Here is a 57671-nt window from a genome sequence, read left to right on the forward strand (position 1 = left end):
AAGGGCAATGCTCTAATTTTTATATCGGCCTACCCACAGATTCTGCGGACGAGGCAAAAATATAAATTTTGTAGATAGTCGCATGAGTTGTGCGGTTTTACAAGGGGAAATCAAGCTTTTAAAACAGGGTTTGTATGGAAGGGGGGGCTGGTAAGCCGGGGATAAACTGGACGAGCCCGGCAGCAATCTGTGCCGGGCTCGTCTGTCGTGGGACAGGCTGTCAGGTCTGCTCAGTCGTCGATCAGTTGTTCTGCAACCGGTTCCTGCTCACGGCCGTTCGGCAGCACCTGGTTGAGGATGACGCCGACGATGCCGGCCAGGCCGATGCCGCCGAGCTTGACGATGCTCAGGTCGAAGTTCATGCCGCCGATGCCGAACACCAGGATGATGGCGACGATCGCCAGGTTGCGGGGTTCCATCAGGTCGGTGCCGGCCCGGACCAGGGTGTTGATGCCGATGACGGTGATAGCGCCGAACAGCAGCACCATGATGCCGCCCATGACCGGAACCGGAATCGAGGCGAGAAAGCCGCCGAGCTTGCCGACGAATGCCAGCAGGATGGCGCTGATCGCCGCCCAGGTCATGATGGCCGGGTTGAAGGAGCGGGTCAGGGCGACCGCCCCCGAAACCTCGGAGTAGGTGGTGTTCGGCGGACCGCCGAGCATGGCGGCGAGGCTGGTGGCGAGACCGTCGCCGAGCAGGGTCTTGTGAATGCCGGGATCGTCGACATAGTCCTTGCCGGTGATGCCGCCGATGGCCAGAACATCGCCGAAGTGCTCAATGGCCGGGGCGATGGCGACCGGGACGATGAACAGGATCGCTTCCAGGTTCCAGGTCGGCAGGCTGAAGTCAGGGACCGCGAACCAGGGGGATGACGCGACCTTCTGCATGGACACCAGGGTCGGCGCAGTCCAGTTCTTCAGGGCCCCGGGGTCGAAGGTTGCCTGGATGGAGGCTGAAATACCGGCCATGTCGAGAACGACCGCGGTCAGGTAACCGGCGGTAATCCCGCACAGGATGGGCACCAGTTTGAACATCCCCCGGCCCAGCAGCGAGACCATAATGGTGACCAGCAGGGCCGTTCCGGCGATAATGTAGGCGCTGGTCTGCGGTACCAGCCAGGCCGCCCCGTCGCCGGTACGGCCGGAGGCCATGTGGACCGCCACCGGGGCGAGGACCAGACCGATAACCATGATCACCGGCCCAGTGACGATCGGCGGCAGAATGCGGTGCAGGATGCCGGAGCCGAAAATGCGAATGGCGAGGGCGAAAATGGCATACAGCAAACCGGCGGCCAGCAGGCCGCACATGGTTCCCGGGATGCCCCACTTGTCGACGCCGTAGATAATGGGCGCGATGAAAGCAAAGCTGGAGGCGAGAAAGACCGGGACTTTGCCGCGGGTGATGACCTGGAAGAGCAGGGTGCCGGCCCCGGCGGTGAAGAGCGCGACATTGGCGTTCAAGCCGGTCAGCAGGGGAACCAGAACCAGGGCCCCGAAAGCGACGAACAGCATCTGCGCACCGAGCAGGCTGTCACGGAGACGGAAATTGTAGGTTGTGGCCGATTTCTGTTCAGTCATGGAGCCCTCTTTGTTGGTATGGAGTCAAAAGCACAGCATATTCACAAACGGAGATTCACTGATTCAGGAGATTACTTGGTGCCGAAGATCTTGTCGCCGGCATCCCCCAGTCCGGGCAGGATATAGCCGTTTTCATTGAGACGTTCATCGATGGCGGCAACGAAAATGTCGATATCGGGGTGGGTTGCCTGCAGTTTCTCGATCCCTTCCGGCGCGGCGACAAGGAACAGTCCCTTGATCTTTCTGCAGCCGGCTTTCTTGAGCATGTCGGCGCAGGCGATCAGGCTGCCGCCGGTGGCCAGCATCGGGTCGAGAATCAGGGCGGTGCGGTCGGCCATGTTGCTGGTGAACTTCTGGAAATAGGGCACCGGCTGCAGAGTCTCTTCGTCCCGATAGAGGCCGACGACGCTGACCTTGGCGCCCGGGATGAGATCGAGAACCCCGTCCATCATGCCGAGCCCGGCCCTCAGGATGGGCACTACAGTAACCTTTTTGCCCTTGATCTGCTCAACGCGGACCGGTCCGTTCCAGCCCTGGATGGTGTAGGCCTCGGTTTCCATGTCGGCGGTGGCTTCGTAGGTCAGCAGGCGCGCGACCTCGGACGCCAGTTCACGGAAATTCTTGGTGCTGATATCTTTTTCCCGCAGCAGGCCGAGTTTATGTTTGACAAGTGGGTGGTTGATTTCAACGATCGCCATGGTTCCTCCTGTTTTCATCCCGGTGTTGAGGCTGCCCCTGCATCAGTGAGCTTGTTTTCGGCGAATGGGCCAGGTCAGGCATGGTCACTCTTCGTCCGGCAATATTGATTGAGGGAAAATAGCCGGTGGTGACCCCTGCGGTCAAGGGTCGCGAAACAATTGTTTGTTCTTTTCAACTGTCCCATGGAGTTTTTCGCTTGACAGGCGGTTGTCATTTTTTTAAATTGAAATTCGTTTTCACTCAAACATAAACGAGCTGATCCATGCGCCAGAGTAAGCAGCAGTTCCGCGAATACCTGGTGCGCAAGGGGCTGAAGACAACGAAACAGCGGGAAATCATTCTCGATGCGTTTCTGCGTGCCTCTACGCACCCGTCCACCGAGGAACTCTTTCTGAAAATTCGCCGCAAGCATCCCACGGTCGGCTACGCGACCGTCTACCGAACTCTCAAGTTGTTTGCCGATTGCGGCATCGCCGAAGAGCGTAATTTCGGTGATGGTCAGACCCGCTATGAATGGACCGGGGATGAAAGACATCACGATCACCTGATCTGTACCCGTTGCGGCGCAATCCTGGAGTTCGAGGATGCCGATATCGAGAAGTTGCAGCAGCAGGTCGCGTTCCGTCACGGGTTCACAATCGCCAGTCATCGTCTTGAGCTCTACGGCACCTGTCGGCGATGCACCGGCAAATCCTGATTTTTTTTGATTCCGTTATGAAAATGGTTATCAAAACCACCGCATGTGTGAAAGTGTGCAAGTGATGAAGTGTTGTCCTGAAACACCTGTCGAGATCAGTTGGTCCGAACGTAAGCTGTTCCTGGTCGGCAATCCCAATGTCGGCAAGAGCGTCCTGTTCAACGCCCTGACCGGCGCTTACACGACCGTTTCCAACTATCCCGGAACGTCGGTTGAGATCTCGCGCGGCGAATGCGAGCTGCACGGCGTTCGCTACGAAGTGCTTGATACTCCGGGCATGTATTCCCTGTTGCCGATTACCGAAGAGGAACGAGTCGCTCGCGATATCCTGCTTCAGGAGCGTCCCGACGTGGTGCTGCATGTCATCGACGCCCGCAATATCGAGCGGATGCTGCCGATGACCCTGCAGCTGATCGAATCGGGGCTGCCGCTGATCCTGGTGATCAACATCATGGACGAGGCCGAGCGCCTCGGCTTGAAATTTGATCTGCCGTTGCTGGAAGAGAAGCTCGGCATTCCCGTGGTCGGGGCGGCGGTGAGACGAAAACGGGGGTTGAAAGAGATCCGGGCCGCCATTGTCGGCTTTGATCCGCAGCAACGGGCGGCTTTCAGTTATGCCGCCGATCTTGAGCGGGACATTTCGCGGGTGGCGAGTTGTCTGACCGGGGCTTATGCCATCGACCCCAGAGCGCTGTCGCTGCTGTTGCTGCAGCGTGATGAAAGTTTGTCGGAGATGGTGCGAAAAGTGGAAGGGGACAATTATGCCGCCGTGGAAGGAGCGGTCAATGAGATCGTTTTTGAACGGCGTGTCGACCTTCATCTGCGCATCAGCCTTGAACGCAAGCGAATCTGCAAGGGAGTTCTGGAAGGGGCTTTCAGCCAGTCGGAAGAGCAGTCGCCGAGTTGGGGGGATCGTCTGTCGGCGTTGACCATGAACCCCTGGACCGGGTTCCCGCTGTTGTTGGCGGTTCTCTACTTCGGCCTCTACCAGTTTGTCGGTCATTTCGGTGCCGGGACCATTGTGGATTTTCTCGAAGGTCACTTGTTCGGAGCTTATATCAATCCCTGGGTGATTGCCCTGAGTGATAAATACCTGACCTGGCCCTGGCTCTACGAGCTGATGGTCGGTGAGTACGGAATCATCACCCTTGGGGTTCGCTACGCGGTCGCAATCGTGCTGCCGATTGTCGGCACCTTCTTCATCGCTTTTTCGATGATCGAAGATTCGGGTTATTTCCCCCGCCTGGCGATGCTTGTCGACCGGATTTTCAAACGTATCGGACTTAACGGCCGCGCCGTGATCCCGATCGTGCTGGGTTTCGGTTGCGACACCATGGCCACCATTGTGACCCGTACCCTCGAAACCCGCCGTGAACGAGTTATCGCCACCCTGTTGCTGGCATTGGCTATCCCCTGCAGCGCCCAGCTCGGAGTGATTCTCGGGCTGCTGTCGGCGGCCCCCGGCGCTTTGCTGGTCTGGAGTCTCTGCCTGTTGGGAATCTTTTTGCTGATCGGTTTTCTTTCCGCCCGGCTGGTTCCCGGGGAACGACCGATGTTCTACATGGAAATCCCTCCCTTAAGGATGCCGCAGCCACGCAATGTGCTGGTCAAGACCCTGACCCGCATGCAGTGGTATTTCATGGAAATTTTCCCGCTTTTCATCATCGCGTCAGTTCTGCTGGTGGTCGGCAAGTTGACCGGTGTCCTGGCCTGGCTGGTTTCCCTGCTGGAGCCGGTGATGCATCTGCTCGGGCTGCCCAGTGAAGTCGCCGCCGCTTTCATTTTCGGTTTTTTCCGTCGAGATTTCGGTGCTGCCGGTCTCTATGATCTGCAGACCAATGGTCTGCTCAACCCGGTTCAGCTGACTGTCGCCGCCGTTACCCTGACCCTGTTTGTTCCCTGTGTCGCCCAGTTTCTGGTGATGAAGAAAGAACGCGGCTGGAGAACCTCGGTGGGAATCTTTGTCATTGTCACCCTGCTGGCGTTCACCGTCGGCTTCGGTCTCAATCGGCTGTTGCTGTTGACGGGGATTCTGGCATGATCTGCGGGTTCTGTCGCAAGGAGATTCCGGCCAAAACCCCGGAGCAGGGTTGCGGGCGTTGCGGGGGGGGGTGCCGCAAGGTGCACTGTCCTTATTGCGGTTACGAAAATCCCCTGCCGTCGCCTCTGTTCGAGAAACTGCTGGGGCAAAAAGGGAAGAAAAAACAGGAGTAAAGCCCATGAATGTTTCGGAAAAGGCCGAGGAAATACTTGAAGCCTTGTGGATTGTTATCGAAGAGGAAGGCGACAATGCCGCGCATTTCGAGCGGTTGTCGGTCGATGCGACGGATGCCGGACTGCAGGAACTGCAACGCCTGGCCTACGTCGAGGTCAAGGGCGAGCGGGTTTACCTGCGTCCCGAAGGTCGCGAAGAAGCGCGCATGACCGTTCGTCGCCATCGCCTCGCTGAACGGTTGATGATGGATGTCCTCGACCTGAAAGGGGCGGAAGGGGATGCTCGGGCCTGTGAAATGGAGCACCTGCTGCACCGCGGTGTGGATACCAAGCTCTGCACGTTGCTCAACCACCCGACCACCTGTCCCCACGGCAAACCGATCCCTCCCGGAAGCTGCTGCGAGGAAGCTCGCCACGCCGGCGATACCGGGGTGGTCGCCTTGACCGAGTTGAAAGCCGGCGAGAGCGGCGAGATCGCCTACCTGTCAACCGGCAACGACAAAAAAATGCAGAAACTGATGAGTATGGGAGTGCTGCCCGGCAATCGGATTGTACTCAGTCGAACGTTTCCGAGTTATATTTTCAAGGTCGGGTTTTCGGAGTTCGCGGTCGATGACGAACTGGCCCGGGAGATCTTTATCCGTCGCCGGGAGTGACAAGCGGAACCTGACGCTTGCCGGCAGAGCCGTTCCGGCTCTGATTCAGGTGAGATCCTTGAACTGGCACTGTGGGCAGTGTATGGTTGCTTTTTGTCAACCCGCTGAAGAAAGTTCCTTTGCGTGCCGATGAGTATCCTGCCCCTTTATCCCCCAGTTGAAGGCTCTCAGGTTATGCACGCTGTTTCCGTCCGGCCATATTCAGGCTCTGCCCGCCTTGTCCTGCGCCTTCTCTGGACGGCCCTCTCTTTTGTCCTGATCTTTTCTTCCGTGTCTTTTGCGCGTGAACTTGTTCTCGGATTTGTTCCGGAAAAATACCAGCTTCTGGCCGACGAGCGGCAGGCTGAACTGTTGGCCGATTATCTTTCCCGCCATCTCGATCTGACCATCCGGGTGCGGGTTTTCAATGATGAGCGGAATCTGCAGCATTGGATGAATCGCTTCCGCGAGATCGATCTTGCCGTATTCAGCAGTGCCTACCTCAAGAGTGACGGACAGGGGCGGTTCCTTCCTCTCGCCGAGTATATCGACGCGGGGACCCGTCGCCATGGGGGAGGGCTGGTGGTCGGTCGCAGAGGACTTTCCGGGAACGATTTTGCCGGTATCAGGCGGGTGCTGCTCGGTGCCGACCGCGACCCGGCGGCAAGTGAGCTTCTGGCGGGCCTGCGGGTCGTTCAATTTGTCATCCCACGGCAGCCGGGGGCCGCGGAGAAACGATTCGGTCAGCGCCGGCAGTCTCCGATTCGCCCCGCTTCCGTGAAGACGGAAAAGCCCCTTTCCGACATGGCGGCAGAGTCCCGGCCCGATATCCGGATCCTCAGTCCGCCGGCCGGAGGAAGGACAGGGCCCCGGCCTTTGCTGTTGTTTGAAACCGAGGCGGAGGTGGTGCGCGTCAGTCTCGATGGGAAAGTGATTCCGCTTGCCGGCGGTGCTCGGCTCGGGCCACTTTCAGACGGCCGGCATGTGCTGCGGTTCAGTTCTCCGCAATTCGCTCAGCCCCGTCAGGTTGTTTTTCGGGTTGACGCAACCCCGCCGATGCTGACCGTCGACCTGCCGAAGCATGAGGTCTCTTCCTCTCAGGCACTGATTTCCGGCTCGCGGGAAGAAGATGCCCGCCTGCGACTGCTCGACGCGCAAGGCAGGGAGGCTGCCGAGCTGTCCTTCCCGGACCGTACCCATTGGCGGGCAACGTTGAAGGGGCTGATCGAGGGGGAGAATCGCTTCCAGGTCGAAGCCCGTGACGCCTATGGTAATCGTTTGCGCCTGCCATTGCGGATCATCCGAAAAATGCCGATGTCCCCGCCGCCTGATACTGTTCCCGGTCCATCTTCATCTGTCACGGTTGCCTCGGCGCCGATGACTCCTGTTGTTGCCGTCTCTCCCCCGGGGGAGACCGGTGGATTGGCGCGGCAGGTGACAGGTGGCGGTCATGTTCCGGAGCTGAAACTGCTCAGTCCCGAGCCCCGCACCTACGCAACCGCCCAGCCGCCGGTTGATTACCGGCTTTCCGATCCGACGGCCCGGCTTGTCATCGAAGTCGATGGAAAGCCGGTCAGAATGGTTGATGGTCTACTGCCGCCCCTTGCTGACGGTGCTCACCGGTTGCGGCTGAAAGCCGTGGATGCGGATGACCATACAGCCGTGCAGGAGGTGGCCTTCTCGATCGATACGACCGCGCCCGAGTTTGCCGTTCAGTTTGATCCTCGGCCGTTGTCGGTGAAACAGTTGACCCTGCGCGGCACCCGCGATCCGGGAGCTTTTATCGATCTGCTGGCGCCGCCCGGCGTGGTGGTCGGAGCCACCCGCTATCCCGTGGAAAACCGCTGGGAGATTGATCTGGACAGGTTGCCGGAAGGTGAGCTGCCCCTGCATTTTTCAGCGCGTGACCGTTTCGGCAATACCAGCCATAAGGATATCAGCCTGCACATCGACCGGACCCCGCCGCGCCTGGAGGTCAGCTCGCCCCGGCCCGGCCCCGGTCATGATCCCCGGCCGCCGCTGCAGGTGAAGGGCGAGGGTGGCCCCATGGCCGTGCTGCTGAACGGCCAGCCGGTGCCCGTCGATGCGGGACGACTCGGTCCGCTGGCTGACGGCAGCTACATCCTGCTGGTGCGGGAACAGGATCTTGCCGGCAACCAGAGCCAGCAGCGAGTCGCTTTTCAGGTCGACACCAGGCCGCCGGAGGTGGTGATAACATCACCGGCGCCGGGGGCGCGGTCCTCCGCCTTTCCGATTGTCGATTACCGGGTGAGTGACGGCAGCGTTCGGGTGCTGCTGGACGACAAACCGGTGGAGGTAGCGCCGGGAACCGCCCTGCCGCGGCTTGCCGATGGCCCCCACAGACTGCAGGTGGTTGCTGTCGATGAGGCCGGCAACGAGGGGCGGGCGGAGGTTGAATTTCTCGTTGACAGCACTGCGCCCGAGGTGGTCCTGCTGTCGCCGGCAAGCGGCCTGACCGCGGACAACACGCCCTTGCTTGAATACGAGGTGGACCGGGGTGAAGTCCGGGTGCTGGTTGATGACAAGGTGGTCGACAAGCGGTCCGGGATGTCTCTTGATCCTCTCCCCGGGGGGGAGCACCTGGTACGGGTTGAAGCCTGGGATGAAACCGGAAACGTCGGTTACGCCGAACGTCGGCTGATCGTTTCAACCGCCCGCCCCGCGCCGGCCACTGAAGATGAAATTGTCGACGACCTTGTCGAATTCAGTGTGTCTCTGACCCCGGAAGTGGTGTCCCATCGCTACGACGGGCTGCTGACCCTCAAGGTCGGTCCTCTTCGCCGGGCCGGGACGACGCTCTACCTGGAACAATGGATCGACAAGAATGGCAATGGGGTCGCCGACTCGGGCGAACAGATCGTCCGGGTGTTCAAGCTGGTGGACGGACTGGCTTCTCCGAGTCCCCGTGTTCCCGGCGATATTGACGGTAAGGCGGATCGCATGATCACCACCCGTTTCAGTCTCGACCAGCTGCACGACGGTTCACCGGGGCCGATACAGTATGTGCTGCTTGCCATGGGCGACAGCCATGTCGCTGAAACCGTTTTCCGGGTCGTCCCCGAACCCTGACTCGGTCTGCAAAACGAGATGGCGGGCCGGGACATGATCCCAAATCCACCGGCAATTTCGGGATTCGGCTGCCGTTACGGGTGAATCTGCTTTGTTGCCGTCACCGCTTCGGTGCTCGACGTAGCGCGGCTACGTCTGCGCCCGAAACGGCGCGGCGCCGCGCATCTCCACCCGTTCCGCCACCCTCGGTCCACAAAACAGCCGGTGGATCTGGGATGATGTGGAGAGAGCTGTTGACAGCTTATCCCCCTTCTTCTACATTACGCGGCGGCTTGCCGAACGTCACCCTTTCCCCCGAGAGGTTCCCGTGGATGTAACCATTGTTATTCCGGCCCGCTACGCTTCGAGTCGTTTTCCCGGAAAGCCGCTGGCCACCCTGCAGGGTCGTCCGATGATCCAATGGGTCTATGAACGCAGTTGTTCGGCCCGGTTGGCCTCCCGGGTGCTGGTGGCGACCGATGATGAACGGATCGCCGACGCGGTACGCGCCTTCGGCGGCGAGGCGGTTCTCACCTGCGCCGATCACCCGACCGGAACCGACCGCCTGGCGGAGGTCGCTTCCGGGCTGGAAAGCGAGTTGATCGTCAATGTCCAGGGGGATGAACCGTTGATCGAGGCGGCGGTGATCGACCGGGCGATCGCGCCGCTGATCGAGATGCCCGACCTGCAGATGGGAACCCTGTGCGCGCCGTTGCAGGGGCCTGATGAATTCCTTGATCCCAACGTGGTCAAGGTCGTCTGCGATCAGCGGCAGATGGCGCTCTATTTCTCGCGGGCTCCGATTCCCTATCCGCGCGATCATTTTCGGCAGCTCGAAGAGAAATGGGACCGTTGCCCGGCATTCAGGCATATCGGGCTCTATGTTTACCGGCGGGAATTTCTGCTCCGTTATCCGACGCTGCCGCAGACGCCCCTGGAGAAGCTCGAATCACTGGAACAGTTGCGCGCCCTGGAGCATGGCGTCGGCATCAAGGTTGTTCCCACGGAGCATGCCGCCATCGGCGTTGATACCCCCGAAGATCTGGCCAGGGTTGAGCGGATACTGGCCGGACGCTGATCGGTTGTCTGTTTGTGGTTGATGCTTTCCATTTATCGGTGTGATGTGTAAAATCATTTTTTCAGTGCCGGTCGGATGATGGCCGAGTGAACAGGATCCTGAATCGGTGAGTTTATGCCGGATGGAGAGTGCAGGTGCTTGCCCTGGATACGGTTCCCAAAAATCTGAGGTGCACCCATAGGTTCGCCGGTGATTTTCGGGAATCGCAGGCAGGGCAATGATTTGTGCTATCCGCCGGGGATGAACTCACTGATTCAGGATGATATGCAAGGAGTTTTCATGAAAACCAAGTTTCTTTTTATTACCGGCGGCGTGGTCAGCTCTCTCGGCAAGGGACTCTCGGCCGCATCCATCGGGGCGTTGATGGAGGCGCGCGGGCTGCAGGTTTCGATGCAGAAGATGGACCCCTATATCAACGTCGATCCGGGTACCATGAGCCCTTTTCAGCATGGCGAGGTTTTCGTCACCGACGACGGCGCTGAAACAGACCTCGACCTCGGTCATTATGAACGCTATACCTCGGCCGGGCTGAGCCGCAAATCGAATTTCACCACCGGCCAGGTTTACGACTCGGTCATCCGCAAGGAACGTCGCGGTGACTATCTCGGCGGCACGGTCCAGGTCATCCCCCATATCACCAACGAAATCAAGGCCAAGATTCTTGAAAATGCCAAGGATGTCGATCTGGCCATCGTTGAGGTCGGCGGTACGGTCGGTGATATTGAATCACTGCCGTTCATGGAGGCGATCCGCCAGTTCCGCACCGATCGCGGTATCGATAACGTGCTCTACATTCACCTCACCCTGGTGCCCTATATTCCGACGGCCGGAGAGCTGAAAACCAAGCCGACTCAGCACAGCGTCAAGGAACTGCGTGAAATCGGCATCCAGCCGGACATCCTGCTGTGCCGCTGTGACCGTGAGATTCCGCGGGACATGAAGGCAAAGATCGCGCTGTTCTGCAATGTTCGTGAAGAGGAGGTCATCACCGCCCGTGATGTCGCTTCGATCTATGAAGTGCCGATTGCGCTGCACGAACAGGGGCTCGACGAACGGATCATCGAGAAACTCAATATCTGGACCAAGGCCCCGGATCTCTCCGGTTGGAAGCGCATCATCAACCGCATTCAGGAACCGGCCGATGAGACGACCATCGCCATTGTCGGCAAGTATGTCGATCTGACCGAAAGTTACAAGTCGCTTTCCGAGGCCCTGGTTCACGGCGGAATCGCCAACAATTGCCGGGTCAACCTCAAGTATGTCGATTCGGAATCGATCGAGCGGCATGGCATCAATGATACCTTCGAAGGAGTCGATGGTATCCTGGTGCCCGGTGGTTTCGGTGAACGCGGCAGTGAGGGGAAAATTGCCGCTATCGGCTATGCCCGGGAAGCGCGGATTCCCTTCTTCGGCATTTGCCTCGGCATGCAGATGGCGGTGGTCGAGTACGCGCGTAATGTCTGCCGCATCGAAGACGCCCATTCCTCCGAGTTTCACGACCAGGCCAAAAACCCGGTGATCCACATCATGGAGGAACAGAAGAAAATCAAGGGGAAGGGCGGCACCATGCGCCTCGGTGCCTATCCCTGTGAACTGGCCGAGGGCTCTCTGGCCCGCCGCATTTATGGTACCGACCTGATTTCGGAGCGGCATCGGCATCGCTTTGAATTCAATAACGGCTATCGCGAACAGTTGCGGGAATGTGGACTCGGACTCTCCGGGATCAATCCCGAATCGGACCTGGTCGAGGTTGTGGAACTGGCCGATCATCCCTGGTTTCTCGGTTGTCAGTTCCACCCGGAATTCAAGTCCCGGCCGATGGATCCGCATCCCCTTTTTGAATCATTCGTCGGCGCCTGCCTGAAGCAGGGCGACGGGAAGGATTGATATGCAGTCCGTTGATGTAGCAGGTGTCAGGATCGGAGGTGATGCTCCCCTGGCGTTGTTGTCCGGCCCCTGTGTGATTGAAAATCTCGATCTGACCCTGCGGATCGCCGAATATCTGCAAAGGTTGACCGAAAAGCTCGGCGTCGGACTGGTCTTCAAGGCCTCCTATGATAAGGCCAATCGCTCCTCGTCCCATTCTTTTCGCGGGCCGGGCCTGGACGAAGGACTTGAAATTCTGCGGCGGGTCAAGGATGAGTTCGGTCTTCCGGTGGTGTCCGATATCCATGATATAAGTCAGGTGTCTGCCGCCGCCGAGGTTCTGGACCTGTTGCAGATCCCGGCTTTTCTCTGCCGCCAGACTGATCTGTTGCAGGCCGCCGCTCGAACCGGCAAACCGGTCAATGTGAAAAAGGGCCAGTTCATGGCCCCCTGGGATATGCGCAACGTACTGACCAAGCTGGCCGAAGCCGGTGGCGACAAGGTCCTGCTCACTGAACGCGGCAGCAGCTTCGGTTACAACAACCTGGTGGTTGATATGCGTTCGCTGGCGCTGATGCGGGAGTTCGGAGTGCCGGTGGTTTTTGATGCGACCCACGCCGTTCAACTGCCCGGTGGCGCCGGCGACGCTTCCTCCGGACAGCGGGAATTCGTTGCCGGGCTTTCCCGCGCTGCTGTCGGCATGGGCATTGACGCACTTTTCTGGGAGGTTCACGAAGACCCCGACCGGGCTCTTTGTGACGGCCCGAATTCTTTGTCGCTGGACAGCCTTGAGGGCCTGTTGACCCAGGTGCTGGAGATTGACCGGCTGATCGACGGCCGTCAGTGTTTAACGGACTGATTTCTATGATTGATATCGCAAAAAAGGTTCTGCAGGTTGAGGCAGATGCGGTCCTGGCGCTGCAGCAGCGACTGGACGGCCAGTTCAGTGCCGCGGTGGAGATGATCCTCGCCTGTCGCGGGCGGGTAGTCATATCGGGTATGGGCAAGTCGGGGTTGATCTGCCAGAAGATCGCCTCGACCATGGCTTCAACCGGTACCCCGGCGCTCTTTCTGCATCCCGCCGAAGGTATTCACGGTGATCTCGGCATGATCATGAAGGATGATGTCATCATCGCCGTTTCCAATTCCGGAGAAACCGAGGAGGTGCTGCGCATTCTGCCGGTTATCCGTCGCATGGGGGTGCCGTTGATCGCCATGACCGGCAATCCGCAAAGCACTCTCGCCAAGGCCGGGGATGTCAGCCTCGATGTGTCCGTCGCTGAAGAGGCCTGCCCGTTGGGTCTGGCTCCGACCGCCAGTACCACCGCCACTCTGGCCATGGGGGACGCCCTGGCGGTTGCTCTGCTGGACCGACGTGGTTTCAAAGAAGAGGATTTCGCTCTTTTTCATCCCGGCGGAGCGCTCGGCAAGAGGCTGCTGCTGAGGGTCGAGGATCTGATGCACTGCGGTGAGGAGATCCCCCTGGTTGACGAGGAGACCCTGCTGCGCGACGGGTTGTTCGAGATTACCAGCAAAAAACTCGGCATCACCGGTGTTGTCGATTCTCAGGGCGGCCTGCTCGGAGTCTTCACTGATGGTGACTTGCGGCGTTGCATGGAACGTGGTTACGACGTGCTCAATTCTCCGATCAAAGATGTGATGACGGCCAGTCCGAAGCGGATACTGCGCAGTGACCTCGCGGCCAAGGCCCTGCAGCGCATGGAGGCCCACTCGATAACCTCCCTGTTTGTCTTTGCCGACGACCAGGCAGCGGAACCGGTCGGGATCGTCCACCTGCATGACCTGCTCAAGGCGGGGGTGGTCTGATGGAGAACAAACTGCGAACCGTGAGGTTGCTGTTGCTCGACGTTGATGGCGTTCTGACGGACGGCCGGATCATCCTCAGCGACTCGGGCGCGGAGACCAAGGCCTTCAATGTGCGTGACGGTCATGGATTGAAATTGCTGCAACGGGCCGGAATTCAGGTCGGCATCATCACCGGGCGGCAGTCACGGGTGGTTTCCCACCGGATGCGGGAACTCGGCATCGACCTGATCGTCCAGGGGGCCCGGAACAAACTGGAGCCCTATCTGCGGATATTGTCGGATCTCTCCCTGTCTCCGGAGCAGGTTGCCTACATCGGTGATGATATTGTCGATCTGCCGATTCTCACGCGGGTCGGATTTTCCGCGACCGTTGCCGACGGTTGCCCCGAGGTCCGGGAACGGGTCGATTTCGTTTCCCGTTATCCCGGCGGCGGCGGCGGCGTGCGGGAGGTCTGCGAAATACTGCTCAAGGCCCAGGGACACTGGGAACGGCTGATGGCCCCGTACCTGGCTTGATGACTTCTTACAATTCCTGTGCCAAGTCCCTTTCCGATGCTTTACTCCCCTCGGCGGCGATGCTATACTGGCCCCGTTTATGAAGCAATTTTTTTCCGCCCGACATTTGCTGGTTGTTGCCATCCTGGTGCTTTCCGGGATGCTGGTGCTGGTGATCTCCCGGCGCTACACGCGTATTGAACCGGTCGCGGTGGATGTGCCGGCGGCAGGCGCCGATCTCTCCCTGGCTAAAATCGACTATACCGAAACCCGGGGCGGGAAGGCCTTCTGGAGGTTGCGTGCCGACCGGGCCAGTTATGATCTTGAAACCGGGCGGAGTCGTTTGCATAATGTCCATCTCAGCTTTTTCGGCGCGGGTGACTCCGGTGTTCTGACTCTGGATGCCCGTCGGGGAGTGTGGGATGAAAAGGCCGGTGAGTTCGTGGTTTCCGGTAACGTTGTGGCCCGCAGTGAGCGGGGGTATGCATTTTCCACCGATCGTCTCCATTATCGCCAGGCCGAACGACTGCTGTGGACTGATCAACCGGTGAGATTGAGTTCCGGGCAGTTTGAGGTTGAAGCGACCGGGATGCGATTACTGGTTGATCAGCGCCGGCTGAAGCTCCTGGCAGACGTTCGCTCCAAATGGCTGATCAGGCCGGATGACGAGGAAAAGGGATGAAAACCTACCTGTTGCTGATCTTTCTCTGTCTCTTTTCCGGTGCGGTTCGGGCGGCTTCTGTTGCGCCCGGGGATGCCCCGTTGGAGATTACTTCCCGGCAGCTGGAAGCGGATGATGCCGCTGGGACCGTGACCTTTATCGGTGACGTGGAGGCCCGCCAGGCGGACCTGGTGATCCATGCCGGTCGCCTGACGGTGTACTACCGGGGCGAAGCGCGCCAGGTTGAGCGGATTGAAGCTGAGCAGGATGTTCGAGTCGTCCAGGGACAGCGGGTCGCCACCGGACAGCATGCGCTCTATCAACGCAGCAGCGGCAAACTGGTATTGACCGGGAATCCGCGCATCAACGATGGTGCGGACCAGGTTTCCGGCGATAAGATCACCGTGTATCTGAACGATAACCGCAGTGTTGTTGACAGTCGCGGGGAAGGGCGGGTCAAGGCCACCTTTCATCCGCGGGGAAAGCAGAGTGATGCGGACGCTGCGCGCTGAAGGTCTCTGCAAGAGCTACCAGAAGCGCCAGGTGGTACGGGATGTCGATCTGCAGGTCTCCTCGGGACAGGTGATCGGTCTGCTCGGCCCCAACGGCGCGGGCAAGACGACCTCCTTCTACATGGTTGTCGGGTTGGTGCGCCCCGACCGGGGGCGGGTTTTTCTGGATGACTGCGAACTGACCGGCCTGCCGGTCTACAAACGCGCCCGGGCCGGTATCTCCTATCTGCCCCAGGAAGCGTCGGTCTTTCGCAAGCTGACGGTTGAGGAGAATCTGCTGGCAATTCTTGAAACCCTTGACATCGGTGCCGTTCAGCGGACCGAACGGATGGAGCAGTTGCTGGAGGATCTGCGCCTGACGCATGTCGCCAAAAGTTATGGTTACGCGTTGTCGGGCGGGGAGCGAAGGCGCCTGGAAATTGCCCGCGCACTGGTCATTGAACCGGTTTTTATTCTTCTCGATGAACCCTTTGCCGGGATCGATCCCCTGGCGGTGATCGATATCCAGGGAATTGTCGATGGTTTGAAAAAAAACGGCATCGGTGTTCTGATCTCTGATCACAATGTTCGTGAAACCCTCGATGTCTGCGATCGTGCCTATATTCTCAATGCTGGTGAAATTCTCGAATTCGGAACGCCGGAAGAAATTGCCGGCAGCAGCCGCGCCCGGGAAATCTATCTGGGGGAAAAGTTTCGTCTTTAGAAATGAAAAGGCTGGTGGTAAGCTCTACCGGAGCACGCACTGAATGGAGTCCTGATGGCCCTGGAATTACGTCAACAACTTAAGATGAGCCAGCAGCTGGTGATGACGCCCCAGCTGCAACAGGCAATCAAGCTGCTCCAGCTCTCCCGCATGGAGTTGCTGGATATGGTTCAGCAGGAGCTGGAAGAGAACCCGATCCTTGAAGAGGGGGGCGAGCAGGCAGAGGAGAAGGAACCCGAGGAGCCCGAAACCGGGGAGGAAACGACGGCCGCGGCCGAGGCTGAAAAGGCTGAAGCGGAACCCGCCAACGAGAATGCCGAGGAAATGCCCGAGGATCCGGCAGGGCTCAAGGATGAGATTGACTGGCAAGCCTATCTCGAAGGTTACACCCAGTCGGGAACCACCGCCGATATCTACGAAAGTGACGACGACCGCCCCTCCTACGAGAACCTGCTGACCCGCAAGAGTACCCTTGCTGAACACCTGATGTGGCAGTTGAATCTGTCCCGTATCGTTGACAGGAAACGTGCCATCGCCGCCGAGATTATCGGCAACCTTGACGCTGACGGCTACCTGCAGGCGTCACTGGAAGAGATTGCCGGAGCCTGCCGGGTGACCGCCGAACAGGTCGAGGAGGTTCTGCTGCTGGTTCAGCAGTTTGACCCGCCGGGGATTGCCTGTAGAGATCTGCGGGAATCTCTGCTGCGCCAGGTTGAACATCTTGGAATGCAGGGTTCTTTGGTTGAGCGGGTGCTGCTCGATCACATCCGGGAACTCGAGGCTCGCAAGTATCCCGTCATTGCCAAGGCGCTTGGCGTCAGTCTCGATGAAGTCCTCGGAGCGGCGAAAATCATTTCCAACCTCGACCCCCGTCCCGGCAGCGCCTATGGCGAGGAAGATGTTCATTACATCACCCCGGACATCTTTGTCTACAAGATCAGTGATGAGTACGTGGTGGTGTTGAACGATGAAGGGCTTCCGAACCTGCGCATCAATTCGTTTTATCGCAACGCCCTTTCCGGCAGCAGGGAAGTCGATGCCAAGGCAGGTGAGTATATTCAGGAAAAAATGCGCGGCGCTCTCTGGCTGATCAAGAGTATCCATCAACGTCAGCGCACCATCTATCGAGTCACCAAGAGCATTGTCAAGTTCCAGCGCGAATTCTTCGACAAGGGCATTGCCTATCTCAAACCACTTGTGCTGCGTGATGTTGCCGAAGATATCGAAATGCACGAATCGACGATCAGTCGGGTGACTACCAACAAGTATGTGCAGACGCCGCAAGGTCTTTTTGAGTTGAAGTTCTTTTTCAATAGCGGTATAAGCACAACCGGTGGGGATACCATCGCCTCTGAAAGCGTCAAGAGTAAGATTCAGGAAATTATTTCCGGAGAAAATCCGAAAAAACCCTATTCAGATCAGAAGATTGTCGAAATTCTGCGTGAATCCGATATCGATATCGCCCGGCGCACGGTGACCAAGTACCGTGAGATGCTCGGCATCGGATCGTCCACCGAACGTAAGCGACTCTTTTAAGCTGGTCAACGGTCAACGGGGCGATATACTTCAGCTATCGATAACGCCCCACGAGGCATTACCAGGAGGTAGATTCATATGCAAGTTGCCACAACTTTCAGACACATGGAAGTCAGTGCACCCGTTCGTGATTATCTGCAGGAAAAACTCTCCAGGGTCAAGAAGTACATCGAAGAACCGATCGATGCTCAGGCGGTTCTTTCGGTGGAAAAGAAGATCCGTCATCGAGCCGAGGTGACTCTGGTCGCCAAGGGAATTACCATCAAGGGCACCGAGACCACCAACGATATGTACGCAGCCATCGATGCTGTGGTCGACAAGATCGAACGCCAGCTGAAACGCTACAAGGACCGCCTGAAACGGCACAAGCCTCTGTCCGGGAGAGAACGGCAGGTTCAGAAAACCGTTCTCAAGGCGGAGAGTGTTGATGAAGAGGGTTCATCGGAACCAATCATTATTCATTCCCACAGCTTTTCGGTCAAGCCGATGTCGGTGGAAGAGGCGGTCATGCAGATGGATCTGCTGCACAAGGATTTTCTTGTTTTCACCAATGACCGAAACGAAGACATCAATGTTGTCTATCGCCGCAAAGATGGCAACTACGGCCTGATCGAACCTCAACAGGGAGCCTGATCTCACATCGGTTCAGGGGGAGAGTCCCGCAACTCTCCCCCTGACTTGTATCCGAACTCAGTCAGAATTATGAAGATTATTGATCTACTTGACCCCGCTGCGATCTCTGCCGACCTGCAAGCTTCCACCAAAGCAGAGGTCCTCGGAGAGTTGACCGATGCCCTGATGCGTGTTGAACCGTCCCTTGATCGCGACGAGGTGGTCGCGATCCTCCAGGAACGGGAACAACTCGGCAGCACCGGGATCGGCGATGGAGTTGCCATTCCCCATGGCAAGTTGAGAAAGCTGGACAAACTGCTGATTTCTTTCGGCCGCAGTCGCGGTGGAATCGATTTTGATTCGATGGACGGGCGTCCGGCCCAGCTTTTTTTCCTGCTGGTCGCGCCTGAAGAGTCGGTTGGCGTCCACCTGAAGACCCTGGCGCGCATTTCCAAGCTGCTGAAAAATTCCGCCGTCCGCCAGGCACTCCTTGATGCCGAGGATGCCGAAAGCATCTACGGAATTATCGCCCGGCAGGAGGAATCCCTTTAGCGTCCCCCCAATGTTTTCATAGCATGGCCCGTGCCGTCCCGGAACAGGCCCCGACCTTTCAGAGGACCGATCCGCATGCCCGGAATCACGATCCAGGATATTCTGAGTGAAAAGGAAGCCGGCCTTGACCTGGAATTGCTGGCCGGCGAAAAGGGCCTGTTGCGTCATGTCCAGGTTCCCCGAATCCAGAAACCCGGACTCGCTCTTGCCGGGTACGTGACCAATCTTCATCCCGACCGTCTGCAGGTGCTCGGTTCAACTGAACTGAGCTATCTCAACCATCTTCCGGTTGATCTCGCCGAGAAGAACCTGGCCAAACTCTGTAACGTCGATATCTGTTGTTTCATCATCACCAAGGGGCAGGAACCGCCATCGATGCTGGTGCGGGAAGTTGAGGCTCGGGGTATTCCCCTGTTGCGGACTCATCACCAGAGCTCCACGTTCATCTCGCTGATCACCCAGTTCCTGGAAGAGCGACTGCTGCCGTCGACCACAATCCATGGCGTCCTGGTCGATGTCCTCGGTGTCGGGGTGTTGCTGCACGGCAAAAGCGGTATCGGCAAGAGTGAAGTCGCTCTCGACCTGGTGCTGCGCGGCCATCGCCTGGTGGCTGATGATGTTGTCAAGGTGCGGATGAAACTGCCGGCAGTTCTTTTCGGCGAGGGGATGGATCTGCTTCATTACCATATGGAGATTCGCGGGCTCGGCATTATCAATATCAAGCACCTGTTCGGCGTTGCGGCCATCCGGGAAAGAAAGAAAATTGATCTGGCCATCGAGCTGGTTTCCTGGGAGGACGGACACGAATATGACCGTCTCGGGCTGGAGGAGGAAAAATACAAGGTTCTCGGGTTGGGGATCCCGCTGCTGAAGATCCCGGTTCGTCCGGGGCGGAATATCACCAGCATTGTCGAAGTGGCGGCTCGGAACCAGTTACTCAAGGAGATGGGATACAACAGCGCGGTGGAATTTCAGGACCGGCTGGAAAAACGCATGGCAGAAACCGCCTGGTTGCATTCCCACACCATTATCGGAGATAATCTCGAATGAGTACCAAGCGGGTTCTTGTCATTACCGGGCTGTCGGGTTCCGGCAAGAGCTGCGCCGCCCGCGCCCTTGAAGATGTCGGGTTCTTTGTCGTCGACAACCTGCCATTGCCTTTACTGCCGCAATGCCTCGGTCTGGCGACCACCTTCCAGCCCGAGGGGGGGGAGTTGGCGGTGGTTGTCGATGTGCGCAACCGCGACTACCTGGCCGAGGCCCGCAGCACCTTCGAAACCCTTGCCAGGACCGGTTTCGAAATCGAGATTTTCTTCTTCGAGGCCAACAACGACGTTCTGACACGACGTTTTTCTGAAACCCGGCGCCGGCATCCCCTGGCCAGTCAGGACCAGGTTGTTCACGGGATCGAATTGGAGCGGGCGCTTCTTGCAGAGATGAAGCAGCTGGCGACCCATTTTATTGATTCTTCCTGGCTGACACCTCACCAGTTGCGCAACCAGGTGATACGACTGGTCAGTGGGGATCCGTCAAGTCAGCAGCTTGCGGTTCTGCTGCAATCCTTCGGTTTCCGTTTCGGGGTGCCGGTTGAGTCAGACCTGGTTTTTGATGTTCGGTTTCTTCCCAACCCGCATTACCATCCCGATCTGCAGCCGTTGACCGGTATGGATCAGAGAGTTCGAAGTTTTTCTCTTGAAAATCCTGTCGGCAGGTCTTTTCTGCAGAAACTTCAGGATATGCTGCAGTTTCTGCTGCCCCAGTATCGTCAGGAAGGGAAGAGCTACCTGACGGTCTCTATCGGTTGTACCGGCGGCCGTCATCGCAGTGTCGCGGTGGTTGAAACCCTGCGCGGTCTCCTGCCCGGTGAAGGGTTGCATGTCGATGTTCTCCATCGGGATGCGACCAAGAGGTGAATCGATGATTGGTCTGGTGGTTGCGACCCATTCCCGGTTGGCGGCGGAGCTGCTCAATGCTGCCGAAATGATTATCGGCCCCTGTCTTCATGCCCGCGCGGTTGCGATTCTCAAGGAGCAGGGTGTCGAGGAGATTCGCTCCGAGATTGAAGATGCTGTTGCCTCGGTGTCCGCTGACGGGGATGGCGTGGTGATCATGACCGATATGTTCGGAGGGACGCCTTCGAACGTCAGTCTGTCATTTCTCGAACCGGGAAAAGTCGAGATCGTTACCGGGGTTAACCTGCCGATGGTGATAAAATTCTTCAACAGTCAGGAGTCTCTTTCCCTGGCCGAGCTCGCTGCCCTGCTCAAAGCTTATGGTCAGCAGAGTATTACCCTGGCCAGTGATTTTTTGCGTCAGTAGTTTTATCAACCTGAATCAGGCAGGAATCTTACGCTCCGGCGGTGTGGGTGCCCTGGTTCCGGCTCAAGGATATAGCGAATGAGTGTTGTTCTCGCCCGTATCGATAACCGGTTGATTCACGGCCAGGTCCTGGAGGCCTGGGTGCCTCATACCCAGGCGGATTGTATTGTCGTCGCCAGCGACAAAGTGGCCGGGGAGCCTTTACGCCGCGCGGTGATGACCGCTTCCGTACCGAAGAATATCAAACTTGTCATTGGTGGATTGACCGAGTTGGCCGAACTGGTCCGGCAGGGGGTGTTTTCCGCCCGACGTGTTCTGCTGTTGTTTGAAACGTCCGCCGACGCTCTGCAGGGTCATCGGCTGGGATTGCCTTTCGACCGTCTCAACCTGGGCAACATGCACGCAGGAGCGGGCAAGCTTCGCTGTTCCTGTACCATCTCTCTCGATGACGATGACATTGTCAATCTGCGTTGCCTGGAGGAAGAGCAGGGAGTGCAGATCGTGTCCCAGTGCATCCCCGCCGACCGGGAGCGTCCCTGGCGCAAGCTGGTGCAGACGGGAGCCTGAGGTGACCTGGACCGTTTTGTTGTCGGGAGGACTGATCGCCATTGTGGCCGGGCTTGATCGCACCGCCCTGCTGCAGATCATGTTGTCCCGACCGTTGGTGGCGGGATCCCTGCTTGGCTGGCTGCTGGGCGTCCCGGAAAGCGGACTGCTGATCGGGGCCCTGTGTGAACTGCTCTGGCTGGCGCGCATGCCGGTCGGTGCTGCGATCCCGCCGGATGACACCCAGGTCGCTGTCGGCGCCACCTGCCTGACGGTTCTGCTCAATCCCGCGGGTGGGTTTGCTCCGGAACCGGTAGCCCTCTTTGCCCTGCTGCTGGCAATGCCGCTGGGAAAGGTCGGTCAAGGGTTCGATCGGTTGGCGCGAAACTGCAACAGCCGTCTGTTGCGGCGCGCCGAGAGAGCCGTGGCTGACGGTCGTGAAGAACGGATTGAACGCCTGCATCTGCGTGGAGTGCTGCATTTCGCCGGCGCGGCTCTGGCGACCTTCGTGGTTGTCGTGGCGGGGGGAATGCTGATCGGGATGCCCTTGCTGCCAAGAGCTGTGCCCTTGCTTCAGCCGCTGACCGGTGAGTTGGAACTGCTTTTTCCCCTGGTCGGCGCGGCGGTCATCCTGGCGACTCTGCATGTCAGCCGTGCCCTGACCCTGTTCAGTACGTCGTTCGTGACCGTGCTGCTGACGATCTGGCTGCTATGAAGAACGCCCGAGGACAGATCAATGCCCTGCTGGTCGGTCGTTGCGCGCTGCGTTCCTTTCTGCTTCAGGCCAGCTGGAATTTCGAATCTCTGCAGGGATTGGGAGCCCTTTATGTTCTGGCCCCGGCATTGCGTTGTCTCTACCAGGGAGAAGAACGAAAACAGGCTTTTCAGCGTCATCTCGGCTATTTCAACAGCCATCCCTACCTGGGAACCGCCATTCTCGGATCGGCCATTGCCCTGGAGGCGGATGCCGCTGCCGGGAACCCGCAGGACGGGGTTTCGGCAAGTGACTTCAACGGCATGATGATGGCGCCTTTCGCCGCCATGGGGGATGCCCTGTTCTGGGGGGGGATTCGTCCCCTGGCTGCGGTGCTGGCCCTTTTTTTTGCGGTCCGCGGATCGTTGCTGGCCTGCGTCGTGTTGCTGATGGTTTACAACCTGCCGCACCTGTTCTTTCGCTTCTGGGGATTCTTCCGGGGCTGGCAGCGGGGTGTGGAGATTGTTGCAACTATCCAGCGCTGGCATCTGCCCGATCTGGCGATTCGCATCAAGGAGGCAGTCGTTATCCTGCTGGGTGGTTTGTGCGCCATGTGGGTTTCGATGATGTTGCATGACAAGGGTCTGCCGCCCGCGGTCGGTTTTGTTGCCCTGCCGGTGGTCGGTTTCTGTTGCTGGCTGGCGCGCAAGGGGGTTTCTCCTCTGACCATGATCTACCTGGGGACCTTCCTGGCGCTTGCAGTGAGGGGCCTGAAATGAACCTGAATCAGTGAGCCCCTTGTTGGCGGATAGCACAAGTCATTGATCTGCCTGAGCTTCCCAAAAATCACCAGCGAACCTGTGGGTGCGCTTCAGATTTTTGGAAATCTCGTTCAGACCAGGTACTTGCACTCTCCATCCAACAGGAACTCACGGATTCAGGATGATAGCTGAAAGGCAATGCTGAATAATGATCGAGAAGGAATTCACTATTATCAACCGGTTGGGACTGCATGCCAGGGCGGCTGCGCAACTGGTGCAGACCGCCGGACGGTTTTCGGCCGATGTTCTGGTCAGCAAGGACGACCTGGAAGTCAACGGCAAGAGCATCATGGGAATTCTGATGCTGGCCGCTCCCCGGGGATCGACCATTTCCGTCAGTGTCAACGGCCCTGATGAAGAGGCGGCCCTGAAAGCATTGGAAGAACTTATCAATGATGGCTTCGGTGAAGACTGAAATAAGTCCCGACACGTTTCTGGTTGGTATCGGTGTGTCCCCGGGGATTGCCATCGGCGCGACCCACCTCGTCAACCGCGCCCGCATGGCTGCGCTGGAGCGTCGTATCCGCAAGAGCGATGTCGATGTCGAAATAGCGGCCTTCGAGGAAGCGGTTGAGCTTTCCCGGCGTCAGCTCCACGAGGTCAAACGGCGGGTCGCCGATCGTCACCTGGCCGAACATCTGTACATCATTGATACGCACCTGCTGATCCTGGAGGATCAGATGCTGCACGCCGAAACCCGGCGCGGTATCCGTGAAGATCTGCTCAATGCCGAAGGGGCGCTGAAGCGCGCTCTCGACCAGTTCCGTTCGGTGTTCGAGAGCATCGAGGATGAATATCTGCGTGATCGCGGGTCGGACGTGGAGTCGGTTGGAGAACGGCTGCTGCGCAATCTTATGGGGGAGTCGGAGCAGTCGCTGTCCGGCATCGATCGTAAAGTCGTGGTTGTCGCCCACGATCTTTCACCGGCCGATACCATGCAGATCGATAAGGACAAGATCATCGGTTTTGTCACTGATGTCGGCGGTCGTACTTCGCACACCGCAATTCTGGCCCGATCCCAGGGGATTCCGGCGGTTGTCGGACTGGAAAACGCGACCGCGCTGATCCCCGGCGGCACCCCTTTGATCGTCGATGGCTCCAGCGGCACCGTTATTCTCAACCCCACGCCGGAAACGTTCAGGGAATATCTGCAGAAGAAGCAGCGTTACGAATACGGAGAAAGGGAATTGCTCAGTTACCGCAGCCTGCCTGCCGAGACTCCTGATGGCCATCGACTGGTGCTGCGGTGCAATGTTGAATTGCCGTCCGAAGTACCCCATGCCCTCGCCCAGGGGGCCGAGGGGGTCGGCTTGTTCCGCTCCGAGTTTCTTTATCTCGGCAGACAGTTTCCCCCGGATGAGGAGGAGCAGTTCGATGCCTATCGCGAAATTGTCACCGCCATGGCGCCCCATGAAGTCACAATCCGCACACTCGATGTCGGTGGTGACAAGTTCGTTCCCGAGATCAATCTCTCCGATGAGGTGAATCCGGCTCTCGGATTGCGCGGGGTCCGCTTTTCCCTGGCCGACCGGCAGCTTTTGAAAATCCAGTTGCGGGCCATTCTCAGGGTGTCGGCCCTGGGGCCGGTGCGGGTGATGTTCCCGATGATTTCCGGTGTTTCTGAAATCCGCGCCTGCAAATCGATTCTTCATCAGGCCATGGCCGAGTTGAGCCGCGAAGGTATCGATTTTGACGGCAGGATTCCGGTCGGCATCATGATCGAGACTCCTTCAGCCGCCCTGATCGCCGACAAGCTGGCCCGTGAGGTCGATTTCTTTTCGGTCGGCACCAATGACCTGATTCAGTATTGTCTGGCGGTGGATCGGTCCAATGAACATGTCGCCTATCTTTACGAACCCCTGCATCCGGCCATTTTAAGGGCCCTGCAGATGATCTGCCGGGCCGCGCGGCAGGCGGGGATCAAGGTGGCGATGTGCGGGGAGATGGCCGCGGAACCCCTCTACCTGCCGATCCTGATCGGTTTCGGTTTCGGTGAACTCTCGATGAATGCGCCCTGTATCCCTCGCGTAAAACGGGTCGTGCGCCAGATTCGTTATTCCGAGGGAAAAGAATTGCTGGAAAAACTGCTGCAGCTGTCGACCGTTGCAGAAGTCACCCACTGCCTCGAAGAAGAAATGATGACCCGGATTCCCGACCTGTTCGGCAAGACGGATATCTGAGAGGGTGAACAGGCGATCACTCTTGATGCTTTCTCAAAAAAGCATCAAGAGTGTTGGCTAAGCAAAAAGCGCCAGCAGTAAGGCGCGCGTTTGTCAAGTAATGAGGCGTACTTACGTACGTCGAAGCAGCGAGGCAAGCGTAGCAACGCAGCTGCTGGTGAGTTTTTGCGACGCCATCAATCTTGACAGTTTCGTGGTTGGCCTCCTAGAATGACCCGCTTATATCTCACGCATAAACTGAAGGAGTATGCCCCATGGCTATGACCGACTTTCTGTTTACCTCGGAATCTGTCAGTGAAGGACATCCTGACAAGGTTGCCGACCAGATATCCGATGCGATTCTCGACGCGATTCTCACTGAGGACAAAAAAGCGCGTGTGGCCTGTGAAACCCTGGTCACAACCGGGATGGCGATGATCGCCGGTGAAATCACCACCAGTGCCTATGTCGATATGCCGGAAATCGTTCGGCAGACCATCCGCGAGATCGGTTACGACGATTCGGCGATGGGGTTCGACTGGGAAACCTGCGCGGTCATGACCAGTATCGACCGACAGTCGCCGGATATCTCCCGGGGCGTGACCGAGGGAGAGGGCCTGTTCACGGCACAGGGTGCCGGGGATCAGGGACTGATGTTCGGCTATGCCTGTAATGAAACCCCTGAGCTGATGCCGATGCCGATCATGTTCGCTCACAAGCTGACCCAGCGGTTGGCCGAGGTGCGCAAGAGCGGTCTGCTCAATTTTCTTCGTCCGGACAGCAAGTCCCAGGTTTCGATCCAGTACATCAACGACAAGCCGATTCGGGTCGATGCGGTTGTTATCTCCTCGCAGCACAACCCCGATGTCACCTACGACAATCTGCGCGAAGGGATTATCGAGGAAGTGGTGAAAAAGATCATTCCGGCCGACCTGATCGATGAACAAACCAAGTACTTCATCAACCCGACCGGGCGTTTCGTGGTCGGCGGGCCGATGGGTGACTGTGGCCTGACCGGACGCAAGATCATCGTTGATACCTATGGCGGCCAGGGCTCGCATGGCGGTGGTGCCTTCTCCGGCAAGGATCCGTCCAAGGTTGATCGCAGCGCGTCCTACATGGGGCGTTACGTGGCCAAGAATATTGTTGCCGGCGGGCTGGCCGACAAATGCGAGGTCCAGCTGGCCTACGCCATTGGCGTCGCCGAACCGGTTTCGGTCATGATCAATACCTTCGGCACCGGGAAGATCCCGTCCAACGATATCGCCAGGATCGCGCAGGAGGAATTTGACCTGACCCCGCGCGGTATTATCGAGACCCTCGACCTGCTGCGGCCGATTTATCGTCGCACGGCCGCCTATGGTCATTTCGGCCGCGAGCTTCCCGAGTTCACCTGGGAGCGTACCGATCGGGCCGACAGCCTGAAAAAACTGGCGGGACTCTAGCCCGGTTCAGGAGGCAGGAGCGGGACTGTCAGCCCGAGTCCCCGATTTTCCGGTAGACGGCGGGCCGCGAGTCCTGCCGTTTTTTTCATGATCGCTTCCGAGTCGAACCAGCCGCAGCTGTCGATCATTGTCCCGGTTCTCAATGAGGCGGAGGCGATTGCCGACTTTCTTGCCATGCTTCAGCGGCAGGATGGGCTTTTTTTTGAAGTCATCTTCGCCGATGGCGGTTCTGTCGATGAGGGATGGGAACTTGTCCGTCGACAAGAGCCGAAAAGTTTTGCGACTCGCTGGATAGAGGCGCCGCGGGGAAGGGCGGTACAGATGAATCGGGGGCGGGCGGCAGCTCGCGGCCGATTTCTTCTTTTTCTGCATGTTGACAGCCGATTGCCGGACAGTCATGCGCTGGCAACCGCTGTCGAGCAACTTGCCGCGTCCGGTGAGGGGATGATTGCCGCTCATTTCCGGCTTCTTTTCGGCGACGCGCCGCTCGCTCTGCGGGAAAAACTGCTCTATTGGGAAATCAAGGCCCGTCTCGACCGCTCCGGCTGCACCCACGGCGACCAGGGTATGCTGATGGAGGCAACCGTCTTTGACGCCCTGGGCGGGTTTCCCGAAGACTGGCCGCTGTTCGAGGATACCCGTCTGGCAGAGCGGCTCAGGCAACGCGGCCGATGGTTGCTGCTGGACGCCGAGATCGAGACCTCCGCGCGTCGCTTTGCCCGTGAAGGGTTGCGTCAACGGCAGCTGCTCAACGCCCTGCTGATGAATTTTCGCGCCCTGGAGATGGCAGAGTTTTTGACCGCGACCGGGCCGATCTATCGTCAACAGGCGGAAACCGGCGAATTGCGGCTTGCTCCGTTCCTGCGGCGCTTTCGGGCTCTGATCGCCGAACGTTCGTTGCAAAAACGTCTGCGGCTCTGGTACCGGACCGGGCGCTATGTTCGCGGCAATGCCTGGCAGTTATTGCTTGCCCGGCGGGTACGGTCCGGGCGCTGGACCCTGGAAACATCTCCCGCAGATATCGCGCGGGAACTGCGCGGGTTTGATCGCTGCTTCAACCTGTTGACCGACAATCCGGTCGGTCATGCCCTGGCGGGATTTTTGACCTGGATCTGGTTTCAGCTGCAGTTGTGGCGGGAACGCGAAACGGATGCCTGAACCGGTGCGGTTTACCGCTTCAGGGTAACCCTGGGCCCGTTCTGTTCGGGCGGCATAACAAGGAGTTGATAAATGATGACTGCAAAGCAGGATTTCAAGGTCAAGGATATTGGCCTGGCCGATTTCGGTCGGCGGGAAATCGAACTGGCCGAGGTTGAAATGCCGGGCCTGATGGCCCTGCGCGAAGAATACCGTGAGCAGAAGCCGTTGCAGGGCGCGCGTATCACCGGTTCGCTGCACATGACCATTCAGACCGCGGTGCTGATCGAAACTCTTGTTGAACTCGGAGCCCGGGTGCGATGGGCATCCTGCAATATCTTCTCAACCCAGGACCACGCCGCAGCGGCGATTGCCGCGGCCGGTGTCCCGGTGTTCGCCTGGAAGGGGGAAACTCTTCAGGAATACTGGTGGTGTACAGAACAGGCCTTGTCCTGGCCGGATGGCGAACTGCCGAACATGATTCTCGACGATGGCGGAGACGCCACCATGATGGTACTCAACGGTGCCGCCTGGGAGCGGCAGGGGTTGCCCGAGGTCAAGGCGGACGATCCGGAGGACTGGATCGAGCTGATCAACTGCCTGCGACCGACGATCGAAGCCGGCAGCGGACGCTGGGGGGCCACCTGTGACTCCATCCGCGGGGTGACCGAAGAAACCACCACTGGTGTTCACCGCCTTTACCAGTTGCAGCGTGACGGCCAGCTTCCCTTTGCGGCGATGAATGTCAATGATTCAGTCACCAAGAGCAAGTTCGACAACATCTACGGCTGTCGTCACAGCCTGGTTGACGGCATCATGCGCGCCACCGACGTGATGCTTTCCGGCAAGGTCGCCGTGGTCTGCGGCTATGGAGATGTCGGCAAGGGGTGCTGCCAGTCCCTGCGCGGGCAGGGGGCCCGGGTGATTGTCACCGAGATCGATCCGATCTGCGCCCTGCAGGCGTTGATGGAGGGTTACGAAGTGCGGACTCTCGACGAGGTGGTGGAGAAAGCCGACCTGTTCGTGACCACCACCGGCAACCGGGATATCATCACCGCCGCGCAGATGCAGCGGATGAAACATAACGCCATCGTCGGCAATATCGGACATTTCGACAATGAAATCGACATGGCCGGGCTGGCGAGAATCCCGGGGATCCGCAAGGTCAACCTGAAGAATCCGCAGGAGCATGGCAACCAGGTCGACCAGTGGGTTTTCCCCGACGGGCATGCGATCATTGTGCTGGCCGAGGGACGATTGCTCAATCTCGGCTGTGCCACCGGTCATCCGTCCTTCGTCATGTCCAACAGCTTCAGCAACCAGGTCATTGCCCAGATCGAGCTTTTCTGCAACGGCGATCGTTATGACAAGGAGGTTTACGTGCTGCCGAAGCGGCTCGATGAAAAGGTCGCCCGGCTGCATCTCGACAAGCTGGGAGGCAGCCTCACCCGGTTGACTGCCGAACAGGCCGACTATCTCGGGGTCCCGGTCGACGGCCCCTTCAAGCCGGATCATTACCGGTATTGACAGGGGATGCCGGGTAATCTCCGGATCAGCAGCAACAGCAAAGGCCCCGCGGTGCATGCCGCGGGGCCTTTGCTGTCATGTCATGGCGGCGCCTGTTTCAACGAATCGTTGCCTCGTAGATATCGCTCTGCCGGCCGCTCGGGTTCTGGATTCGGAACCGGACCCGCTGCAACTGCCCGCTGACCTGGTAACGGGTGTAGTGCAGGGTGTTGCAGTCGATATATTCGACGTTGTCCTTGTCGCGGGGATGGAAACGGCCGTAAGCGCTGATCGGCTTGCCGTTGACCAGCAGTTTTGACCGGGGGCTGAAGTTGCGTCCGGAAATGATCAGCTGATAGGCGTTGACCAGGTCATCACCGACGCTGATGTCGTCGATGGTCGGTTGATCGGAAACCGTGATGTTGAAAGGGATGGATGTGTCGCCGGCCGGATTGACGACCTGAACCCGGTGGTTGCCTGCCGCAAGCGGGGGCAGGGTCGCGCTGAGCGATCCGGATTCGGAGCGTTCGGTGGCTACGGCCGCGCCGTCGAGCAGAATCTTGGCCCCCTTGGCAAAGCCGCTGCCGGTGATCTGAAGTTCCGTGCCGTTGTCAGATGCCTGGCAGTTATCGATCTTGGCCGGCGAAATCCCCTTGATGAGCGGCCGTTTTTCCACCAGGTGCAGAATAAAGGCCTGCTGCGAGGTGGTGTTCCCCTCGGTGACGAAGATGACATAGTCTCCGGGGGCGAGGCCTTCCGGGATACGGACCGACAAGCGACCGTTCTGCAGGGTCGCCGGCGTCAGCATGGAGTTGCCCAGCATGACAAGGGTTCGCTGGGAAAACGGCCCGCCGGTCAGGGTTACACTCTCCCCCGGGGAGGTGGTCGAGGGTTGCACCGAGGTGATGTCGAGAGCCTGGCCGGAGACGGCCGGGCCGAGGCTGAAGAGCAGCAGCAGAATGATTCGCATCATGGCATTTTTCATCTCCAAACTAAAACATATCTCCGGGGCAGTTCAAGCAGGCCCGATTTGCCCGTGGGACATTTTCCTTGTGTTGTGTGCTACTGGCGGGTGTTGAGCAGCATCCATGTGCCGAGCATTCCAACCAGCAGGTTTCCGGACCAGGCCGCCAGCCAGGGAGGCAGGGCGCCCGCATAGCCGAAGGCGAGCAGGGTCGCCTGCAGCAGGAAATAGCTGATGCCGATGGCGATGCTGATGCCGATGCCAAGTGCCAGGTTGCTGGCGCGACCGCGCTGCAGGGCGAAGGGAATGCCGAGGAAGGCCATCACCAGGCAGGTAAAGGGGGTCGCGATGCGGGCCTGCAGGTCAACCCGGGCGCGGGTGGCATCGTAGCCTTCAGCTTCGAGTCGACGCACCTGGCGGTAAAGATCCTGAAGCCGGGCTTCATCGTTGCGGCGCACCGCGGCATTGAAGTTTTCCGGTTTTTTCTGCAGGGGATAGGGCAGTAACTTCCTTGCCGAGAAATTCTTCAGGTTCCGGCCGCCGGAGAAATCATGGATTTTGACGTGCTCCAGAATCCATCCCGCCGACGTGTCGTAATGCGCTTTTTGGGCATCAAGACGGCGTCTCAGGTGAAAGTTCTGATCCATTTCATAGATGGTGACACCCTGCAGCTGATTTTTCTTCGGTTCGGCGAGACGTATGAAGATGATGTTGTGTCCCTCGCGGAACCACAGCGAGTCCCTCTTCATCGCCAGCGGGGCCTGTCCGCTGACTTCGGTGCGCATAATGAACTCGGTGTTGTGGGCCGCCAGGGGGGTGACAAGGTCGCCGCCGACCAGCAGCAACAGTGATACCACCAGGGCGGCCAGGACCAGGGGGCGGGAAATGCGCACCAGGCCGATACCACAGGCGCGCATGGCTGTTAATTCGCCGTGCCGGGACAGGCCTCCAAGGGTCAGGAAGGTTGCCAGCAGGACCGCCAGAGGGGTTATGTCCTTGAGAATGACGGGGATTTTCCAGAAGAAGTAGGCCAGGTACAGGTTGATGGCCGCCTTGTGTTCTAGAAAGTCATCCACCTTTTCGAAAAATTCGACCAGCAGATAGATGCCGCCGAAGGCGGCCAGGGCCAGGGCGAATATCCTGACGTAGTTTTTCAGCAGGTAACGGTCGAGCAGGCGCATGTCAGTTCTCGCGGCGGCCCGGTCGCCAGATGCCCTGGACCAGGCGGATCAGGTGGTCGAGATGACGCAGACGACGTTCATGGAGGGCCTGCCGGTAAAGAACGGTGCCGAGCAGCAGAAACAGGAGTGGGGGCGTCCAGAGAGTCAGGGCCGCCGGCCAGTGTTGTTCAACCACCAGGGTGCCGGCAAATGAGGTTGCCAGGTAGTAGAAGAGGTAGACCAGCAGGCCGATGGCGAAACCTCCGCCCTTGCCCGACCGGTTGGATTGTATGCCGAGCGGCAGGGCCAGCAGCGCGAACAGCAGGGGGATTGGAATCATGCTGAAACGATGGTGCAGCTCGGCCCGGCTCTTGAATTGTTCCGCAATGGAATCGGTGGTTTTCACCCGTTTCAGCAGGTTTGCCAGGGAGAGCTCCTTGACTTTCTGACGGCCGGGGGGCTGGCCGACCTGGTCGAGAGGCAGGTTGATCGCGTAGTTGTTGAAATCAATCACCTGATAGGTGTCTTCGGTGCTGTCCTGCGGATAGCGGTGAATCTGCCCCCGGTTCAGTTGCAGGGTCAGGCTCTGACGTTTTGGATCGGCAAGGAACCGACCTGATTCGGCGACAATCGTTGAGGGGGTCGTCCCCATGCGTTGATCGGAAATAAAAACGCCTTCAAGCGTTGAGCTGCGTTCGTCGAGGTTGTCGGCATAGAGAACCATCCCCGGAAACTCCGTCTGGAAAACCCGAGCCTGCAGACCGACACTGGTTCGTTGGCTGAGAATTTTGAAAATCCGGCCACGAAACGCGGAATAGCCCAGGGGTTTCAGGTAGAGGGTCAGCGATGCGGTCACCAGGCAGGCCGTGAGGGCCATGATCAGCGCCGGACGCAACAGGTGGTTAAGGCTGAGTCCGCTTGCCTTGAGGGCGATGATTTCGGCATCGGCCGAAAGCCGGGAAAATGCCAGCAGGGTCCCAAGCAGGATGGCGAGGGGCAGGGTGATGCTGAGAAAGGAGGGCAGCAGGTCGACGAGCAGGTGCAGGATGTCCTTCAGGGGAACACCGTTGTTGATAACCATGCGGGCCAGTTTGAGGGTTCGCCCGGCAAGCAGGACAAAGGTGAAAACCAGCAGCGACAGCAGGGTCGGAGCGGCGATTTCCCTGAGAATATATCGATCGATCCGGGTCATCAGCATAACCGCATCATACTATTATAGGGGTGCCGGGATGTAAACCGCGACGGGTGTCGCGGAGTGCTTTTTTTCACTTGCCTGCGCTCCTTCGACATGTTATAGAAACGCGTTGTCCATTTCACACGTCTCCTGATCCGGTCGGGGGTCTTCCGGCACTGTCTGGGAGCCGTTCGGAGCTGAGGGAGGCGGAGGTTAAACCACCTAGCAGAGGAGCAGTATCCGATGGCCCAGATCACCATGAAACAATTGCTTGAGGCCGGTGTCCATTTCGGTCACCAGACCCGTCGCTGGAACCCGAAAATGAAGCCCTATATTTTCGGCGCCCGCAACGGCATCTACATTATCGACCTGCAGAAGACGGTTCGATACTTCAAGACCGCCTACGCTTTCGTCCGCGACGTCGTTGCCGACGGTCAGAAGGTTCTCTTCGTCGGCACCAAGAAGCAGGCGCAGGATTCGATCCGCGAAGAAGCTCTGCGGGCCGACCAGTTTTTCGTCAATAACCGCTGGCTCGGCGGCATGCTGACCAACTATGCGACCATCAAGGCCAGTATCGAGCGGTTGAAAAAAATCGAAGCCATGTCCACCGACGGTACCTACGAGCTGCTGACCAAGAAAGAGGGCCTGCAGCTTGACCGTGAGAAGACCAAGCTGGAAAAGAACCTCGGCGGGATCAAGGCGATGAACAAACTTCCCGGCGCGGTTTTTGTTATCGATCCGAAGAAGGAACAGATCGCCGTTCATGAAGCGCGCAAGTTGAAGATTCCGGTCGTTGCCGTGGTTGATACCAACTGCGACCCGGATGAAATTGACTACATCATCCCCGGCAACGATGACGCCATCCGCGCCATTCGCCTGTTTGCCTCCAAGATGGCCGATGCCTGTATCGAAGGGGCTGAACTGCGGCAGGCGGCGTTGCGTACCGAGGCTGAGGGCGGTGAAGAGGCGGCTGCCCCGGAGGTTGCCGCCGAAGCCGTGACGACCGAAGGCCCCGAGGTGATCACCAAGACCGAGGCTCCGGTTGAAGCACCGGTCGAAGCTCCGACGGAAGGCTGATTTTCAAGTCAGCAGAAAGTACTTGAGGCGGCCGGGTATCCTGGCCGCCTTTTTTCCCGACAAGCACTGATAAGTCTAAGCAAGCAGGGTTCAGGTCAACATGACCGGGAACTCGAGGAGGATGACGTGGCAACAATTACTGCAAAAATGGTTTCCGAACTCCGTGGCAAAACCGGTGCCGGAATGATGGATTGCAAAAAAGCGTTGAACGAAACTGATGGCAACATGGAAGAGGCGATTGACTACCTGCGCAAGAAAGGTCTTTCCGCCGCCGCCAAGAAGGCCGGCCGGGTGGCCGCCGAGGGGATGATCGCGGCTGCCGGGTCCGGCCGTGCCGCCGCCCTGGTCGAGGTGAACGCCGAAACCGACTTTGTTGCCAAAAATGATAAATTTCAGGCCTTTTCAAAAGGGGTCGCAGAAGCGGTCCTGGCTTCAGCTCCGGCCGATGTCGAAGCCCTCAAGGCGGTTGAGTTCCCCGGCAGCGGCCGGAACGTCGGAGAGGAGCTGACCCACCAGGTGGCGACCATCGGCGAAAACATGAACCTGCGTCGCTTCGCCCGCTTTGAAGTCGCTTCCGGCTCTGTTGCCTCCTATATCCATGGCGGGGGGAAAATCGGTGTGCTGGTTGAACTCACCTGCAGCGCCGGCGACAGCGAAGCTCTTCAGGGGCTGGCCCGCCAGATCGCCATGCACGTGGCGGCTGCCAGCCCTCAATACCTGACGCGCGACGAGGTTCCTGCTGAAGTTGTCAACCGCGAAAAGGACATCATGCGCACCAAGGCGATCGAGAGCGGCAAGCCGGAAAATATCGTCGACAAGATCATCACCGGCCAGATCAACAAGTTCTTTGGTGAAATCTGTCTTGTCGAGCAGGCTTTTGTTATCGATCCCGACCAGAAAGTCGGCAAGGTGGTGGAGTCGTTCGGTAAGGAAAATGACTGTGAAATTCAGCTGACCCGCTACGTGCGCTACCAGTTGGGCGAAGGAATTGAAAAGAAAGAAGACGATTTCGCCGCTGAAGTTGCCGAACTCGCAAAATAAGCAGCCGGGAGGTTTCATGGCCGAAGAGCCGAGATTCAAAAGAATCCTGCTCAAGTTGAGTGGAGAGGCCCTTGCCGGTGAGCAGGGTTACGGTATTGACCCTGTTGTTATTCAGGACATTGCCGAAGAAATCCGTGATGTTGTCCGCCTCGGCGTGCAGGTGGCCCTGGTGATCGGCGGCGGGAATATTTTCCGCGGACTGGCGGCCTCATCGCGCGGTATGGATCGGGCCAGCGCCGATTACATGGGCATGCTGGCTACGGTCATGAACAGCCTGGCGATGCAGGATGCCCTGGAGAAGCTTGGCGTGCTGACCCGGGTTCAGTCGGCGATCGAGATGCAGGAAATTGCCGAACCCTATATTCGTCGCAGGGCGATGCGCCACCTTGAAAAGGGACGGGTGGTGATCTTCGGTGCCGGCACCGGCAATCCCTACTTCACGACCGACACCGCGGCCAGTCTGCGCGCCATGGAGATCAGCGCCGAGGTCATTCTCAAGGCGACCAGGGTGGATGGTGTTTATGATACTGACCCGATGAAAAACCCCGATGCGGTTAAATTCGACAGCCTGACCTATCTCGATGTTCTGGAGAAGGGACTGCAGGTCATGGATGCGACCGCCACCTCGCTGTGTATGGACAACCAGTTGCCGATCGTGGTATTTGATTTGACCGAAAAAGGCAATATCCGCAGGGTTGTCCTCGGGGAAAATATCGGCACGACTGTCAAAGGAGGCTGAGAGATGCTCGATGAGGTGAAGAAAAAAGCCGGCACTGCCATGGACAAGGCGATTGAGGCTCTCAAGCGGGATCTCGGTAAGGTTCGAACCGGTCGCGCCTCCCTTTCGTTGCTGGAGGATGTCAGGGTTGACTATTACGGCACCCCGACGCCGCTCAACCAGGTCGGCACCCTGGCGGTACCCGAGCCGAGGCTGATTACCATTCAGCCGTGGGAAAAACAGCTGATCCCCGAGATTGAAAAGGCCATTTTCAAAGCCGATCTCGGTCTCAATCCGTCCTCGGACGGGCAGCTTGTCCGTATCGCGATTCCCGCTCTTACTGAAGAGCGGCGCAAGGAGATGGTCAAGGTCATCAAGCGCATGGGCGAAGACTGCAAAATAGCCATTCGCGGTGCCCGGCGTGATGCCAATGACGCACTGAAAAACCTGCTCAAGGAGAAGGATATTACCGAGGATGAGCAGAAGCGTACTGAAAAGGATGTCCAGGATCTCACCGATCGCTATGTGAAGAAGGTCGATGACGTTCTGGATGTTAAGGAACAGGAAGTCATGGAGATCTGACCTCCATGAAATTAACGACCAAGGAGAAAGAAAATGCTGAAAATTACTGATGAATGTATTTCGTGCGGGTCCTGTGTTGACTCCTGCCCGGTTGGCGCTATTTCCGAAGGCGACAGCAAGTATGAAATCGGTGAGGATTGCACCGAGTGCCAGGCCTGTGTCGATACCTGCCCGGTCAGTGCGATTGTCGAATAACCGGAATCAGTTCTGAACCCGACAAAAGGGGCGCCTGCAGGGCGCCCCTTTTGTTTGCTCGGCAGGCGGTTGCCTGGATGATGGTTTCATGGTATTTTCAACGCTTCAATGAAATGGGGCATCGACAAGGGCCCAGAGGGTAGCCGTGTTGCTGCAATCCTGACTGCCGGTTTTGGCCCGGTCAGATCCGATCCCCTGCCGAGTGAGATTCTGAAGATGCACATCCCCCGACATCTGGCTATCATCATGGACGGCAACGGCCGCTGGGCCGAAAACCGTTGCCTGCCCCGTATTGCCGGGCATCGTCAGGGCGTCAGGACGGTGCGGGAGATTGTCCAGGAGTGTCAACGCCTGGGAGTGGATTATCTGACTCTTTACGCCTTCAGTTCCGAAAACTGGGGCCGTCCCGATGACGAGGTGTCGGCCCTGATGGAACTGCTCAGTATTTACCTGCGCGAGCAGTTTGACCTGATGCTGGAAAAACGCATCCGGTTGCGGGTGATCGGTGAGATCGAACGCCTGCCGCTGCCGGTCCGTCGGGTTCTTGAAGAGACGGTCGCCAAAACCGGCGACCATGATGGCATGGTCTTGACCCTGGCTCTTTCCTACGGAGCGCGCAATGAGATTTTGCGTGCTTCCCAGCGCCTTGCCGCCCGGGTTGCTGCCGGTGAATTGTCACCTGACGCGATTGATGAGGAGCTGTTTGCCGGTAGCCTCGATACCTCCGGGATGCCCGACCCCGACCTGTTGATCCGTACCAGTGGCGAGATGCGCATCAGTAACTTTCTGCTCTGGCAGATCGCCTATGCCGAGATGGTTTTCACACCGGTGCTCTGGCCTGATTTCGGGGTTGAAGAACTGCACTGGGCCTTGACTGAATTCACCAGGCGCGAACGCCGCTTCGGGTTGACCCGTGATCAGGTTGACTGTCGTTCAGGGGAGAAGGGCCATTAAACAACGCATCCTAACCGGTCTTGTTCTGCTTCCGCTGCTGATCCTGCTGCTGGTTTATGCCGGGCCCGGACTGTTCCTCGGTTTCCTGGCGGTTGTCTCCCTGGTGGCCCAACATGAATACCAGGCGATGGCGGTCCCTTCCTGTGGCCGCTTGATCCAGATTCCGGCGCTCGCCGTCGGCCTCGGCCTGATGGTGCTTGCCAGTCTCGGTCAGCCCGCCGCGGCGCTCTACCTGCTGGTTGCCGGTGTGCTGTTGCTGGGAGTGCTGTTTCTTTTTCACCATCGTGATATTCATCTGGTCGCCCGGGACCTGGGGCTGACCCTGTTCGGGATCTACTATCTTCCGCTGTTGCTGGCCATGGTGGTGTTGCTGTTTGCGCTGCCCGGCAGCGGGCGGCAATGGGTCGGACTGGTGCTGCTGGTTGTGATGCTGGCGGACACCTTTGCCTACTTTGTCGGTTCGGCAATTGGAAGAACTCCTCTCTATCCGGCCGTCAGTCCCAAGAAAAGCCGTGAAGGGGCCGTCGGCGGACTGGTCGGCAGTCTGATTGGCGGGCTGCTGGCGCAACTCAGCTTCTTTCCCGAACTCGGATGGGGCCACGCCTGCCTGGTCTCGTTGCTGCTGAGTGTCTGCGGCCAGTTGGGCGACCTGTTCGAATCCCTGCTCAAGCGCAGTTTCCAGGTCAAGGATTCCAGCCGGTTGATTCCCGGTCACGGCGGCCTGCTCGATCGCCTCGACAGCCTGTTGTTTGCCTTTCCCGCCGCCTTTTTTTACGCCAGCCTGTTTTGGGGAGATTGATCGGGATGCGCAAAGGACTTGCCCTGCTCGGCGCCACCGGCTCCATCGGTTGCAGTACCCTGGAAATCGTCGATGCCCACCCGGACCGCTTCACGGTCTGCAGTCTGACCGGTGGCCGCAACCTGCAACGGCTGCTGGAGCAGGTGCGTTGTTACCGGCCATCTCTGGTTGGCGTTCTCACTGTGCGGGATGCTGAATGGTTACGGGCCGAACTGCGGGATGACACGATCGAAGTCTGTCACGGTGAGGAGGGACTGGTCCGGTGCGCGGCTGTACCCGGAGCCGATATCACCGTGTCTGCCATTGTCGGAGCCGCCGGTCTGGTCCCGACCATGGCGGCGATCGAGGCCGGAAAAGATATCGCCCTGGCCAACAAGGAAACTCTGGTAACGGCCGGGCCCCTGGTGATGGCCGCGGCCCGCCGCCGTGGTGTCTCCATCTTTCCGGTTGACAGCGAACATTCGGCCATCTTTCAATCTCTGCAGGGGCAGCAGGACAATGCCGTACGGCGCGTGATTCTGACGGCATCCGGGGGGCCGTTCCGCGAGACGTGCCTGGCTGATCTGCAGTCGGTTACCCTCGCCCAGGCTCTCAATCACCCCAACTGGAGCATGGGCCAGAAAATCACCATCGACTCGGCCACCATGATGAACAAGGGTCTGGAGGTGATCGAAGCCCGTTGGCTGTTTGATCTGCAACCGCAGCAGATTGATGTTCATATTCACCCCCAGAGTATCATCCATTCGATGGTCGAATACCGGGACGGTTCGGTGATTGCCCAACTCGGTGTGCCTGACATGAAGGCACCGATCGCCTACGCCCTGTCCTATCCGGAAAGGATCGAGCTGCCGCTTGCGCCGCTCGATCTCTGTCGTCTGGGACAGCTGACATTTTCAGAACCTGACCCGGAACGTTTCGGTTGCCTGGGGCTCGCTTACCGCGCCCTTGAACTGGGTGGTACCGCGCCGGCGGTCCTCAATGCCGCCAACGAGGTTGCCGTCCAGGCATTCCTGGACGGTCGTATCGGGTTTATGGAGATTCCGAAGTTGATCGCGTCGACCCTTGACCGGCACCAGGTGCAGGCGCTTGATGCGATTGACGACGCCCTGCAGGCTGACCGCTGGGGCCGTGAACAGACCCGGCAACTTATCGAAGCCGGAGAAGAGGTTGCTCGATGATTACCCTGTTTTCGGGAATCCTGATGCTCGGAGTGCTGGTGTTCGTTCATGAACTCGGGCATTTCTGTATCGCCAAGTGGAGCGGAGTCAAGGTTCTCAAGTTTTCGCTCGGGTTCGGCCCTCAACTCTTTTCCCGCCAGTGGGGCGAGACCGAATACCTGATCAGTGCCATCCCGCTCGGGGGGTACGTGCAGATGCTCGGCGAGGGTGGCAGTGAAGAAGGCGAGGAGGCCGAATTGAGCGAGGCAGAAAAGGCCCGCTCGTTCGCCCATAAGCCGATCGGCATTCGCACCGCCATCGTTGCCGCCGGGCCGATTATGAACCTGGTGCTGCCGTTTGTGCTGCTGCCGATATCATTCCTGATCGGGGTCAATGTCCCGGCTTTTCTTGATTCGGCGCCCTGCGTCGGTTACGTGGTTGCCGACAGCAGCGGGGCCGCTGCGGGGATCAGGGCCGGGGACTGTATCCTGGCCGTCAATGGTGACCCGGTTGCCAGTTGGAACGAGACCAACCAGGCCTTGATCGGGCATGCCGGGTCGCCGTTGGTGCTGTCCGTCGATCGTTCCGGCCGGCAACTTGAGCTGCCGTTGAAAGTGAACGGGGACGATATCGAGGATCTGCAGCTGCAGGCACTCGGCCTGCTGCCGCCCCGGGCGGCAACCGTCGGTGCCGTTTCTCCCGAGATGCCGGCCGGGAAAGCCGGTATGCAGGTCGGAGACCGGATTCTGGCGATTGACGATACACCGGTCACGTCCTGGTATGATCTGAAGCGGTTGATCCAGAAGGGCGGCGGGAAGCCCCTGGAGTTTACCCTCGAACGCAGTGGGATGCAGGTCAGGCTGGATATCGCCCCGGAATCACGGGATGGGGGCTACCTGATCGGCATCGCTCCCGCCGAGGAGAGCGTATTCAAACGGTTCGGACTCGGCGCGTCGATTCGGGCCGGTGCCGGACAGGCCGTTGATATCATTAAACTGACCCTGGTGTTTATTCAGAAACTTTTTTCCGGCCATGTCTCCGCCAAAAATATCGGCGGACCGATCATGGTGTTCCAGATGGCCGGGCAGGCGGTTCAGTCCGGGGTCACCACGGTGTTGACCATTCTCGCCTTTCTCAGCATCCAGCTGGGCATTCTCAACCTGCTGCCGATTCCCATCCTCGACGGCGGGCACCTGTTCTTCTACCTGTTCGAGTTCGTCTTTCGCCGCCCCCTGTCGATGCGGGCCCGGGAACTGCTGCAGCAGCTCGGCCTGGCTCTGATCGTGATGCTGATGATTCTGGCCTTCTATAACGATTTCACCCGTCTGGATCTGTTCGGAGGCCTGTTCAACTGGCTCTCGGGAGGGGCGGGTGGCTGATTACCTGCTGGCCGTCGACACCTCGACGCCCGGCGGCAGTGTCGCGCTCTATGACGGGGATCAGCTGCTGGCTGAATTTTTCCGTCGTCTGCCGGGCACCCACAGCGACTGGCTGCTGGCTGCCATTGAACAGCTGCTCGGCACGGCCGGACTCCAGGTCGAGGATCTGGGGTTGCTGGCGGTGGTCCGGGGACCGGGCTCCTTTACCGGCCTGCGGGTCGGGATGGCGACCGTCAAGGGCCTGGCGATAGGTTCCGGCGTGCCGGTTGTCGGGCTCTCCTCGCTGACGGTTCTGGCCGCGGCTGTTCCTTTTGCCCGCATGCCGGTCTGCACGATGCTCGATGCCCGAAAAAAAGAAGTCTATGCCGGGCTTTTTGACACCTCGCGGGGACGACCGGTTGCCCTGGGCGAGGAGCGGGTCCTGGCTCCGGAGAGGCTGCTGGAGACCCTGAACGGGGATGTCCTGTTCGTCGGGGACGGCGCCCTGGCCTACCGCACCCTGATCATCGCCCGCCTGGGTGAACGCGCCCATTTCGTCACCACAGCCCTGGCCGCGCCTCGTGCCGGCCTCCTCGGCAGTCTCGCGCGTGATGCCGCGGCCTCCGTGGGAACAGCCTCTCCGGAGGCGCTCACGCCCCTTTACCTGAGGGCTTCAGAGGCCGAAATTAACTGGGAAAAACGCCATTCTGCCGGCTGATTCCCGGTTGACAAGGGATTTTCCTTTGGTTATTTTAGATCCACTGAAAAGTTCCCTTTTTCCCCAACTGCAGGAGGTGGCCAATGCCGGTGAGCGATCAGGTTCTGGTTGAACAGCTCTGCAACGAAAACCCCCGTTTTCGCAAGCTGTATGAAGAACATTTATTGCTTGAAAAGCAGCTCAACGAAATGGACCAGAAGACCTATATGACGCCGGAAGAAGAGTTGGAGCGAAAAAAAGTACAGAAGTTGAAATTGGCCGGCAAGGATGAGATGGAAGGGATCTTGAGGTCACTCCGATCCTGAAATTCCATCACAGACCTGTTGGCAAAGGGTTTGAGCCGGGCGGCTTGAACCCTTTGCTTTTATAGGGGGATTTCCAACCTCAACAGGAGTTGTATAAACCATGAGCGATAAACGCAGCGACGCAATCACCAGGGGCTTCGAACGCACGCCGCACCGGGCCCTGCTCAAGAGTACCGGTGTTCCGGAAGGGCAGATGGAGCGCCCCTTCATTGGTATCGCTTCTTCCTTTACCGACCTGATTCCGGGTCACACCGGCATGCGCGACCTGGAGCGGTTTATTGAGAAAGGCGTTCACACCGGTGGCGGTTATTCCTTCATCTTCGGCATTCCCGGAGTCTGCGACGGTATCGCCATGGGACATAAGGGGATGCACTACTCGCTGCCGACCCGCGAACTGATTGCCGACATGGTGGAGTCGATTGCCGAAGCGCATCGACTCGACGGCCTGGTGCTGCTGACCAACTGTGACAAGATCACCCCGGGGATGCTGATGGCGGCGGCCCGGCTCGACATTCCCGCCATCGTCGTCACCGCCGGGCCGTCGATGACCGGCACCGGGCGCGAGGGCAGGCGCTTTTCCTTCGTCACCGACACCTTTGAAGCGATGGCGCAGTACAAGGCCGGCGTGATCGATGATCAGCAGCTGAAGATGTGCGAGGATCATGCCTGCCCGACAGCCGGTTCCTGCCAGGGGTTGTTTACCGCCAATACCATGGCGATTCTGACCGAGACCCTGGGCATGAGCCTGCCGCAGTGCGGGACGGCGCTGGCGGTCTCTTCCCTGAAGCGGCGTATCGCCTTTGCCTCCGGAGAAAAGATTGTCGATCTGGTGCGTGACGGCATCACCCCGCGGCAGATCCTGACCCGGGCCGCTTTCGAGAATGCCATCCGTGTCGATCTGGCTCTCGGCGGCTCGTCCAACACCGTTCTGCACCTGCTGGCCATTGCTCACGAGGCCGGAGTGGATCTGCCGCTCGAACTTTTTGATGAACTGGGCCGTTCCACGCCGCAGCTGGCCTCGATGAACCCGGGTGGACAGCACTTCATGGAAGATCTTGATGCCGCCGGCGGGGTGTCTGGAGTTCTCCATCAGCTGGGTGACAAGGTCAGGGACAACCCGACCCTGTTCGGTCTTGGTGTCCGGCAGATCGTCGCCAGCGTCGCCTCGGTTGACGAGACGGTTATTCGGCCGCTGGACAACCCGGTCCGGGCCGAAGGCGGACTCGCCATCCTGAACGGCAATCTCGCCCCGAAGGGGGCGGTGGTCAAGCAGTCGGGTGTCTCGGAACAGATGATGACCTTCGAGGGTACCGCCCGCTGTTTCGATTCTGAAGAGGCGGCCATGGATGCCCTGATGGGGGGGCGGATCAAGCCTGGTGACGTGGTGGTGATCCGTTACGAGGGCCCCAGGGGCGGACCGGGAATGCGGGAGATGCTGGCTCCCACGGCGACCCTGATGGGTCTTGGCCTTGGTGACAGTGTCGCGCTGATTACCGATGGTCGTTTCTCCGGCGGCACCCGTGGTCCCTGCATCGGTCATATTTCGCCGGAGGCGGCCGAAGGGGGACCGATCGCCCTGGTTGAGGATGGCGACCGGATCTGCCTTGATATTCCCAATCGCAGTCTCAGTCTGCAGGTCGCCGATGAGGTTCTGCAGCAGCGCCGTGCGGCATGGAGCATGCCCGAGCCGAAAATCCGCAGCGGCTGGCTGGCCCGCTACGCCAAGGTGGTGACGTCGGCTCACACCGGGGCCATCTGCGAATAGTCTTTGCCCGGGCGGTCCGGCAGCCCGCAGACATGCAACGCCGGGTTTCTGTTTGTCCGGAGTCGGAGAGTTCCGCCGTTTTCGGGATAGGGGAGTTGTTCTGAATCAGTGAGTTCCTGTTGGTTGGAGAGTGCAAGTGCTTGGTCTGAATGAGGTTTTCAAAAATCTGAAGCGCACCCATAGGTTCGCAGGTGATTTTTGGGAAGCTCAGACAGGCCAATGACTTTGTGCTGTCCGCCAACAAGGGGCTCACTGATTCAGGACTTTGCCAAGGATCGCGTCGGAGGAGATCAGGTTTTCACCGTCGGCCCGATCGCAGTCTTCATTTTGGGGAGGAGGTTTTTGTGAAAAAGACAGGTTCACAGATTTTATTGGAATGTCTGCAGATGGAAGGGGTGGATACCGTTTTCGGTTACCCCGGGGGCGCGGTTATCAACATCTATCATGACCTTGTTGACTATCCCGGTCTCAACCACATCCTGACCCGGCATGAGCAGGCCGCGGTTCATGCCGCCGACGGTTATGCCCGTGCCACCGGCAAGGTCGGCGTGGCCATCGCCACCAGCGGTCCCGGCGCCACCAATACCGTGACCGGGATCGCCACCGCCTACATGGATTCGATTCCGATGGTGATCATCACCGGCCAGGTGCCGACGCCGCTGATCGGCAACGATGCTTTCCAGGAAGCGGACATGGTCGGCATCACCCGGCCGATCACCAAGCACAACTACCTGGTGAAGGATATCCGGGACCTGGCACGCATCATCAAGCAGGCTTTCTACATCGCCCGCACCGGTCGTCCCGGCCCGGTTCTGGTTGACCTGCCGAAGGATGTCCAGGTGGCTTCCCATACCTTCTCCTACCCGGACAAGGTCGAACTGCGCGGCTACAAGCCAACGGTCAGCGGCAACATCCGCCAGGTGGAAAAAGCCGCCAAGATGGTTCTTGCCGCGCGCAAACCGGTCATCTACGTCGGTGGCGGCGCGACTCTCTCCAACTGTCCTGAGCAGTTGCAGCAGTTCGCCGAAACCATCCAGGCTCCGGTGACCACGACCCTGATGGGGATGAGTTCTTTTCCCAGCCGCCACGAGCTTTCTCTCGGCATGCTCGGCATGCACGGCACCTATTACGCCAACATGGCGGTGACCAACAGCGACCTGCTGATCGCCATCGGTGCCCGTTTCGATGACCGGGTGACCGGCAAGATCGCCACCTTCGCGCCCCATGCCAAGATCATTCATGTCGATATCGACCCGACCTCGATCAAGAAGAACGTCCGGGTCGATCTGCCGATTGTCGGCGATCTCAAGGATGTGCTGCAGAACCTGGTCCGGAAACTGGCCGAACATGCGGACGAAGTGGCCGAAATGACGACCGCGACCGAAAACTGGCGCCGTCAGATCCTGGACTGGAAAACGGAGCATCCGCTGACCTACCAGCCGTCGGAAACGGAAATCAAGCCGCAGTTCGTGATCGAGAAGATCCGCGAACTCTCCAGTGACGACGCGATCATTACCACTGAGGTCGGCCAGCACCAGATGTGGACCGCCCAGTTTTTCCAGTTCACCCAGCCGCGGACATTTCTCTCCTCCGGCGGTCTCGGCACCATGGGCTATGGACTGCCGGCCGCGCTCGGCGCCCAGGCGGCCTTTCCCGAACGGCAGGTGATCGATATTTCGGGTGACGGATCCTTCCAGATGAACTCCCAGGAGCTGGCTACCCTGGTCCAGTACGGCCTGCCGGTGAAAATCGTCATCCTCAATAATAATTACCTGGGTATGGTCCGGCAGTGGCAGCAGTTGTTCTTCGATCGTCGCTACAGTCAGACGGTCCTTGAACTGCCGATCGATTTCGTCATGCTGGCCGAGGCGTACGGCGCCACCGGGCTCAGGGCCGACAAGCCGGACCAGGTCGAAGAGACTATCAGGCAGGCCTTCGCGACCCCGGGACCGGTGATCATGGAATTCAAGGTGGCCCGGGAGGAGAACGTGCTGCCGATGGTTCCGGCGGGCCGCAGTATTCATGAAATGGTGCTGGCCTCCTGACGGCCGACCTTTTATCCAGGGAGGAAATGAACATGCGACACACCATATCCGTGCTGGTGGAAAATGAATTCGGGGTTCTGAGCAGGGTTTCCGGACTCTTTTCCGGCCGCGGGTTCAATATTGAAAGCCTGTCGGTTGCTCCGACCCTCGATCCTTCGGTTTCGCGGATGACCATCGTCACCACCGGTGATGATCAGGTCCTGGAGCAGATCACCAAGCATCTCAACAAACTGATCGATACCATCAAGGTCATCGATTTTACCGGGACCGACTACGTCGAACGTGAACTGGCGCTGATCAAGGTCAATGCCGAGGAAAGCCTGCGTGCTGAAGTGCTGCGCATCGCCGACATTTTCCGCAGCAAGGTGGTCGATGTCGGTCCCCGTTCCTACACGCTTGAAGTGACCGGGGCGCCCGGAAAGATCAATGCTATCCTCGAATTGCTCCGGCCCTTCGGCATCAAGGAGATCGTCCGTACCGGTCCGGTGGTGCTGGGGCGTGGTGAGAAGGGCGGCAAGGGCTGACACTGCCCGCTGACCGGATGACCTTCAGGGGCGTGACGGGCAAAAGGTTTTTGCACGTCGCGCCCCTTTCATGTTATAAAAGCTGGTCTTTTTCGCGATCGGAAACGGGTCTGCAGGACGGTTTCCGACGATGGCTCCAACCCGGGTCGCTCGGATTCCGACGGGCTCGATTCACGCCTGGTGCCGCTTTTTTCAGAAGGGAATTTTCTGGTGCGCAATCAGAACCAACCGGTGGCCGTGGAGGGTTATCCCTTTATCGCCCTGTTTGCTTTTTTGACCCTGGTCTTCGCCCTGCTGGGGTGGGGGCTGCTGACGCTGCTGCTGCTTGCCCTGACCCTGTTCACGATCTACTTCTTCCGCAACCCGGAACGGCTGGTGCCTGAAGGGGACGACCTGGTCATTGCTCCGGCGGACGGCAAGGTGGTCTTTGTCGGCGAGGTCGAGGAGGATCGTTACCTCAAGGCTCCGGCGCTCAAAGTCAGCATCTTCATGTCGGTGTTCAATGTCCACGTCAACCGCGTTCCCTGCGGCGGCAGGGTCGTCGACATGTACTATCAAAAGGGATCCTTTTTCAACGCCGCGCTCGACAAGGCCAGCCGTGACAACGAGCAGGCCGGGATTCTGCTCGAAACCGACAGCGGTAAGCAGCTGCTGTTTGTGCAGATCGCCGGTCTCATCGCCCGGCGCATCGTGACCTATCCGGTCATCGGCGATATCCTGCAGACCGGCCGGCGATACGGGCTGATCCGTTTCGGCAGCCGGGTCGATGTCTACCTGCCCCGGGACACCGAGGTCCGGGTGCGGTTGGGAGATCGGACCATTGCCGGCGAAACCGTCCTGGGACAATTGCCATGAGCCGTAAAGATTTTCGTGATCGGCGGGAAAATCTCCGCAAGGGGGTTTATATCCTGCCCAACCTGTTCACCACCGGCGGACTCTTCGCCGGGTTCTACAGCATCATTGCCACCATCCACGGCAATTACGACGTTGCGGCCTGGTTTATCCTGATTGCCACGGTTTTTGACGGGCTGGACGGCCGCGTGGCCCGGATCACCAACACCACCAGTCGCTTCGGTGTTGAATATGATTCCCTGGCCGATCTGGTCGCCTTCGGGGTCGCTCCGGGAGTGCTGATGTACATGTGGGCGTTGCGCCCCTTCGGCAAACTGGGCTGGCTGGCGGCGTTTCTGTACGTGGTCTGCGGCGCTTTGCGCCTGGCCCGCTTCAATGTTCAGGCCAATACCGTTGAGTCGAAGCGCTTCGTCGGGCTGCCGATCCCGGCCGGGGCCGCCATGGTGGCCTCCTGTGTGCTGATCTTCTATTATTTCGGCGGCGCCGGGACCATTCGCAAGGTGTCGGTGCTGTTGCTTATCTATTCGCTGGCCGCGCTGATGGTCAGCAATATCAGTTACTACTCCTTCAAGGATCCGGACCTGGTCAAACGTCAGCCGTTCGGCTTCCTGGTGCTGGCGATTTTCCTGATCATCATCATTGTCGCCCGTCCCGAGGTTATGCTCTTTTCCCTCTGTCTGGTCTACACTGTCTCCGGTCCGCTGGGGGCTGTTTTCCGTTTCGGACGGCCGAAAAAGAAGCCGGTTGAGAAAGGTTCGGGGGATGGCGGGGTGACCGAAACCTGACCCCATATTTCCGGCGGGGGCAAGGGGGGATGGACCTGAATCAGTGAGCCCATCACTGGCGGATAGCACAAGTCATTGATCTGCCTGATCTTCCCAAGAATCGCCAGCGAACCTATGGGTGCGCTTCAGATTCTTGAAAAGCTCATTCAGGCCAAGCACTTGCACTCTCCATCCAGCATGAACTCACTGATTCAGGATGGAATTTCCCTTGACAGGGTCGGCGTCGGTCTGTTTTAGTTACAGTACACTTTTTGTAAAGGCGTTGAAGAGGAGTAGTAGACACCTCTGCCGTTTCAGAGAGCCGGCGGTTGCTGCAAGCCGGTACGGTAAGCTGTCGAACTCGCCTTGGAGCCGTGGATGTCAACCGGTCTTTGCCGCCAGCTTCCACCGTCATCCCGCGTCAAGGGACAATCAAGGTTCGTCGCCTGCTCCGGCAGTCGGCGGATGAAACAGGGTGGTACCGCGAAGCGAAAGCTCTCGCCCCTGATCGGGGCGGGAGCTTTTTTTTACATGGGGCGGTTCTTTTCCGCCGACTCGGCGTTGCGTTCCCTCTTCGCTTGTGCGACGTAGCTGCCGCTACGCCTCCGCGCTCATCAGGACGCGCCTTGATTCGGCGAAAAATCCCTCGCCCTTAAAACGGTGGGACAATGCGTGGACCGGAAGGTCTTCGTGGAATACAGGGATGGGGCGGTTCTTTTCCGCCGACTCGGCGTTGCGTTCTCTTTATTGTGCGACCAAGCGAACGCTACGCCTCCGCGCTCATCGGAACGCGCCTTGATTCGGCGAAAAATCCCTCGCCCTGGAACAGCGGCGGGTAATATCTTTCCGGTTGATTGTGGAAAAACAGAGAAGCATCGAAAGGGGGTGGTCCTGGTGGAAGATGACCTGGGTGACCTGGGTCGGACAAGTCGTTCGAAATTTATAGAGTTACACGTTTCAACCCGCAGGGCTGTCCGCGGCAACGACCTGTTGATGCCCTGCCAGAGGAGGCATTCATGAGCGAACAACGTAAAATCACTATCTTCGACACCACCCTTCGTGATGGCGAGCAGTCCCCGGGCGCCAGCATGAACATTGATGAAAAACTGCGCATCGCCCATCAGCTTGAAAAACTCAATGTCGATGTCATCGAGGCCGGGTTCCCGATCGCTTCCATCGGTGATTTCGAGGCGGTCAAGAAGATCGCCCAGTCGATCAAGGGTCCGCAGATCGCCGGCCTCTGCCGGTCCGGATTCAAGGATATCGACCGCGCCTGGGAGGCGCTGCAGTATGCCGGAGAGCGGGGCCGCATTCATACTTTTATCGCCACCTCCGATATTCACATGGAGCGCAAACTGCAGATGGAGCCTGCCCAGGTCCTTGAGGCGGCGGTCAAGGCCGTCGAGCATGCCCGCGGCTATACAGGCAATGTCGAGTTCTCCTGCGAGGACGCGGTTCGGACCCGGTTGCCGTTCCTGGCGGAAGTGGTCGAGGCGGTCATTGCCGCCGGCGCTACGACCGTCAACATCCCCGATACTGTGGGCTATGCCATTCCTTTCGAATTTTACGAGATCATCAAGTACCTCAAGGACCACGTCAAAAATATCGATGACGCGGTGATTTCGGTCCACTGCCACAATGATCTCGGCCTCGCCGTCGCCAATTCGCTGGCCGCCCTGCGCGCCGGTGCCGGTCAGATCGAATGTACCATCAACGGCATCGGGGAACGGGCCGGCAACTGTTCCCTGGAAGAGGTGGTGATGGCGCTGCGAACCCGGCATGACATCATGCCCTATACCACCGACGTCAACACCGAGCATATCTACAACGCCAGCCGGCTGCTGTCGACGGTGACCGGCATCTCGGTGCAGCCGAACAAGGCCGTGGTCGGCGCCAATGCCTTCGCCCACGAAGCCGGTATCCACCAGCATGGTGTGATGATGGACAGCGCCACCTATGAAATCATGACGCCCGAATCGATCGGCCTGAACCGGAACAAGCTGGTTCTCGGCAAGCATTCCGGGCGGCACGCTTTTATCGCGCGGCTGGAGGAACTCGGCTACGAACTTCAGAAAGAAGATATCGAGCGTGCCTTCGTCCGTTTCAAGGCCCTGGCGGACGCCAAGAAAGAGATTTTCGATGAAGATCTCGACGCCATCGTCGCCGATGAGGTGATTCGGGTTGACGAACGTTTCAAGCTGCTGCAGATGAATGTCTCGTCCGGCTCCTTCGCCGCGCCGACGGCAACCATGGAGATGGATGTCGAAGGAGAACGGAAGAAGGTGGCGGTTCTCGGCGCCGGCCCGGTGGACGCGGCCTTCAAGGCGATCAGGCAGTTGACCGGCAGTAACGCCGAACTGCGACAGTACGCGGTCGGTGCCATCACCGGCGGCACCGATGCCCAGGGAGAGTGTACCGTGCGGCTGCGTGAGGGGGGACGCGAGGTCATCGGCCAGGGGGCCGATGAGGATATCATCGTCGCCTCGGCCAAGGCCTACATCAACGCCCTCAACAAAATGGCCTCGGTGATCGAGCGCAAGCGCGCCTCGCTCTGATATCCGGGCGAGAAAAATAAGCTGAAGCCGGCAGGATGTATCCGCATCCTGCCGATCTCCAGGTCCTTTCGGATCAGAAAATTGCCAACACTGTCAAGGAGTTGAAATGGGACAGACGATTGCGGAGAAGATTTTCGCCGCCCACCTGCGGGATGAACCCTTTCCGGGGACCAGGGTCCTGGACCTCGATCGGGTTCTCTGCCACGAGATTACCACCCCTGTCGCCATTGCCGACCTGCAATGGCGGGGTAAGGATCGGGTTTTCGATCCTGACAAGATCAAGGCCGTTATCGACCACGTGACCCCGGCCAAGGACAGCAAGACCGCCATCCAGGCGAAGATGCTGCGGGACTGGGCGCGGCGGCATGAACTCAAGGATTTTTTCGATGTCGGTCGCAACGGCGTCTGTCACGCGATTTTTCCCGAGAAGGGGTTTATCCGGCCAGGCTTTACCGTCATCATGGGGGATTCTCACACATGTACCCACGGTGCCTTCGGGGCCTTTGCCGCCGGTGTCGGCACCACCGACCTTGAGGTCGGCATCCTCAAAGGGGTCTGTGCCTTCCGCGAACCGAAGACCATCCGCATCAATCTCAACGGCCAACTTCCCGAGGGGGTTTACGCCAAGGACGTGATCCTGTTCGTCATCGGTCAGCTGGGTGTCAACGGCGCCACCGACCGGGTGATCGAATTTCACGGCCCGGTGATCGAGGCGATGAGCATGGAGTCGCGCATGACCCTCTGCAACATGGCGATCGAGGCCGGCGGTACCTGCGGCATCTGCCCGCCCGACGCGGTCACGGTCGACTATCTCTGGCCCTTCATCGCCGAGGAGTTCACCGACCGGGACGCGGCCCTCGCCGACTACAGCCGCTGGCTGCCCGACGCCGACGCCGAGTACGACAAAGTCCTCGATTTCGACCTTTCCGCGCTGCAGCCACACGTGACCTTCGACTACAAGCCTGATTGCGTCAAACCGGTGAAAGAGATGGCTGGAACCCGTGTTGACCAGGTCTATATCGGCAGCTGCACCAACGGCCGGATCGAAGACCTGCGGGTCGCCGCCGGGATTCTCAAGGGGCGCCGGATCGCCGACTCGGTTCGCGGCATTGTTTCCCCGGCCACCCCGCAGATTTTCCGCCAGGCGATGGATGAAGGGATCATGGACGTCTTCATGGATGCCGGCTTCTGCGTCACCAACCCGACCTGCGGGGCCTGTCTCGGCATGAGCAACGGGGTGCTCGCTGAAGGGGAAGTCTGCGCCTCGACCACCAACCGTAACTTCAATGGTAGGATGGGCAAGGGAGGCATGGTTCACCTGATGAGCCCGGCGACCGCCGCCGCCACCGCCGTAACCGGTGTCATCACCGACGCCCGCGCATTGCTCAAGGAAACCGCGGCCTGACCGCAGAGGAGAGACCATGTCCAGAAAACAGTTCGGCGGTCCGGCGCTGCTGCTTGACCGCTCAGATATCAATACCGATGAAATCATTCCCGCAAAATATCTGACCGAGGTCACCAAGGAGGCGTTGCGGCCCTACATGCTTGAAGATCTCAAGCTGGAAGGGTTCGACCCGGCTTCGGCCGAGGCCCGCGAGGCGCGGGTGGTGGTTTCGCGCGAAAATTTCGGCTGCGGGTCCTCACGGGAACATGCCCCCTGGGTGTTCGAGGTGAATGGTGTACACACCATTATCGCCGAGAGTTACGCGCGCATTTTCCGGCAGAACATGTTCAACGGCGGCATGCTCGCCATCGAACTGTCGCGGCAGGATATTGACCGGATTTTCGACCTGCGGCGGCTGGGAGCTGTTGAGGTCAGGGTGGATGTCGATGCTCAGCGGGTCGTCGCCTCTGCCGCGGGGCATGAACTCGGCTTCGACTTCGAGGTCAGTCCCTTCGACAAGGCTTTGGTTAAGGCAGGAGGGTGGGTCGAGTTCGCCGACGCCCGTTATTAGTCAGGACGCGTGCTTTCCCACCAACTCTGCGTTGCGATCCTCTTCGCTTGTGCGACGTAGCTGCCGCTACGCCTCCGCGCTCATCGGGTCGCGCCTTGATTTGATGAAAAATCCCGCGTCTTGAGGCTGTGGTGGAAAGGATACGCAGATCGTCTTCGTTGAACCGGGGGGGAGGACGCATGCTTTTCCACCAACTCTGCGTTGCGACCCTCTTCGCTTGTGCGACGTAGCTGCGCGCTTATCGGGACGCGCCTTAAATTTCCGTGTTTTGAGGCTGGGGCGGGGGCGAACCTTTGGGTTTGTCCCCGCCTTGCATCTTGTGGGAGACCTGCTCAGGGGATTTTAATATTAAAATCCCTGGAATTCTCTGACATCCTTCCGAAAAGACGTAAAATTCATCAAGGCGTTGATTGTGTCGGTTTCAAAGGAGGTCATCATGTCGGTCCCGTTTTCGCAACAACTCAGTCGTGACGAACTCGCTCTGCTCACATTCTATCGGCAACTGCCCCCGGAAAAGCAGCTGGAAATTCTGGAGACGGCGGAATACTCGGTCAACGACCTGTGCCGCATGCGCGAACTTGCCGGGCGACTTGTTGAAACCAGTCTGCCGGTCGATGACTGGGGATACGCCTGAGAGATCCCGTCCGGGATCCTTTCTTCACTGCCGCGGCTTTCTCGTCGACCTCGTTCACCCCCTTTCCGGTAAAATTCGTTGACATCATCCCTGCGCCTTCCTATAGTTGCAACCGCTTGAAAAAAGGTCTTTTCTTTCTTTTTCCGGTTAAATAAACCGGGGTTTGTCCCGGCCAATCTCAGGAGTTGTTGTCATGTCCCAGCAGTATAAAATTGCGGTCCTTCCCGGTGACGGGATCGGGCCTGAAGTCATGGCTGAAGCCATGAAGGTTCTTGATGCCGTCGAGTCCCGGTTTTCGGTTCGAATCGAACGCACCTTCGCCAATGTCGGTGGAATCGCCATCGACCGGGACGGCAAGGCCCTGCCGGAAAAGACCATTGCCGTCTGCCGCGAGTCGGATGCCATCCTGTTCGGCTCGGTCGGTGGTCCGAAGTGGGAATCCCTTCCCCCCGACGAGCAACCGGAACGGGGCGCGCTGCTGCCGCTGCGCAAGATTTTCGGGCTTTTCTGCAACCTGCGTCCCGCCATCATTTTTCCGGCCCTGACCGGCAATTCCTCGCTGAAGGCCGACGTCATCGACGGCGGCTTCGACCTGCTGGTGGTGCGGGAGTTGACCGGCGGGATCTACTTCTCCCAGCCCAAGGGGATTGAAGGGCAGGGAACCGAGAGAACCGGCTTCGATACCATGCGCTACAGCGAAGCCGAAGTCGAGCGGATCGCCCACGTAGCTTTTCAGGCGGCCCGCAAACGCGCCGGGAAGGTCTGTTCCATCGACAAGGCCAATGTTCTGTCCACCTCGGTGGTCTGGCGCGAGGTGGTGGAGCGGGTTGGAAAAGAATATTCCGATGTCGCGTTGACCCACATGTATGTCGACAATGCCGCCATGCAGCTCTGCCGTTGGCCCAAGCAGTTTGATGTCATGCTCTGCGGCAACCTGTTCGGCGACATTCTTTCCGACGAGGCTGCCATGCTGACCGGTTCTTTGGGAATGCTGCCGAGCGCCTCCCTGGCTGAAGGGTCCTTCGGCCTTTTTGAACCGTCCGGCGGCAGCGCCCCGGATATCGCCGGCCAGGGTGTGGCCAACCCGATCGCCCAGATTCTCTCGGCCGGGATGATGCTGCGGTACTCGCTGGGATTGACCGAGGCGGCGGATGCCATCGACCGGGCCGTGGAGGCGGTGCTGGACGCGGGCATCCGTACTGCCGATATCTACCAGGGGCTTGAGGGGGAGACAAAAACCGACACCTCCGGTATGGGTGATGCCATCGTTGCAAAACTCTGATTTTCACGACCTGAATCATGGGTTCAAATCGACCCGGCAGCGCTGCCGGGTCGATTTGTTGTTTGCTCAGCGGTTGAGGCCTCCGGGAAACGGGACCCTCTATTCCGCGGCTGCCGGCGGGAGGGGGCAGGCATGAACCCGCAAACCGCTCTCGGTTTCGGTCAGTTTCGCCCGGGTGACTCACGGTTGCACCGTTTCGACGCGCGCGGGAAGTTACTGTTGCTGCCGTTGCTGATCGTGGTGACTTTCAGGGCAACGGGGTTCTCCCTGCTGTTGCCGGTCCTGCTCGGTATCGTTCTGGCGGAGATCAGCGGTTTCGGCATCGCGGCATTGCTGCGTGGTCTGCGTCCGCTGCGCTGGCTGCTGGTGACGACAGTGCTGCTGCATCTCTTCATGACCCCGGGCCGGACTCTCGGGCCCTTTTCCCGGCTTTCCTATGACGGCCTGCTGCTCGGGTTGCAGAATGCTTCCCAGCTGTTGCTGGCGATGCTTTTTGCCTGCCTGCTTTCCCTGACGACCTCTCCGGATGAACTGGCGTCAGCCCTGGTCTCCCTGCTGCAGCCGTTGCGGCGGGTCGGGGTGCCGGTCGCGCGCCTGGCGACATTGCTCAGTCTGACCCTGCATTTCGTTCCCCTGCTGCGTGACGAGGGTCTGGCGACCTGGCGTCGGTCCGGGGCGCAGTTGTCCGCCCTGAAACGAGGGTCACCGTTGGAACGGGGGCGTGTCGCCGCCGGGTTGATTGAGCCGCTGATGCTGCGTCTGGCCGATCGTGCCGAGCAGATGGCGCGGCGTATGGCTGCGGGGGAGGTGTTGGCCGAAATCGACCTTCTGCCGGCCATGAAGACGACGCTCAGGCTGCAGGTTCTCTGCGGCTGTCTGCTGCTGTTTTTCTGGGGGTGGTTGTGATGCGGATACGGTTGCTGCTTGAATATGACGGGACCGACTTCTGCGGCTGGCAGGTTCAGGCCCGCGGACGCACGGTACAGGGGACGGTGGAGGAGGCCCTGCGGCAGATTCTGGGGGTGGAGGTGCGCCTTCATTCCTCCGGTCGCACCGACGCGGGGGTCCACGCGCGCGGCATGGTGGCGCATTTTGACCCTCCCAGGGATCTGCCGCTGCGGGCCTGGCGCGAAGGGCTCAATGCCCTTCTTCCGGACGACCTGGCGGTACGCGACGCGGCGGAAGTCGCTGCCGATTTTCATGCCCGTTTTTCGGCACGCGGCAAATGGTATCGCTACAGTCTGCTCCCATCTCCCTGCCGACGACCGTTGCATAGTCGCACCAGTTGGCAGATCAGGAGTGAGCTTGACCTGCAAGCCATGGTGACCGCGGCCGCTGATTTTGTCGGTGAACATGATTTTTCCGCCTTTCGTGCCGCCGGTTGCGCCGCTCGTACCACGGTGCGGCGCATTGACAGTATCGACCTGGTACGGGAGGGTGAACTGCTGCACTGGGATATCCGGGGCAGCGGTTTTCTGAAAAACATGATTCGCATCATGCTCGGCACCCTGGTGGAAATCGGGCTCGGCAACCGGCCGACGACGGATGTCAGGGAACTGTTGACCGGGTGTGAACGTTCCCGCTCCGGTCGTACGGCGCCGCCGCAGGGACTCTGTCTGCAGGAGGTTTATTACTGATTCGGTGACCGGGCGGGAAGGCTGCTCTTGCAAACCGGCGGGGGGCGGCTATAGTCAATCAGGTACTGTTCTATCCTGTTGCCGGAGGTTCCTGTTGAAACGAGCGTTGCGCATTCTGGTCCCGATCGATTTTTCCAGTTACAGCTGGCAGACCCTTCGATTCGCTCTGAGTCTGCAGGATATGCTGGAACCGGTCCTGGTGCTGCTGCATGTTCTGCCGGTCGCCGACTACAGTGAGTTGGGGCTGTTCAACGGGATGGAACAGCAGCCGCCGGAACAGGATGTGTTGCAGCACCTGCAGCGCGAGGCGGCTTCACATCTCCCGGCGGTCAATGCTCCGAAGGTTTTGTATCGGGTCGGACACGGAGTGCCGTTTACCGAGATCTGCCGGTTCGCGGAAGAAGAGAAGGTCGACCTGATTGTTATCGGCACCCATGGCCGCACCGGTTTGTCCCACCTGCTGATCGGCAGCACTGCCGAACGGGTGGTGCGTCATGCCTCCTGCCCGGTTCTCTCGATCAAGCCGAAACTCCTCTGATTCCCGAGCGCAATCCATCGAGACGTCGGACCTGAAATGATTCGCGGCGTACCCGGTAACCGGTAAAAATCTCCTTGGCCCAAATCCACCGGCTGTTTTGCGGACCGAGGGTGGTGGGACGGGTGGAGATGCGAGGCGCCGTGCCGATTCGGGCGGAAACGTAGCCGAGCTACGTTGAGACCGAATCGGTGAAGGCAACGAAGCAGGTTCATCCGTCACGACACCCGAATCCCGAAATTGCCGATGGATTTTGGCTTGACATGACAGGTTTTTTAAACTAGTGTTCGTTGTTCTGTGAGCCCCGTATAAATCACAGTTTAAGAATAGAGAGGATCGCATGAGTACCAAAGCTGCTAAACCTGCCACCGTGCAGAAAAACTGGTTCGTCGTTGACCTGGAGGGCAAAGTCCTTGGCCGGGCCGCGGCGCAGATTGCCCATGTGCTGCGCGGCAAGCACAAGCCGATCTACACCCCGCATGTCGACACCGGCGATTTCGTCGTCGTCCTGAATGCCGACAAGGTGAAGCTGACCGGCAACAAGCTCGCTGCCAAGACGTATTATCGGCACTCCGGATTTCCCGGCGGTCTCAAGGAGATCACCGCGGAAAAACTGCTGGAGAAGAAACCCGAAGAGTTGATCAAGGCTGCTGTCAAAGGGATGCTGCCGAAGAATAAACTCGGTCGCCAGATGTTCCGCAAGCTCAAGGTCTATGCCGGTGCCGAACATCCCCACGCAGCTCAGCAGCCCAAGAACCTGGACATTCAGGGCTGAGATTCAGGAGATAGATGATGGCTGAACAGAGATTTTACGCCACTGGCAAGAGGAAGACTTCGGTTGCCCGTGTCTGGATCAAGCCGGGGAACGGTGAGATTACCGTGAACCAGAACAGTATCGACCAGTATTTCGGTCGTGAAACCTCCAAGATGGTTGTTCGCCAGCCGCTGGAATTGACCGACAACCTCGGTAAATGGGATGTCTGGGTCAATGTCTGTGGCGGTGGTGCTTCCGGTCAGGCCGGTGCCATCAAGCACGGCATCACCAAAGCGCTGGTCGAGGCCAATCCCGAACTGCGCGGCGTGCTGAAAAAGGCCGGGTTCATTACCCGTGACAGCCGTGTCAAGGAACGTAAGAAATACGGTCGCCGCGGCGCGCGTCGGAGCTTCCAGTTCTCCAAGCGTTAACCGCTACGGAAATTCCGCAGCGTTTCAAGCAAAAAGGCAAGGGGAGTCCGACGTGGCTCCCCTTGTTTTGTTTTGAGGGCGCCGGCTTTTTCATCAACTCAGCGTTGCAGCCCGCTTCGCTTGTGCGACGTAGCTGCCGCTAGTACCCTGTATCCCATAAAACTTCGTAAGATTGCGCCGGGATTTGGCGACCCGGCAAGGCGTACTTTCAGTTGCATAGCCGTAGCTATGTAACTGAAAAGTGCAACGTAGTCGGTGCGGCAAATAACCAGCAAGATACGAAAGTTTATGGGTTACTGGGTACTAGGCCTCCGCGCTCATTGGACTGCGCCTTGATTTGATAAAAAATGCAGCGTCTTGGAGCTGTGGAGTGG

At 59.0% G+C, this 57671-nt stretch carries 57 protein-coding genes and 1 other annotated feature; of the genes, 52 read left to right on the top strand and 5 right to left on the bottom strand.

Annotated features, from left to right (window positions below; translation table 11 throughout):
* Positions 1 to 230: 230 nt before the first annotated feature.
* Together C2E25_RS10565 and upp are read right to left on the bottom strand one after the other, a co-directional pair.
* The gene (locus C2E25_RS10565; RefSeq protein WP_103115715.1) at positions 231 to 1580 is read right to left on the bottom strand and encodes a uracil-xanthine permease family protein; all 1350 of its coding nucleotides are present in this window, start codon (positions 1578 to 1580) and stop codon (positions 231 to 233) included.
* Between the two features lie 71 nt (positions 1581 to 1651).
* Positions 1652 to 2278: a uracil phosphoribosyltransferase gene (gene upp, locus C2E25_RS10570; RefSeq protein WP_085010603.1), complete on the bottom strand. Its 627-nt coding sequence runs from the start codon at positions 2276 to 2278 to the stop codon at positions 1652 to 1654.
* A gap of 263 nt (positions 2279 to 2541) precedes the next feature.
* On the opposite strand from upp, the gene C2E25_RS10575 reads away from it, so the two are divergent.
* From C2E25_RS10575 to ahcY, 26 genes are all read left to right on the top strand, one after another.
* Positions 2542 to 2976 carry a Fur family transcriptional regulator gene (locus C2E25_RS10575; RefSeq protein ID WP_085010602.1) on the top strand — a complete coding sequence of 145 codons (435 nt, stop codon included), beginning with the start codon at positions 2542 to 2544 and terminating at the stop codon, positions 2974 to 2976.
* Between the two features lie 64 nt (positions 2977 to 3040).
* Positions 3041 to 5017, top strand: a complete 1977-nt coding sequence (gene feoB, locus C2E25_RS10580) for a ferrous iron transport protein B (protein WP_103115716.1) — start codon at positions 3041 to 3043, stop codon at positions 5015 to 5017.
* Between the two features lie 178 nt (positions 5018 to 5195).
* The gene (locus C2E25_RS10585; RefSeq protein WP_103115717.1) at positions 5196 to 5846 is read left to right on the top strand and encodes a metal-dependent transcriptional regulator; all 651 of its coding nucleotides are present in this window, start codon (positions 5196 to 5198) and stop codon (positions 5844 to 5846) included.
* Between the two features lie 270 nt (positions 5847 to 6116).
* Positions 6117 to 8915, top strand: a complete 2799-nt coding sequence (locus C2E25_RS10590; protein ID WP_146032949.1) for a hypothetical protein — start codon at positions 6117 to 6119, stop codon at positions 8913 to 8915.
* Between the two features lie 307 nt (positions 8916 to 9222).
* Complete coding sequence (gene kdsB, locus C2E25_RS10595) at positions 9223 to 9972, top strand: 3-deoxy-manno-octulosonate cytidylyltransferase (RefSeq protein ID WP_103115719.1); 750 nt, start codon at positions 9223 to 9225, stop codon at positions 9970 to 9972.
* A gap of 279 nt (positions 9973 to 10251) precedes the next feature.
* A complete protein-coding gene (locus C2E25_RS10600; RefSeq protein WP_103115720.1) occupies positions 10252 to 11859 on the top strand; it encodes a CTP synthase in 1608 nt (535 codons plus the stop codon).
* A 1-nt stretch (position 11860) separates the two neighbouring features.
* Positions 11861 to 12697: a 3-deoxy-8-phosphooctulonate synthase gene (gene kdsA, locus C2E25_RS10605; protein ID WP_103115721.1), complete on the top strand. Its 837-nt coding sequence runs from the start codon at positions 11861 to 11863 to the stop codon at positions 12695 to 12697.
* Positions 12698 to 12702: 5 nt separating this feature from the next.
* Positions 12703 to 13665, top strand: a complete 963-nt coding sequence (locus C2E25_RS10610) for a KpsF/GutQ family sugar-phosphate isomerase (protein WP_103115722.1) — start codon at positions 12703 to 12705, stop codon at positions 13663 to 13665.
* The gene (locus C2E25_RS10615; RefSeq protein WP_085010594.1) at positions 13665 to 14180 is read left to right on the top strand and encodes a KdsC family phosphatase; all 516 of its coding nucleotides are present in this window, start codon (positions 13665 to 13667) and stop codon (positions 14178 to 14180) included. The genes C2E25_RS10610 and C2E25_RS10615 overlap by 1 nt, the downstream gene beginning before the upstream one ends.
* Positions 14181 to 14259: 79 nt before the next feature.
* The gene (gene lptC, locus C2E25_RS10620; protein ID WP_103115723.1) at positions 14260 to 14841 is read left to right on the top strand and encodes an LPS export ABC transporter periplasmic protein LptC; all 582 of its coding nucleotides are present in this window, start codon (positions 14260 to 14262) and stop codon (positions 14839 to 14841) included.
* Positions 14838 to 15332, top strand: a complete 495-nt coding sequence (lptA, locus tag C2E25_RS10625) for a lipopolysaccharide transport periplasmic protein LptA (RefSeq protein WP_103115724.1) — start codon at positions 14838 to 14840, stop codon at positions 15330 to 15332. Before lptC ends, lptA begins: the two co-directional genes overlap by 4 nt.
* Positions 15313 to 16035, top strand: a complete 723-nt coding sequence (gene lptB, locus C2E25_RS10630; RefSeq protein WP_103115725.1) for an LPS export ABC transporter ATP-binding protein — start codon at positions 15313 to 15315, stop codon at positions 16033 to 16035. The genes lptA and lptB overlap by 20 nt, the downstream gene beginning before the upstream one ends.
* A 54-nt stretch (positions 16036 to 16089) precedes the next feature.
* Positions 16090 to 17571: an RNA polymerase factor sigma-54 gene (rpoN, locus tag C2E25_RS10635; protein ID WP_103115726.1), complete on the top strand. Its 1482-nt coding sequence runs from the start codon at positions 16090 to 16092 to the stop codon at positions 17569 to 17571.
* Positions 17572 to 17649: 78 nt separating this feature from the next.
* Complete coding sequence (gene hpf, locus C2E25_RS10640; protein WP_085010589.1) at positions 17650 to 18204, top strand: ribosome hibernation-promoting factor, HPF/YfiA family; 555 nt, start codon at positions 17650 to 17652, stop codon at positions 18202 to 18204.
* Positions 18205 to 18273: 69 nt separating this feature from the next.
* Complete coding sequence (locus tag C2E25_RS10645) at positions 18274 to 18735, top strand: PTS sugar transporter subunit IIA (protein ID WP_103115727.1); 462 nt, start codon at positions 18274 to 18276, stop codon at positions 18733 to 18735.
* Positions 18736 to 18810: 75 nt separating this feature from the next.
* Positions 18811 to 19785, top strand: coding sequence for an HPr(Ser) kinase/phosphatase (hprK, locus tag C2E25_RS10650; protein ID WP_085010587.1), 975 nt, complete (start codon positions 18811 to 18813; stop codon positions 19783 to 19785).
* A complete protein-coding gene (gene rapZ / locus C2E25_RS10655; protein WP_103115728.1) occupies positions 19782 to 20648 on the top strand; it encodes an RNase adapter RapZ in 867 nt (288 codons plus the stop codon). Before hprK ends, rapZ begins: the two co-directional genes overlap by 4 nt.
* A gap of 4 nt (positions 20649 to 20652) precedes the next feature.
* On the top strand, positions 20653 to 21054 hold the full coding sequence (locus C2E25_RS10660; RefSeq protein WP_103115729.1) for a PTS sugar transporter subunit IIA: 402 nt from the start codon (positions 20653 to 20655) through the stop codon (positions 21052 to 21054).
* Between the two features lie 78 nt (positions 21055 to 21132).
* Positions 21133 to 21621, top strand: a complete 489-nt coding sequence (locus C2E25_RS10665) for a PTS system mannose/fructose/N-acetylgalactosamine-transporter subunit IIB (protein ID WP_103115730.1) — start codon at positions 21133 to 21135, stop codon at positions 21619 to 21621.
* A gap of 1 nt (position 21622) precedes the next feature.
* Positions 21623 to 22315: a PTS sugar transporter subunit IIC gene (locus tag C2E25_RS10670; RefSeq protein WP_158247217.1), complete on the top strand. Its 693-nt coding sequence runs from the start codon at positions 21623 to 21625 to the stop codon at positions 22313 to 22315.
* Positions 22312 to 23073: a PTS system mannose/fructose/sorbose family transporter subunit IID gene (locus tag C2E25_RS10675; protein WP_103115732.1), complete on the top strand. Its 762-nt coding sequence runs from the start codon at positions 22312 to 22314 to the stop codon at positions 23071 to 23073. The genes C2E25_RS10670 and C2E25_RS10675 overlap by 4 nt, the downstream gene beginning before the upstream one ends.
* Before the next feature lie 190 nt (positions 23074 to 23263).
* Positions 23264 to 23530: an HPr family phosphocarrier protein gene (locus C2E25_RS10680; RefSeq protein ID WP_085010581.1), complete on the top strand. Its 267-nt coding sequence runs from the start codon at positions 23264 to 23266 to the stop codon at positions 23528 to 23530.
* Positions 23511 to 25295, top strand: coding sequence for a phosphoenolpyruvate--protein phosphotransferase (ptsP, locus tag C2E25_RS10685; RefSeq protein ID WP_103115762.1), 1785 nt, complete (start codon positions 23511 to 23513; stop codon positions 25293 to 25295). The genes C2E25_RS10680 and ptsP overlap by 20 nt, the downstream gene beginning before the upstream one ends.
* Before the next feature lie 254 nt (positions 25296 to 25549).
* Positions 25550 to 26719 (top strand): methionine adenosyltransferase, encoded by a 1170-nt coding sequence (gene metK, locus C2E25_RS10690; protein ID WP_103115733.1) that lies wholly within the window; start codon positions 25550 to 25552, stop codon positions 26717 to 26719.
* A gap of 87 nt (positions 26720 to 26806) precedes the next feature.
* Entirely contained in the window at positions 26807 to 27877 is a 1071-nt protein-coding gene (locus C2E25_RS10695; RefSeq protein ID WP_103115734.1) for a TIGR04283 family arsenosugar biosynthesis glycosyltransferase, read from the top strand.
* A 72-nt stretch (positions 27878 to 27949) separates the two neighbouring features.
* Positions 27950 to 29383 carry an adenosylhomocysteinase gene (ahcY, locus tag C2E25_RS10700; protein WP_199177411.1) on the top strand — a complete coding sequence of 478 codons (1434 nt, stop codon included), beginning with the start codon at positions 27950 to 27952 and terminating at the stop codon, positions 29381 to 29383.
* A gap of 97 nt (positions 29384 to 29480) precedes the next feature.
* Here the strand turns inward: ahcY and C2E25_RS10705 are convergent, their stop codons facing one another.
* The 3 genes from C2E25_RS10705 to lptF all read right to left on the bottom strand — a co-directional run bounded on the left by C2E25_RS10705 (position 29481) and on the right by lptF (position 32684).
* Positions 29481 to 30335 carry an IPT/TIG domain-containing protein gene (locus C2E25_RS10705; RefSeq protein ID WP_158247218.1) on the bottom strand — a complete coding sequence of 285 codons (855 nt, stop codon included), beginning with the start codon at positions 30333 to 30335 and terminating at the stop codon, positions 29481 to 29483.
* Between the two features lie 89 nt (positions 30336 to 30424).
* Positions 30425 to 31507: an LPS export ABC transporter permease LptG gene (gene lptG / locus C2E25_RS10710; RefSeq protein WP_103115736.1), complete on the bottom strand. Its 1083-nt coding sequence runs from the start codon at positions 31505 to 31507 to the stop codon at positions 30425 to 30427.
* Between the two features lies 1 nt (position 31508).
* On the bottom strand, positions 31509 to 32684 hold the full coding sequence (gene lptF / locus C2E25_RS10715) for an LPS export ABC transporter permease LptF (protein ID WP_103115737.1): 1176 nt from the start codon (positions 32682 to 32684) through the stop codon (positions 31509 to 31511).
* Positions 32685 to 32903: 219 nt separating this feature from the next.
* On the opposite strand from lptF, the gene rpsB reads away from it, so the two are divergent.
* From rpsB to rpsI, 26 genes are all read left to right on the top strand, one after another.
* A complete protein-coding gene (gene rpsB, locus C2E25_RS10720; RefSeq protein WP_103115738.1) occupies positions 32904 to 33737 on the top strand; it encodes a 30S ribosomal protein S2 in 834 nt (277 codons plus the stop codon).
* A 126-nt stretch (positions 33738 to 33863) separates the two neighbouring features.
* Positions 33864 to 34778 carry a translation elongation factor Ts gene (gene tsf, locus C2E25_RS10725; RefSeq protein WP_103115739.1) on the top strand — a complete coding sequence of 305 codons (915 nt, stop codon included), beginning with the start codon at positions 33864 to 33866 and terminating at the stop codon, positions 34776 to 34778.
* A 16-nt stretch (positions 34779 to 34794) separates the two neighbouring features.
* Complete coding sequence (gene pyrH / locus C2E25_RS10730; RefSeq protein WP_085010573.1) at positions 34795 to 35517, top strand: UMP kinase; 723 nt, start codon at positions 34795 to 34797, stop codon at positions 35515 to 35517.
* A 3-nt stretch (positions 35518 to 35520) separates the two neighbouring features.
* Positions 35521 to 36078, top strand: a complete 558-nt coding sequence (gene frr / locus C2E25_RS10735) for a ribosome recycling factor (protein WP_103115740.1) — start codon at positions 35521 to 35523, stop codon at positions 36076 to 36078.
* 33 nt (positions 36079 to 36111) lie between these two features.
* Positions 36112 to 36273, top strand: coding sequence for a 4Fe-4S binding protein (locus C2E25_RS10740; RefSeq protein ID WP_085010571.1), 162 nt, complete (start codon positions 36112 to 36114; stop codon positions 36271 to 36273).
* Positions 36274 to 36489: 216 nt separating this feature from the next.
* Complete coding sequence (locus tag C2E25_RS10745) at positions 36490 to 37227, top strand: isoprenyl transferase (protein WP_103115764.1); 738 nt, start codon at positions 36490 to 36492, stop codon at positions 37225 to 37227.
* Positions 37187 to 38026, top strand: a complete 840-nt coding sequence (locus tag C2E25_RS10750; RefSeq protein WP_233189405.1) for a phosphatidate cytidylyltransferase — start codon at positions 37187 to 37189, stop codon at positions 38024 to 38026. Before C2E25_RS10745 ends, C2E25_RS10750 begins: the two co-directional genes overlap by 41 nt.
* A 5-nt stretch (positions 38027 to 38031) precedes the next feature.
* Positions 38032 to 39204: a 1-deoxy-D-xylulose-5-phosphate reductoisomerase gene (locus C2E25_RS10755; RefSeq protein ID WP_103115741.1), complete on the top strand. Its 1173-nt coding sequence runs from the start codon at positions 38032 to 38034 to the stop codon at positions 39202 to 39204.
* Entirely contained in the window at positions 39201 to 40562 is a 1362-nt protein-coding gene (rseP, locus tag C2E25_RS10760; protein WP_103115742.1) for an RIP metalloprotease RseP, read from the top strand. The genes C2E25_RS10755 and rseP overlap by 4 nt, the downstream gene beginning before the upstream one ends.
* Positions 40555 to 41259: a tRNA (adenosine(37)-N6)-threonylcarbamoyltransferase complex dimerization subunit type 1 TsaB gene (gene tsaB, locus C2E25_RS10765; RefSeq protein ID WP_158247219.1), complete on the top strand. Its 705-nt coding sequence runs from the start codon at positions 40555 to 40557 to the stop codon at positions 41257 to 41259. Before rseP ends, tsaB begins: the two co-directional genes overlap by 8 nt.
* A gap of 83 nt (positions 41260 to 41342) precedes the next feature.
* Entirely contained in the window at positions 41343 to 41564 is a 222-nt protein-coding gene (locus C2E25_RS10770) for a YdcH family protein (protein ID WP_085010565.1), read from the top strand.
* Between the two features lie 100 nt (positions 41565 to 41664).
* Positions 41665 to 43329 (top strand): dihydroxy-acid dehydratase, encoded by a 1665-nt coding sequence (gene ilvD / locus C2E25_RS10775; protein WP_103115744.1) that lies wholly within the window; start codon positions 41665 to 41667, stop codon positions 43327 to 43329.
* Positions 43330 to 43673: 344 nt separating this feature from the next.
* A complete protein-coding gene (ilvB, locus tag C2E25_RS10780) occupies positions 43674 to 45374 on the top strand; it encodes a biosynthetic-type acetolactate synthase large subunit (protein WP_103115745.1) in 1701 nt (566 codons plus the stop codon).
* Between the two features lie 32 nt (positions 45375 to 45406).
* Positions 45407 to 45898, top strand: a complete 492-nt coding sequence (gene ilvN / locus C2E25_RS10785; protein ID WP_085010562.1) for an acetolactate synthase small subunit — start codon at positions 45407 to 45409, stop codon at positions 45896 to 45898.
* A gap of 210 nt (positions 45899 to 46108) precedes the next feature.
* Positions 46109 to 46753 (top strand): phosphatidylserine decarboxylase family protein, encoded by a 645-nt coding sequence (locus tag C2E25_RS10790; RefSeq protein WP_103115746.1) that lies wholly within the window; start codon positions 46109 to 46111, stop codon positions 46751 to 46753.
* The gene (pssA, locus tag C2E25_RS10795) at positions 46750 to 47535 is read left to right on the top strand and encodes a CDP-diacylglycerol--serine O-phosphatidyltransferase (protein ID WP_103115747.1); all 786 of its coding nucleotides are present in this window, start codon (positions 46750 to 46752) and stop codon (positions 47533 to 47535) included. Before C2E25_RS10790 ends, pssA begins: the two co-directional genes overlap by 4 nt.
* Positions 47536 to 47788: 253 nt before the next feature.
* Positions 47789 to 48023, top strand: a binding site (T-box leader).
* Between the two features lie 507 nt (positions 48024 to 48530).
* Positions 48531 to 50069 (top strand): 2-isopropylmalate synthase, encoded by a 1539-nt coding sequence (locus tag C2E25_RS10800; protein WP_103115748.1) that lies wholly within the window; start codon positions 48531 to 48533, stop codon positions 50067 to 50069.
* 106 nt (positions 50070 to 50175) lie between these two features.
* Entirely contained in the window at positions 50176 to 51474 is a 1299-nt protein-coding gene (locus C2E25_RS10805; RefSeq protein ID WP_103115749.1) for a 3-isopropylmalate dehydratase large subunit, read from the top strand.
* Between the two features lie 16 nt (positions 51475 to 51490).
* A complete protein-coding gene (locus C2E25_RS10810) occupies positions 51491 to 52024 on the top strand; it encodes a 3-isopropylmalate dehydratase small subunit (protein WP_103115750.1) in 534 nt (177 codons plus the stop codon).
* Between the two features lie 436 nt (positions 52025 to 52460).
* Positions 52461 to 52658: a hypothetical protein gene (locus C2E25_RS10815; RefSeq protein ID WP_103115751.1), complete on the top strand. Its 198-nt coding sequence runs from the start codon at positions 52461 to 52463 to the stop codon at positions 52656 to 52658.
* 193 nt (positions 52659 to 52851) lie between these two features.
* Positions 52852 to 53940, top strand: coding sequence for a 3-isopropylmalate dehydrogenase (leuB, locus tag C2E25_RS10820; RefSeq protein ID WP_103115752.1), 1089 nt, complete (start codon positions 52852 to 52854; stop codon positions 53938 to 53940).
* 132 nt (positions 53941 to 54072) lie between these two features.
* Complete coding sequence (locus C2E25_RS10825; RefSeq protein ID WP_103115753.1) at positions 54073 to 54846, top strand: energy-coupling factor transporter transmembrane component T family protein; 774 nt, start codon at positions 54073 to 54075, stop codon at positions 54844 to 54846.
* On the top strand, positions 54843 to 55577 hold the full coding sequence (truA, locus tag C2E25_RS10830) for a tRNA pseudouridine(38-40) synthase TruA (protein ID WP_103115754.1): 735 nt from the start codon (positions 54843 to 54845) through the stop codon (positions 55575 to 55577). Before C2E25_RS10825 ends, truA begins: the two co-directional genes overlap by 4 nt.
* Positions 55578 to 55671: 94 nt before the next feature.
* Entirely contained in the window at positions 55672 to 56115 is a 444-nt protein-coding gene (locus tag C2E25_RS10835; RefSeq protein WP_233189406.1) for a universal stress protein, read from the top strand.
* A gap of 337 nt (positions 56116 to 56452) precedes the next feature.
* Entirely contained in the window at positions 56453 to 56887 is a 435-nt protein-coding gene (rplM, locus tag C2E25_RS10840; RefSeq protein WP_085010551.1) for a 50S ribosomal protein L13, read from the top strand.
* A gap of 17 nt (positions 56888 to 56904) precedes the next feature.
* Positions 56905 to 57297 carry a 30S ribosomal protein S9 gene (rpsI, locus tag C2E25_RS10845; protein WP_085010550.1) on the top strand — a complete coding sequence of 131 codons (393 nt, stop codon included), beginning with the start codon at positions 56905 to 56907 and terminating at the stop codon, positions 57295 to 57297.
* The last annotated feature ends 374 nt before the right edge of the window (positions 57298 to 57671 follow it).

This window comes from Geothermobacter hydrogeniphilus (assembly GCF_002898515.1).
GTDB lineage: Bacteria > Desulfobacterota > Desulfuromonadia > Desulfuromonadales > Geothermobacteraceae > Geothermobacter_A.

Coding starts and splice junctions, on each gene's coding strand:
- C2E25_RS10565 (WP_103115715.1), bottom strand. CDS start 1,580: ATGACTGAACAGAAATCGGCCACAACCTACAATTTCCGTCTCCGTGAC.
- upp (WP_085010603.1), bottom strand. CDS start 2,278: ATGGCGATCGTTGAAATCAACCACCCACTTGTCAAACATAAACTCGGC.
- C2E25_RS10575 (WP_085010602.1), top strand. CDS start 2,542: ATGCGCCAGAGTAAGCAGCAGTTCCGCGAATACCTGGTGCGCAAGGGG.
- feoB (WP_103115716.1), top strand. CDS start 3,041: ATGAAGTGTTGTCCTGAAACACCTGTCGAGATCAGTTGGTCCGAACGT.
- C2E25_RS10585 (WP_103115717.1), top strand. CDS start 5,196: ATGAATGTTTCGGAAAAGGCCGAGGAAATACTTGAAGCCTTGTGGATT.
- C2E25_RS10600 (WP_103115720.1), top strand. CDS start 10,252: ATGAAAACCAAGTTTCTTTTTATTACCGGCGGCGTGGTCAGCTCTCTC.
- kdsA (WP_103115721.1), top strand. CDS start 11,861: ATGCAGTCCGTTGATGTAGCAGGTGTCAGGATCGGAGGTGATGCTCCC.
- C2E25_RS10610 (WP_103115722.1), top strand. CDS start 12,703: ATGATTGATATCGCAAAAAAGGTTCTGCAGGTTGAGGCAGATGCGGTC.
- C2E25_RS10615 (WP_085010594.1), top strand. CDS start 13,665: ATGGAGAACAAACTGCGAACCGTGAGGTTGCTGTTGCTCGACGTTGAT.
- lptC (WP_103115723.1), top strand. CDS start 14,260: ATGAAGCAATTTTTTTCCGCCCGACATTTGCTGGTTGTTGCCATCCTG.
- lptA (WP_103115724.1), top strand. CDS start 14,838: ATGAAAACCTACCTGTTGCTGATCTTTCTCTGTCTCTTTTCCGGTGCG.
- lptB (WP_103115725.1), top strand. CDS start 15,313: ATGCGGACGCTGCGCGCTGAAGGTCTCTGCAAGAGCTACCAGAAGCGC.
- rpoN (WP_103115726.1), top strand. CDS start 16,090: ATGGCCCTGGAATTACGTCAACAACTTAAGATGAGCCAGCAGCTGGTG.
- hpf (WP_085010589.1), top strand. CDS start 17,650: ATGCAAGTTGCCACAACTTTCAGACACATGGAAGTCAGTGCACCCGTT.
- C2E25_RS10645 (WP_103115727.1), top strand. CDS start 18,274: ATGAAGATTATTGATCTACTTGACCCCGCTGCGATCTCTGCCGACCTG.
- hprK (WP_085010587.1), top strand. CDS start 18,811: ATGCCCGGAATCACGATCCAGGATATTCTGAGTGAAAAGGAAGCCGGC.
- rapZ (WP_103115728.1), top strand. CDS start 19,782: ATGAGTACCAAGCGGGTTCTTGTCATTACCGGGCTGTCGGGTTCCGGC.
- C2E25_RS10660 (WP_103115729.1), top strand. CDS start 20,653: ATGATTGGTCTGGTGGTTGCGACCCATTCCCGGTTGGCGGCGGAGCTG.
- C2E25_RS10665 (WP_103115730.1), top strand. CDS start 21,133: ATGAGTGTTGTTCTCGCCCGTATCGATAACCGGTTGATTCACGGCCAG.
- C2E25_RS10675 (WP_103115732.1), top strand. CDS start 22,312: ATGAAGAACGCCCGAGGACAGATCAATGCCCTGCTGGTCGGTCGTTGC.
- C2E25_RS10680 (WP_085010581.1), top strand. CDS start 23,264: ATGATCGAGAAGGAATTCACTATTATCAACCGGTTGGGACTGCATGCC.
- ptsP (WP_103115762.1), top strand. CDS start 23,511: ATGGCTTCGGTGAAGACTGAAATAAGTCCCGACACGTTTCTGGTTGGT.
- metK (WP_103115733.1), top strand. CDS start 25,550: ATGGCTATGACCGACTTTCTGTTTACCTCGGAATCTGTCAGTGAAGGA.
- C2E25_RS10695 (WP_103115734.1), top strand. CDS start 26,807: ATGATCGCTTCCGAGTCGAACCAGCCGCAGCTGTCGATCATTGTCCCG.
- ahcY (WP_199177411.1), top strand. CDS start 27,950: ATGATGACTGCAAAGCAGGATTTCAAGGTCAAGGATATTGGCCTGGCC.
- C2E25_RS10705 (WP_158247218.1), bottom strand. CDS start 30,335: ATGATGCGAATCATTCTGCTGCTGCTCTTCAGCCTCGGCCCGGCCGTC.
- lptG (WP_103115736.1), bottom strand. CDS start 31,507: ATGCGCCTGCTCGACCGTTACCTGCTGAAAAACTACGTCAGGATATTC.
- lptF (WP_103115737.1), bottom strand. CDS start 32,684: ATGCTGATGACCCGGATCGATCGATATATTCTCAGGGAAATCGCCGCT.
- rpsB (WP_103115738.1), top strand. CDS start 32,904: ATGGCCCAGATCACCATGAAACAATTGCTTGAGGCCGGTGTCCATTTC.
- pyrH (WP_085010573.1), top strand. CDS start 34,795: ATGGCCGAAGAGCCGAGATTCAAAAGAATCCTGCTCAAGTTGAGTGGA.
- frr (WP_103115740.1), top strand. CDS start 35,521: ATGCTCGATGAGGTGAAGAAAAAAGCCGGCACTGCCATGGACAAGGCG.
- C2E25_RS10740 (WP_085010571.1), top strand. CDS start 36,112: ATGCTGAAAATTACTGATGAATGTATTTCGTGCGGGTCCTGTGTTGAC.
- C2E25_RS10745 (WP_103115764.1), top strand. CDS start 36,490: ATGCACATCCCCCGACATCTGGCTATCATCATGGACGGCAACGGCCGC.
- C2E25_RS10755 (WP_103115741.1), top strand. CDS start 38,032: ATGCGCAAAGGACTTGCCCTGCTCGGCGCCACCGGCTCCATCGGTTGC.
- rseP (WP_103115742.1), top strand. CDS start 39,201: ATGATTACCCTGTTTTCGGGAATCCTGATGCTCGGAGTGCTGGTGTTC.
- C2E25_RS10770 (WP_085010565.1), top strand. CDS start 41,343: ATGCCGGTGAGCGATCAGGTTCTGGTTGAACAGCTCTGCAACGAAAAC.
- ilvD (WP_103115744.1), top strand. CDS start 41,665: ATGAGCGATAAACGCAGCGACGCAATCACCAGGGGCTTCGAACGCACG.
- ilvN (WP_085010562.1), top strand. CDS start 45,407: ATGCGACACACCATATCCGTGCTGGTGGAAAATGAATTCGGGGTTCTG.
- pssA (WP_103115747.1), top strand. CDS start 46,750: ATGAGCCGTAAAGATTTTCGTGATCGGCGGGAAAATCTCCGCAAGGGG.
- C2E25_RS10800 (WP_103115748.1), top strand. CDS start 48,531: ATGAGCGAACAACGTAAAATCACTATCTTCGACACCACCCTTCGTGAT.
- C2E25_RS10805 (WP_103115749.1), top strand. CDS start 50,176: ATGGGACAGACGATTGCGGAGAAGATTTTCGCCGCCCACCTGCGGGAT.
- C2E25_RS10810 (WP_103115750.1), top strand. CDS start 51,491: ATGTCCAGAAAACAGTTCGGCGGTCCGGCGCTGCTGCTTGACCGCTCA.
- C2E25_RS10815 (WP_103115751.1), top strand. CDS start 52,461: ATGTCGGTCCCGTTTTCGCAACAACTCAGTCGTGACGAACTCGCTCTG.
- leuB (WP_103115752.1), top strand. CDS start 52,852: ATGTCCCAGCAGTATAAAATTGCGGTCCTTCCCGGTGACGGGATCGGG.
- C2E25_RS10825 (WP_103115753.1), top strand. CDS start 54,073: ATGAACCCGCAAACCGCTCTCGGTTTCGGTCAGTTTCGCCCGGGTGAC.
- rplM (WP_085010551.1), top strand. CDS start 56,453: ATGAGTACCAAAGCTGCTAAACCTGCCACCGTGCAGAAAAACTGGTTC.
- rpsI (WP_085010550.1), top strand. CDS start 56,905: ATGGCTGAACAGAGATTTTACGCCACTGGCAAGAGGAAGACTTCGGTT.